Genomic DNA, 57,671 nt, shown 5'->3' with positions numbered 1-57,671 from the left:
TAAGGGTCTGTCGGTATAAATCGCGACAAGAAGAACAATCAAAGCCAAGGCAATGTTAAAGGAGAATAAAACGTCGAGTAGAAACGGCGGGATAGGCAATACAATCATAGCCAATGCCGCAAGCACTAGCATTGGCGTACCTATACCCTTGAAAGAGCTCAGTTTCAACTGTTTTACTTGGCCTAGGGAGGCTTTAACATCCATTCACAGATACCTAAACTTTGACGTATAACAGCCTAAAAGCAAAAAGCGCGCCAACCGCTAGCGCTTCAAGTCGTGGTTTTATCTCTGTGAACGAGCTCTGCGTTAACCTAACACTTAACTAATGCTTCAGCTCGTCAGGAATGGGTTGATTAGCTGGGATTGGAATAGGTTTACGGCCACGACCTTTTTGGTACTGGCGTAACTGGAACACATAAGCCAGCACCTGTGCCACCGCGGTAAATAGGCCCTCAGGGATCTGCTGCTCAAGCTTAGTGGTGTGATAAATTGCCCGCGCCAGCGGTGGTGCTGAGACAATCGCAATATTATGTGCCCTTGCTACTTCGCGGATTTTAAACGCGACTTCATCCACTCCTTTAGCGATAACAAAAGGCGCTGCAGAGCGCTTTACATCGTATTTAATGGCCACCGCATAATGCTCAGGGTTAACGACTATCACATCGGCATTGGGGACTTCGGCCATCATACGTCGCTGCGCTAACTCACGCTGCATTTGGCGTACTCGCCCTTTGACCTCAGGTTTACCTTCGGTGTCTTTATACTCGTCTTTCACTTCCTGCTTAGTCATTTTCAGCTGTTTGTTGTGATTCCAGATCTGAAACGGCACATCGATTACAACAATGACTAAGACGGAGGAGCAAAGCAGAATAAACATCCACACTAACAAATCAAGCGCATGATGGACGTTACCGGGGAGATGATCGGCTGACAGGAGTAGAATATCGTTAAAATAATGACTGAGAAGTAAATAAGCCGCGATGGCTACCACAGAAAACTTAGCAATCCCTTTGGTTAATTCAACCAAGGCCTGCACACCAAACATCCGCTTAAAGCCCGCAATCGGGCTCATTTTACTGGCTTTAGGCATCATGGCTTGGGTCGAGAAATTCATCCCGCCAAGGGATACGTTACCGATAAATGCCACCACGACAATCAGTAACATAATCTTGAGTAACGGCCAGCCAATCTCACTTCCCACGACGCCCCATACATTAAACATCTGGTTCGTATCGAAAATCGCAGCGCGATCCATGGTAAAGACGCGCTCAAACACATTAGACAGCGCCTTCGCAATCCCAGGCCCGAGCATATACAAACCTGTCGCCGCCGAGAGTAACACGGTCGCAGTACCTAACTCTTTTGAGCGGGCTACCTGCCCTTTTTCTCGCGCTTGTTCGAGGCGCCTCCCGGTGGGTTCCTCGCTGCGTTCGCCGCTACTTTCTTCAGCCATTACGCGTTCCTATCCGGTTAAAGTATGCCGTCGGCTTGACACTGAAGCCCTAAAATATCACAAAGCAAAAGCTGTGCCGACGCCCAAACCTCTTCGAAATGGGCCATTACGGGGGTCAAGGTTAACCACAAAATGAGCAGTCCACCAATCATAGTGATTGGGAAACCTATCGAGAAAATGTTCAGCTGCGGCGCGGCGCGAGTCATAACCCCAAAGGATAAGTTAACGAGCAGCAAGGCAATAATCGCCGAGAGCGACATGGTCAGTGCCGCGCCAAACATATAGGAGCCCCATTCCGCTAGCGAGCGATAACTCGTCAAACTTAACCCTTGATTCGAAATCGGTAAGGTCTCAAAACTGGCGACTAACATTCGGATCATCAACAGGTGTCCATCGACGGCGAGAAAAATCAACGTCGCTAGCAACAAAAAGAAGTTGCCTATCACTGGCGTTTGTTGGCCAGAACCCGGATCGACCATAGAGGCAAAACCTAAGCTGGTTTGCATACCGATGATCTGGCCCGTTAACACAAAGGTTTGCATCACCATTTGGGTTACAAAGCCCATGGCGACACCAATAATAATTTGCTGAGCGGTAATAAAAACAGCGCTTAAGGAAAAGAGCTCCGCATCCTTAACGGGCGGTAATACTGGCGCAATGGCCAGAGTGATAGCCACCGCTAAGAGTAAACGGACTCGAGTCGGGGTTGTCGTAGCACCAAACACCACCATGACCATCAACATGCTGGTCACGCGAAACAATGGCCACATGTAAGAAGCGATGGTTTGCATTAAGGTGTCGAGCAGCAGCTCCATCGGATTAGCCCACCACTTGGGGAATGCGGTTAACCATTTCGATAAAGAAATCCATGAGGGTTTGCACTAACCAGTGTCCCATAACCATCAAGGCCAGTAACGTCACTATCAGTCGAGGTAAAAAGCTTAAAGTCTGTTCGTTAATTGATGTCGCGGCTTGGAACACCGCCACAATGAGGCCAATACCCAAGCCCGGCAGCACGATGGCCGAAACCATCATAACAATCACGGCTAAGGCCTCACGGAAAATATCGATTAGGGCTTCTGGCGTCATCGCGAATCTCCGCTCGTCTAACCAAAGCTATTGGCTAGAGTACCCATCACTAGGCCCCAACCATCGACCAGCACAAACAACATGATCTTAAAGGGTAAAGAAACAATCATCGGCGAGAGCATCATCATACCCATGGCCATCAAGATACTGGCCACCACGAGATCGAGTACCAAGAAAGGCACAAATAACATAAAGCCAATTTGGAAGGCGGTTTTAAGTTCACTGGTGATAAAAGCTGGCACCAGAACACTCATTGGCGCTTCTTCTGGGGAGTTAATGTTTTGATACCCCGAGATATCGATAAAGGTTTTCAGATCTGTGGTACGCACCTGCCCTAACATAAATGCTCGTAATGGCTCTTTGCCCTTATCGAAGGCCTGTTGCAGCGTGAGCTGCTCATCAATATAAGGCTTGACCCCTTGGTCATAAATTTTGTCGAACACTGGCGCCATAATGAAAAAGGTCATAAACAGGCTCATACCAATCAAGACTTGGTTAGAAGGGGTCTGTTGTAACCCAATGGCTTGGCGCAAAATCGAGAGCACCACTATGATGCGGGTAAAGGAGGTCAACATAATGACCATGGCCGGGATAAAGCTCAGCGAGGTCATTAGCAACAGGATTTGCATGGTCACCGAATATTCGGTCGAACCATCGGCGGCGGTTTTTACGGTTACCGCAGGCAATACACCATCGGCCGCGCCCACCGATGCGGCAAACAACAGGGTACTAACCCCAATCAAGCTGAGTATGTACTTCATCATTGTTTTAATTTCGCCTGCCGTAGCTTGTCCGCAAAGGAAGTGGACTCAATTTCGATTGGCTCAGCTAATTTGTCAATTAAATTAACCTGTTGCCCGCTAACGCCCAACAAATACTGCTGTTCACCAACCTGAACTAACACCAAACGCTCCTTCTGCCCAAGCGATGTTACCGCGAGGGTTTTCAGCACACTGTGATTTGTCGGCACTAAATTAAATCGCCGCAGCAGGTACGCTAAAGCGAAGATAAGCAATAACACTAAAATAAGACCGCCAAGCATGCTCGCTGCGGCGGCCATTTGCGAGGGTTCAGCCACTTTCGTTGCTGTCGCGGCACTTTCGTTAGCAACGCTTGCAACACTCGCCTGAGTCGCTGCTACTAGACTGAGAATTACCGATGTGCTCATCTCGCTCCTTCAGGCTTCGTGTTTATCGATGAATTACTTAAGCTTTTTAATCCGTTCAGTTTGACTGATCACATCCGTTAGGCGGATACCAAACTTATCGTTAACCACAACCACTTCGCCATGGGCGATAAGCGTGCCATTGACCATCACATCTAGCGGCTCACCCGCGACCCTGTCCAACTCTACGACAGAACCTTGGTTCAGCTGCAGCAGGTTACGAATGCTGATATAGCTGCGACCGACTTCCATCGAAATCGTCACAGGGATATCTAAAATAGTGTCTAGTTTGGCGGCTTCGGCCTTACTTATTGGCTGCGAGTCGTCTACCAGCTCGTCAAGGTCAATGGCATTAGCTTCTTCCAATGCCTGTTCAGCCATGGCTGCAGCCCAATCATCATCTGTACTCATCTCACTTCACCTTTATAATTCGGATATGTCTCTGGCTTTGCCTTTACGTGTCACTAATTGCAGTTCGGATTTGACCGTTTCAGGACGTGGGATTTTTTCGTAAATTTTAAGTGCTAGATTATCGCGTGAACGCCCCATTTTACAGCGATACGTCGGTAAGTCTTCGATTTTCATCATAATGTATTCAGGCAGCTCGATCGGAATAATGTCCCCTGCCTTGAAGTTCATGACATCTTTGAGTGTGAGCTCATGTTCAACCACACTGGCATCAAATCCGACTTTCACATCCATAATCTCGTCATGCAGCGCCTGTGACCAACGCATATCCGTATCTTGTTTATCACTCTGCACACCCGCATCGAGTAGTTCACGGATAGGTTCAATCATCGAATAAGGCATAGTGATATGGAAGTCACCGCCACCGCCATCCACTTCGATGTGGAAGGAGTTAATCACCACCACTTCAGTGGGGCTGACGATGTTGGCCATCGCGGGGTTTACTTCGGAGTCTAAATAATCAAACTCGACATCCATCACTGGCGCCCAAGCATCTTTATAATCTTCAAAGATAATCTTAAGCAATAACTGCACGATGCGACGTTCAGTTGGGGTAAATTCCCGCCCTTCAATCTTGGCATGGAAACGGCCATCGCCGCCAAAAAAGTTGTCCACCAGAATAAACACTAAACGCGCTTCCATGGTGATCAGTGCCGTGCCTTTTAAGGGATGAAAGCGCACCATATTCAAGCTAGTTGGAACGAATAAGGTGTGTACGTACTCACCAAATTTCAACATTTGCACGCCGTTAATCGACACTTCGGCCGCACGACGCATCATGTTGAACATGCTGATCCGCAAGTGACGGGCAAAACGCTCATTCACAATCTCGAGCGTGGGCATACGGCCACGCACAATACGGTCTTGGGAGGAAAAGTCGTAGGAGCGAGCTTCTAGCCCCGCGGCATCAAGCTCATTATCCTCTTCGACGTCATCGACTCCGTGTAAGAGCGCATCAATTTCGTCTTGGCTTAATAAATCACTCACAGTATTGTCTTCGCCTCTTTAAGGTGCTGAAGATAAAAGGTTATTGCATAACAAAACCGGTGAAGAGTACTTTTTCAACCACTTTACGTCCGGTCACAGATTGCAAGGTATTTTGTACGCTCAGCAGTGCTAATTGTCGCAATTCATCTTTACCCGCCTGTGTACTTAACTTTTGCACATCGGCGCCACTAAAGGTGGTTAACAGCGCATCTTCAATCAACGGAATATGCTTTTGGGTCAACACATCATCGTCTTGGCCTCTGACCATCAGTTGTACTTTAATTTCAACGAGACGAGCACGGTCAGGCCCAGGGAGGTTAAATAAAAAGGGTCGTGGCATTGGCACATAGGCCGCCATTGCCGCATTGGCGGCAGGAGTGGTCGCCTCCGTTGCTGTAGCACCTTCGGCGGCGACTTCAGGCGTCTCATCACTGCTACCGAGGAAAAACCACAGGGCGCCCCCAATCAACAGGGCTGCAAACACGCCCGCACCGATAAAAATAAACTTCTTCTTACTTTTAGGTGCTTCGGTGCTTTCAAGTTCTAATGATTCTTCCTTGGCCATTTTCTGTACTCTTTAATTGGCTAAATTCGGGAATGGGATCAGGGCTTGGCGCATAATCCGCTTTATTACTATAGGTTACCTTCTTAAGCGTAATAATCTATACCTGAATTTAAACTAGTTGCTTGATTTAAACCTAAATCTAGCTCTTCTGCCGAGAAATCATCCACATTTCCACCGCTCGAACCGCCGGCTTCACCAAATCCCCCCTCGCGGCGTTGACCTTGGTCCCCTTGAGAAACATGACTGTCGGCCAATTGCATGCCCTGCTCCTGTAATAATTCACGTAGGCGAGGAATGGCTTGCTCTACAACATCGCGGGTTTGTGATTGTGTGACATGGAACTGCACTTGTGTCTGGTCGCCATGTACTTGTACTTTAACCAACATATACCCAAGTTCTGGCGGATCTAAGCGAATTTCCGCCTGTTGGATCCCTTGACTCACCATAGTCACTAATTGCTGCTTCATCACAGGCGAGAAGCGCTGGATCATCTCCTGCATTTGGTTTTGAGTTTCTACACCTTGGCGCAAGGAAAGCTGCACTTGAGGAATATCTTGACGCTGGGTTACCGGCGTTGTCAAAGAATGCAGTGAAGATACCGCTTTAAATTCCACAGGCTTAAACTCGCTGCCCGCCTCTTCACTACCTGAACTTAAAGCAGCAACCCTACTATCTTGCTGTGCATCGAGAGTAACCGCTAACTTAGCGTCTTTTAGCAAAAAGCCTGCGGAAATCTCGGCGCGGGATGGGGTGTCAGCAGTAAGACTCGAATCGATGGCGGTGGCAGCAGAGACATTAGTCGCTACATTAGTGCCTAAGGTATTAAGATCGTTAGTATTCGCGGCTGTTGCCGCATTCGTCGTTAATACATCACTCACAGAGGCATTGGCCGCTTTGATTGGTGTTTGATTATCAATGACTTGGGATCCCATACCTTGGGGTGCAAGAGCTTTATCTGCTGGCTGCGTCGACACATTTATCGCCTTAGCGCCAATTTCTGCGGTACCAAGCTCTTTTCCCCCTAATACGGGCTCACCCTCAATGGGTAAAATATTATTTTCGGGCGGTTTAACGAACTTTTCGCTGCGCAGACCTGTAAGTAACGCTGCATCATCAATCAAATGCGGCTCATCAACAGAGGTGCCTTGACTATCCGCTTCCGCAACAGTTACGGCCGCAACCAAAGCATCGACATCAGCAGCTGGAATCTGTGGCTCTACACTCTCAGTATCAGTGACATCAGCAGCTTGAATCGGTTGTTCTACACTTTCAGCATCAACGGCGTTCTGTTGTGAGGCTTGCTGTTGTAATAACTGTGCGGCGGCTTGCGCAGTATTTTGTCCGGCCACCTTTGGAGCGACAGCCCCAGAGTCTTCTGATTCAGTACTAACCTTCAGTTTGTTATCGCCAAGGCCAGTGTTAGTGGACTGAGCGAACTTAGCCATTTCATCGGAAAAAGTACCGTCAACAATAGAGCTGTCGGTCTGAGATTGATCATCGACTAATAACGAGGATGAGTCGGCATCGGCATCATCCGTTGCCGTGATATCAGCCTCAAGCGGCAAAGACTCGCCCGGCGCTGCCGCTTTCTTCATCTCATTTGCCATACCAATCTGGGCGAAAATCAAGTTGATATCGGCTTCATCATCAGTTTTGGTATCATCAGTGCTGGCTTCCGCTTTGGCAGATTTGACGGCCACATCCTGAGACACAGAGGTTTTAGTCGAGGGGGAAGATACGGATGTGACTGAAGCCAACGCTGCAGAAAAGTCTTCACTATTAGTATCTTGAGTCAATGCTTTACTTGAGCTAGCGCTATTTTTCGCGCTTGACGCTAATAGGATATTGTTCATTTGTTGCATATCAGCTCCTAAACATTCACCCGAAGACATAAAAACGTGTGGGCAAACGTCAATTTATGCGGCTATAGCCATCTCTGGTGTAAAGCAAGCAAATAAAGTGCCAATAAGTGAGGGTTACATTTAGAAGAAACAGCTTATACGCACAATGGCGAGCTTGGGTTAGGGTTTATTGCGGCGAAAAAACTGCTGAGAGGCAAATTCATCGGTCATCTTTTGCTCTTTTTTCAACTCAAGAGCTTGGCGTTTTTTCTCTTTATTATCCAAGAGCAGTTCAACCGCCTTGCGTTTCTTTTGCTTGTCAAGCCAATGTTGCTGACGATAGTTTTTCTGCTTCTCACCATCGGCGACCACACGATTTTGCTGGGCAATGGCCTCATCGATTTGCCGAATAAAACGATGGAATTGGTGATAATGGCTAGCGCTAATGGCTTGGCCCTGCTGGGACTGCATCTGCTTCATATAGTCCAAGCGATAATTGTTGAGTGCATCCAACTGATTTTGGCGCTTTTGACACTCTAGTTGCGCCGACTTTAGCAGCAGTGCGGCCTGCTCCTCTGCATCGAGGGCTAATTTCAACACAAGTAAGAGGGGATCGGCATTCGCCATAACAGTCTCGATTATTTACATTGTGCCGCGAGTTGCCCAAGCATGACTTGGCTATCGGCAAAACTAAAGGCATCACGCATGGTCTGCCGTAAAAAGGCATTCATCGCAGGTTGCAGGCGTATAGCGTTATCGATTCGCGGATCGCTGCCTTGGGCATAGGCACCAATCGAAATCAGATCCTTATTCTGTTGGTAGAGGGAATAAGTCTGCTTGACGCGGCGCATGGCTTCTAAGTGCTCGCTCGAAATCACCATTGGGGCCACACGGCTGATCGAAGCCTCAATATCGATTGCGGGATAATGCCCAGAATCCGCCAGCGAGCGTGAAAGCACAATATGTCCATCGAGGATCGCCCGAGAAGCATCGGCAATCGGATCCTGTTGATCGTCGCCCTCGGTCAGCACAGTATAAAATGCGGTGATAGAACCTTGTCCAGGCCCACCATTACCCGCCCGCTCAACCAAGCGTGGCAATTTAGCAAATACCGAAGGCGGATAACCTTTAGTTGCCGGCGGTTCACCTACGGCCAGAGCAATCTCACGCTGCGCTTGGGCGTAACGAGTCAGACTATCCATTAATAACAATACGTTATAGCCTAAATCACGAAAATACTCAGCGATACGAGTCGAAGTTTCACAGGCGCGAAGGCGCATCAAGGGTGAGGTATCGGCGGGCGCCGCCACCACAACAGAGCGTGCTCTGCCCTTTTCACCGAGGATTTCTTCAATAAATTCTTTAACTTCGCGGCCACGCTCCCCGACGAGTCCCACCACAATGATGTCAGCTGTCGTGCCCCGTGTCATCATCCCTAACAGCACACTCTTACCCACACCCGAGCCTGCAAATAGGCCCATACGTTGGCCCTTACCAACGGTGAGCATGGCATTGATGGCGCGCACACCCACATCGAGTGGTTCGGTAATCGCACGGCGAGAAAGTGGGTTGATGGCGTTACTGTGCCTTGGCGCCTGCTGTTCGGTCGATAACGCGCCAAGACCGTCTAACGGCACACCATTACCATCGAGCACGCGTCCCAATAGGGATAAGCCCACACTCAGCCCCGCTTGCTCACCGAGGGGGACGACACGGGCGCCGGGTAACACGCCGCGTAATTCCTCAATCGGCATAAGGTACAGCAGTTCATCGTCAAAACCGACGACTTCGGCAATCAACTCTCCAGCCATGGTTTCGATAGAGCACAGGCTGCCCACGGGCGCACGGCAACCACTCGCCTCTAAGGTTAAACCTACCACGCGCACAAGTTGACCACTGGCGACGGCTCGAAATGGCGGGACTTTGTCGATGCAATGATTCAGTTTATTCAGCAGTTGATGGCGGCGATTTTGCATCTTGCTCTCCATCAGCTTGCGACTCTGTACTCAGGGACTCGGTGCTCTGCGCCTCGTCACCTAGCTCAGCACCCGATAGCACTTTTGCGGCGTTTTCCTCATCGAGGACCGCTTGCCGTTGTTGCTGCTGATGACTCAAATGGAACTGTTGATTACGTAATGACTCAAACACCGCATCGATGCGCGAGGACAGGGTTAAGTCCACCAGCGAGCGTTGGCTGCTGATAATACAATCCCCAGAATTTAAGCTGGGATCGGCCTCTAACTGCCACTGATTACGGTTCAATTGAGTACTGGAATATAGCTGCTCCACCAAGGCAACATCATCGGGATGCATGCGAATACTGACGCTTTGCTCCTTGATTGGCAGAGATTCGACCCCTAAACGTAGCGCCGACAGGATTTGTTCTGGATGAGTTTTAAGTTCATGACCAATCACAGATTTGGCCAGCGCCATAGTGAGTGTCATTAAGGAATGTTCAATATCGCCATCGAGTAATTGCAATGGCTTTTCAAATTGGCTTAACAGCCCTTCAAAGCGTTGGATTAAAGTTTTAGCTTCAGCAAGCCCAGCCTCAAGCCCTTGCTCATGACCTTGGGCTAGGCCCTCGGTATGGCCTTGCTCTAAACCTTCGAGTCTGCCCTGCTCCAGTCCTTCGGCATAACCTTGCGTCTTACCTTCGTTAAAACCTTCTTCTTCGGCTTGAGCGCGAATATCTTCAATTTCCGCCATGGTAGGTGGCGCAATGGTTTCGGCGGCCACCGCCTTGGGCGCTTGCTGCGGCGAATAACCAAAGAGGTTTGAAATACTCACCTCTTCGGTTTGGGTCACATCGGGTAATTGCCAATGGCTGAACTCGATCTCCGAGTCGCTGACGACCCGATGGGACAATTTATTGTCGCTATTGTCACTCCGATTAGAGGAACTCATCGCCGCCACCGCCGCCTAACATGATTTCACCGCTGTCACTTAATCGACGCGCAATTGACAGAATTTCTTTTTGGGCGATTTCCACTTCGCTGATCCGGATTGGGCCCATGGCCTCTAAATCGTCACGCAGCAATTCGGCGGCCCGTTTTGACATATTGCCCAATATTTTGTCTTTGAGCTGATCGTCTGCACCTTTCAGCGCCTTCATCAATACATCCTGCTGCACTTCACGCAGCAAGGTTTGGATACCACGGTCGTCCACATCGATCAGGTTTTCGAATACGAACATTAAGTCTTGGATTTGCTGCGCCATTTCCTCGTCGGTTTCGCGCATGGTTTCCATCAACTGACTTTCGACCCCCGTATCGAGGTAGTTCATAATGTTGGCCGCCGCCTTTAGACCGCCCATCTTCGCTGCTTGCGCGCCGCCTTGACCGGCGAATTGCTTCTCCATGATGTCGTTTAATTCCTGCAATGCCGCAGGTTGCACTTCTTCAAGGTTAGCAATACGCATCATTAAGTCTAAGCGGGTATTCTCTGGGAACTGGCCGAAAATTTCCGCCGCTTGATCTGGCTCTAAATACGATAAAACAATGGTTTGGATCTGTGGATGTTCGTTTTGGATAATAGTCGCAACTTGGCGCGCATCCATCCATTTAAGGGAATCCAAACCTTTGGCGCCGCTGCCCATGATAATTTGTTCAATCAAATTACCGGCTTTGTCTTCACCTAGAGCCGCGGTTAACGCCTTACGGACGAACTCTTCGCTGTTAAAGCCAATAGAAGAATACTTTTGAATATCATCGAGAAACAGCTTATGCACTCCGATGACTTTTTCCTGCCCAAAGTCTTCCATGGCCGCCATCGCCATACCGACCTTTTGCACTTGCTTAGGTTCTAAGTGCTTTAAAATGGAGGCGGCATCGGCTTCACTCAAACTTAACAGTAAAATTGCCGTTTTTTCGATACCGCTGAGATCCTTAATATTGAAACTTGAGGTTTCAGCGGCGTCTTTTGATTTATTCTCAGCCATTGTCTTGTAACCAGTTTTTCACGACTTGGGTTGAAAGCTCGGGCTCATTGGCCACAAGCGCACGGATAGCTTTAATCATATCATCATCTTTATGCAGATTAGGGATAAGAATTGAGCCATCGTCGGCATAACTATACTCTGCTTCTTTGGTATTGAGCATCCCTAAGGTGTCGGCAGCGTATTGATCCTCAATCTCGGCCAGCTCATTACCCAATCTTGAATCTTCAGGCATGTTCACACTGTCTGGGTAGATTAAGCGTTTCAGCATTGGGCGCACCACAGCAAGGATCAGCACTAAGATAACTAAGGCACCGATACCTAACTTAACGGCACGCCAGAACCAAGGCTGTTCCCAAAGCTCAGGCGCAGGTACATCTTCAACCAATTGATCCATAAAGGGAACAGTGACCACCTCTAAAACATCACCACGCTGCGCGCTAAAGCCTACCGCGCCTTCCAGTAAACGGCGGATATTGGTGAGCTCTTGCTCAGTGCGGGCAACGCGCGCCACTTGACCATTTTCACCCGCAGCGCCCGGTTTAAAGTCCACGGCTACTGACACACTGACGCGGCGCACTACGCCAATTTGCTGACGGGTATGGCTGATGGTGGTATCTAACTCAAAATTACGGGTCGCTTCGCGGTGCGAGTTACCTGCCGTCACGCTTTCTGTCGCCTTGGTCGCATCCTGAGGAATATTTGACTCCATCGGAGGTTGGTTCGACAACGCGCCAGGAATACCGCCAGTTGAACCGCCTGTCGAATTATTCTCAACCGTCATTTCGCTACGCAGCGACGGTAAGTCAGGGTTAAAACGTTTAGCGGTTTGCTCAACCGCGGTGAAATCCATGCTCACATCCACTTGGGAGGTGAAATTATCTGGGCCAAGGATGGGCGAGAGAATCGAATCAATCTTGGTTCGGTATTCGGCTTCTTTTTGTTGAACCAACTCAAGCTCGCGGCGCGCCCTGGCAGAGATGCCATCTTGGCTGCCAGAGTTCAGTAAACGGCCGTTAGAATCTGTGACGGTAACGCGAGATGGCTCTAGGCCCTGAACGGCAGAAGCGACGATATCCACAATCGCATCGACCTCTCCTTGGCCTAAACCGCCACGACGAGTGTTAATCACAACGGTCGCACTTGGTTGCGCGGTATTGCGGGCAAACACGTTTTCCTTAGGTAACGCTAAAATCACTTTAGCGCGGCTAACACTTTGTAATTGTTCGATTGCGCGGGCGAGGTTTTCTTCTTGGCTATGCTTGAGACGAGCCTGCTCCATGCGTTGGCTCACGCCAAAACCACTGTCTTGGGTAAGAAAGTCTTGGGTCGATGCAGCAGGACTATTAACCCCTGCACGGCTAAGCATCATTTTGACTTCTTGGTATTTATCTTCTGGTACTTTAACAACGTCGACATCGATTTGATATTTGATCTTGTTTTTATCGAGTACGTCGAGCACTTGCACCATTTCCTGAGTCTCCATTTTACCCAATGGACGATACTCTGGTTCCTGTGCCCAGATCATGACGAACACCGCTAATGCCAAACAAATGGCAAGGGCTAAAATCATGGTGATTTGACGCATCATATCGACGCCACCGAGACTCCCCAGCACGCCGGATTTATTTTCCTGTTGGACCCCTTGGTCCATTACGCCGGCGTTTGATCCGACAATCATTTCTGTGCTCACGATTCGTACCTGCTAATTGCGTTATTCAAGGCCTAAACAGGCATGCTCATTATTTCTTTATAAGCTTCAACGAGCTTATTGCGCACTTGTACAGTGGCTTCAAAGGCAACACTGGCCTTTTCGCGGGCGATAACAGTATCAGACAAGCTCACGGTGGTATCACCCATTTCTAAGCGAGTCGAGAGGTTAGATGAGGTTGACTGCAAACCACTCACATTACCAATGGCTTGTGAAAGTAGCTGGCCAAAGTCAGCACCACTGGTGTTATTCACTTGCTGCACAATATTATTAGGTGAAATCCCAAAAGAGGGTTTGATTTCACCTTGAAGTGACTGCATTTCTTGCAGTAATGAATTCGCGCCAATTTGCATGTCGTGCTCCCCATCGTCGAGTTATTGACGATTAAACTCTCAAGATAACGAGGATATGCAAAACTACGGCCAAGTTTTTACTTGGCCGAGCTAAAAAGAATTGCAGAGGTCATAGGTGTGAAATCGCCAAAGGATAACCAGTGGCGATGGTGCTAGAAAGGTTGCAAAACTCGACTTAGTTAGGCAATTGAATCCCCATATCGCGCATTCTGGCCATCTTGTATCTTAAGGTGCGCGCACTGATCCCGAGTTTCTCGGCAACCAACTTACGGCTACCTTGGCATTGCGCTAGGGTTTCGATAATGATCACATGCTCCTGCGCCTTCAACTCTTCACCTAAACCTTCAGGTTCATTGGTGTATTCAGCTTCATCGGATGACAGAGGCACATCTTGGGCATCGATAATAATATCGTTGGCGCTAATCACAGCTCCAGCACGTAAAATTAACGCACGTTGAACAACGTTATCCAACTCGCGCACGTTCCCCGGCCAGCGGTGGCTGAGTAAACGACGACAAGCTGCCTCATCAAACTCAGGCAAATCAAGCACATTGAGCGCCTTCGCGTGCTTGGCTAGCAAATGCCGAGCTAAGGGCAAAATATCCGCAGGGCGTTGATTCAAAGCTGGCCAGGTCAGTGGAAACACGTTGATGCGATAATAGAGATCCTCCCGGAATTGCCCCGCGGCAACGACGGCCTTTAAATCCCGATTCGAGGTGGCAAGCACCCGAACATCTAACTTAATGGTTTTGCGACCGCCTAAACGCTCCACTTCACGCTCTTGCAATACGCGCAGCAGTTTAGCCTGAAGTCCCAAATCCATCTCTGAAATTTCATCGAGTAATAAGGTGCCGCCCTGCGCCTGCTCAAATTTACCAGGACACGCCTGATAAGCACCGGTAAAAGCGCCCTTTTCATAACCAAATAAGGTCGCCTCGAGCATATTCTCGGGGATGGCGGCACAGTTAATGGCCACAAATGCTTGGTCGGCACGGCTGCTATGTTGATGAATATAACGGGCTAGCACTTCTTTACCCGAGCCGCTTGGCCCAAGGATCATCACAGAGGCATCGGATGCGGCCACACGCTGCGCCAGAGACAAGAGCGCGAGACTCTTTTCGTCGGCAACCACTGGCTTATCACTATTTTGTTTGAGCGGTAAATAGCGGGAAACTTGATTGAGCAACACCTCTGGAGCGAAGGGTTTTGCCAGATAATCGACGGCGCCCAATTTAATTGCACTGACAGCACTGCCTATAGTGGCGTACGCCGTCATTAACAGCACGGGCAATTTGGGATGATGTTGCTGTAAGTAATTTAATAAGCCTAAGCCGCCAATCCCCTGCATTTGCACATCGCTGATCACAAGATCAAATTGATGTTGTTTTAGTACGATTATGGCTTCTTCACCTGATGCCACATCAATACAGTCGTATTGCGCCAACATTAAGGTATCGAGCAAAGCCTCACGCAGGGAGGCATCGTCTTCGACTAAGAGTAATTTGGCTTCAGACATAGGGTTTCTCCAGCGGCAATACAGCAGCCGATTTCGCCTGCGGGAAGGTTAGCGACACAGTACAACCCTTATTGGGCATGCAGCTTAATTGCAGTTGGCCGCCATGATTACGCACCACAGACTGTACAACGGCTAAGCCTAAACCAGTCCCCTGAGCTTTAGTGGTAAAGAAAGGTTCCAACACTTTTTGCTGCATTTTGGCATCCAATCCTTTGCCATTATCGATAACATTGAGATGTAACTGTTCATTGCTATCACTAGCAACGATTTGGATCTGCGTAGCCCCGGCTTCAAGACTGTTCATCACGAGGTTATTGACGGCTGAACTGAGCGCATTCACATTCGCCAGCATTAAGCTATTAGAAATATTGGTTACCGCCAGTTCAGCGCCATGCTTAGCAACTATTGGTTCACAGTTAGCAACAACATTCTCGATAACATCATTAAGATTAATCAGTTCGCCCAGCTCATCTTGACGTCCTTTGGCCATCAGCAGCATATCGTTAACTTGTCTTTCCAATTCATTAAGTCTATCAACCAATTTCTGTTGAAACTTAGTCTTGGCAGATTCCGATAATTTGGGACTGGCCAGATTAGCAGCATAGAGCAGTGCAGCCGACAGTGGAGTCCGCACCTGATGCGCCAGCGTCGCGACCATTTTGCCGAGGGCTGACAGGCGCTGCAGATGGGAAAGATTCTTTTGCAGTAGACGAGTTTCGGTCAGATCCGTCAGCACAATTAATTGGCCAGGTTCCGGCGTTAATGGGGTAATCGCAAATTTGACTCGGCGGCCATTGCGTAATGAGACTTCATGGCCATCATCGTCCTGTGGCGCAAACGCCGTATGGATCACATCAATCCAGCGGGCGCCGCATAACGACTGCTCCAGCAATTCGACGGCAACGGGGTTTGCATCAGTGACAATACCATCACCGTTCAAAATCACCACGCCAGAGGGCATAGCCTGTAAAATATGCTCCATCCGATTGGACATATTGGCGGCCTCACGCAGTTGGTTCCATTGTTTGCTAGTGTGCTTGAATGTTTCAATTTGCGCTAGTGGATGAGCAGACATAGTCACTCCGTCAAAAAATTGCTTATGACGGAGTGCTTGCAGATTCTATGCCAAATTAAGAAATGAATTTAGATAGATAAAACAATAAGATAAATAACATCAAAATGACTATTCTTTCGTCATTCCGTACTTACGCATTTTCTCAACCAAGGTAGTACGGCGAATACCGAGCATTTCTGCAGCACGCGCAACGACGTTATCCTGCAGCTCTAACGCCTGGCGAATCATATCGATTTCAAGCTCTGCCAGCAGATCCTTGAGGTTAACGCCTTCAGGTGGTAACTCACTGGGGAAACGCGTTTCAGGAATTTCAACTGGCTCTTCGCTGGTGAAAATCGAAGCGAGCGCATCACGCTCCTGTTGCTCTTCACTCATTTCAACACAGTATTCTGGCACATCAATGTGGCGATATTTAACAGGCAGATCGTTAACATCAACTAAGCCACCTGGATACAAGATTGTGAGGCGCTCAACTAAGTTAGATAATTCTCGAACGTTACCTGACCAAGCATGTTCTTTTAACGATTCAATAGCACGCTGAGTAAAACGAACTTTGCCACGGCCTTCGTTATAGACTCGGCTTACCAGCTCTTGCAGCAGTAAAGGCACGTCATCTTTACGGTCGCTTAATGCCGGCATCTCGATCGGAAAGACGTTGAGGCGATAATACAGATCCTCACGGAACTCATTACCCGTGATCATACTTTCAAGATCTCTGTGGGTTGCAGCTACAACGCGGACATCGGCATTGATAGTCTTAGTGCCGCCAACACGCTCAAAGACACGTTCTTGCAACACGCGCAGCAATTTTACCTGCATTTGCAAAGGCATATCGCCAATTTCATCGAGGAACAGCGTGCCACCTTCGGCAAGTTCGAAACGGCCCTTACGAGAACTAATTGCCCCAGTAAAAGAGCCCTTTTCATGGCCAAATAATTCACTCTCCAATAACTCAGGCGGAATCGCGCCACAGTTAACCGGAATAAAAGGACCATCTCGGCGCTCAGATAAATAATGAATGTTCCGAGCAACCACTTCCTTACCCGTCCCCGACTGACCCAGGACTAATACAGTGGCATCAGAGGTGGCGACTTGGCTAATCAAGTGACGCACATTGGCAATGCCTTCACTACGACCCACTAAGCTACGAAACAGTTTGGTTTGATTTGCACTGGTTGGGACTTGTGGACGTTTGACTTGCCCATAAACCTGACAAAAATGCAGGAGTTCGGTTAGTTGTGGGTAGTTTAATGGCTCTTCAATGTGACCCAGTACATTCGACACTTGCAGATCATCTACATTGCCAAATAACAAAATGGGTTGCCATGGGTACTGACTCGCAAGTGACTTGAGAGCATCAGCTGGCATGTTATCAGCAGTGACCACTAAAGCGCGGAACCGGGTATCTTGCAGACAAAGACTTAACTTTTCGATGGCGACGATTTCAATCTGCTCACCCAAAAATTCAAAAATGCAACACAGGCGACTTAAGCGCTCTGATGGGGTTCCGACAAGTAAAATTCGTTGATCTGTTTGCATCATTCAGTAGGCCGTAAAGCGCTAATTAGGTATCAATTCGCATTAATTATTTATGATTAGTTGCTGTAAAAGCTTAACAAATTCAATGTAACAATCTGTGCCACCATCACTACTGTGATGAATATTGTATTATCAGCAGTCGAGAAGCAAGCCTCGAATGCCGATTCTGCCAAACTGAATTGATTTTAGTTCATTTAAGCTATGATTCTAGCTAAAAAGGTCAATTAATTGACACAAGACAAAAAAGACGCACTTTAGGGTGCGTCTTTTTTATTACTTAAAAGTAGGGTTAACGAGCTTCTTCAGTATGGGAAGATATATTGTGTTTATCTACAGGGATGGCATCCCACCCTTCTTTGATGGTTCGTAAAATATCACAAACATCATCAATGGCCTTTACATCGTTATTGAGGTTAGCTTCAGAAATCTTACGTAACATAAAATCGTATAACTCACTCAAATTTTTAGCTATTTGCCCACCGGCATCCATGTTCAAACTATTACTTAAACCAGTAATAATACCGATAGCTTTATTAATATAAATACCTTTATTGGCCAAATCATTTTGCTCAATAGCGTAACGGCTTTGTGCCAAACGTTGCAGCGCTCCAGCAAACATTAACTGAATGATTCGATGCGGTGAAGCTACAGTGATCTCACTTTCTAACGAAACCTTACGATATGATTGCAGTGAACCTCTCATAAACACCTACCTATTTGAATCTATAGTCTCGTAAACACTGATCTTGCGCTTATTCTTACTGCCCGCATGTAATAATGCTTGCCTGTCCGCCATGATGTGATTTGCCTTAATAGTGAACTCTTTAGTGAGGTCAAGCTGACACTGAAGATAATCAGCGTCCGTCATGCTAGCATCAGCCACTAATACATTGAGTAAAAGTTGACGCTCTCCAACGAGTACCTGCAAATTTGACACCAACTCGTCAGTTTGAGGATATTCTGCGGGGATGCGAGTTAACTGATTCAATGTGTCGCTGAGCGTTATATTAAGTTCATTAAGTTCATTAAGTTGTTTCACTAGACGTTTCCTTACTTACTAACTCTTTTTAACTGCTCCAGGAAGCGAGTTTAAACTAGCTTGTAAACCACTACTCTGCTGGTTAAGTTGTCCTACGACAAGATCCATTGCATTAAACTGTTTTGTTAAACGGGCAGTTTTCTGGTCCATTTTAAGAGTAAAAGCTTCTCTTTGTTCTGCTAACCTACTTTGCTGATTAGTATAACTTGTCTCTCTATCTGCAATCACGCCTCGGGATTTAACATAGCTTTCAGAAACATCGTAAAACCGATTAGCTAAGCCTTTTTCTGGTGTAGCAAAGAGAGCTTCAACACTAGACATATCCTCAGAAAGCACTTTATCAAGCTTAGTATCATCAATAGATAACTTACCATATCTATCTGTTGTGATACCTATATCATACAAAGCTATAGAACCACCATCTTCGGTAGGCACTCGTTCGCTCGCAATACGACGGAGTTGTGATTCAATCGAACGGATCATCGAGTCGCCCTGCAATGCCGCTGCAGTATTTGTATCTTGATCGTAGGATGACAGCTCATCGACCGTTGTAACTAAGCTATTGTAGGCATCAACAAATGCCTTAACGTTTGTTTTAACTGCATCGTTATCTTGTTCTATTTTGAGTGAAGTGGTTTTAGTAAGATCAGCATCTGTTAACTGTAAAGTCACACCTGTAATCGCATTCTTAACTTCATTAGTTTGCGAGGTGACTTTTTGATTATCAATGTAGAGGACAGCATTTTTTGCATCTTGAAGCGTTGTGGTATTCATTGCATCAAACATATTGCTAAGGCCAGAGCCTGTGGTATCTGTAGCCGTGATGCTGATTTGGTTATCTTCGCCAGATTTATCGGAACTAAAAACTAATCGACTTCCGGCGTCACTGGTTATAACGGTGGCAGTGACACCGACATTATCGGGTGCTTCATTGACTTTTTTCGCTATCGCATCAAGAGAATCCGTTGCCGATACGTCCACGGAAAAATTATTACCATTGACCCCAAAAGCTAGACTCCCCTCACCGACACCTAATGCAGGATCAGTTACATTCGTTCCAGCAATTTTATGATTGACAGCGAGCTGTTCAACTTTAATAGCATAACTACCTGTTTGAGCTGTTTTATCAGCAGTTGCAGTTAAATATGTACTATTACTAACGGATATTTTGCGTTGATTTAAAGCCTCACCGGTTTGTAATTTTTTTACGGCATCCTGAAATGTCGTCAGTGCGCTTTTTAAGGTTCCCATAGCAGAAACCTCAGCTTTAATGCTGTCTTCTTGTGCTTTAAACATTGCTTCTTTAGGAGTTTTTTCAGCATCCACTAATACTTTTACAATGTTATCAACATCTAACCCTGAACCAATACCTGTCGCTGTTAATGCCATATAAACCTCTTACCTATCAACGGATATATAAAATTGTGTGAATTTTAAGCCTCTGTTTTCATCAAAAGCCCAGTCACTTCAGACAGTTTTTCGGCTAACTTGAGCGCTTCCTCACTGGGCATCTGCCTAATCACATCACCCGTATCTCTATCCAACACAGTGACGACGGCTTGACCAGAGTTTTCATCTACTTTAAAAGCAAGTCCTTTACGCATCATTGACATCATATCAGAAAGCTCAGATGCCACTTGAGTTAACTTTCTTGGATTTTGTTCATTCTCTGCCGCACTCTGCTCTGTAGACTGTTCAACCGCAGATACGGCAGCATCGCGTTTTAATTCAACATCCGCCGTAGGTGCTTTCAGTGGTACTTGAGCCAAATCAACACGGTTTGAAGCCGCCATTGATGTGCTTGCTATATTAATATCCATAGCGATACCTCACCATCTTAAGCATTTGTCTTTAACTGCCTAACAAACACTATAACTTTAATGACTATTTATGCGGCAAAGGGAGATCCGTTTCCGAACCTCCCTTATAACCTTATACTTCAATATGTTATTAAAGCAGTGATAAGGCCACTTGGGGTAATTGGTTAGCTTGCGCCAACATTGCTGAACCTGTTTGTTGTAACACTTGGTTCTTGGTCATTTGCGATGTTTCTTTCGCAAAGTCAACGTCTACAATACGGCTCTTCGCATCAGCAACGTTAGCTTGCGTATTAGCACTATTGCTGATGTTATAAGCTAAACGGTTTTGTATAGCACCTAATTTTGCCCTTTGGTTATCAATTGACTTAATTGCTGCATCAATATTTGTTAATGAAGTACTTCTCTGGGCTGCAGTAGAAACCTTAACATCCGAAGCCTGTACATTTAGAGCACTTGCAGTCACTTTAGACACAGAAACCGCTATATCCTCTTTATTCTGGTGTCCCACTTGGAATGTCTTACCAGTAGCAAATGAACCATCCAGTAACTTAGTGTTACCAAATGCTGTTGTATTAGCAATAGCAGTAATCTCAGTTGCAAGCGCGTCCAGCTCTGATTTTATAGCATCAAGATCGGATGTAGAATTTGAACCGTTTTCAGACTGAATAGTCAGATCACGCATACGTTGCAACATATTAGTTTGTTCTTGCATCGCGCCTTCAGCAATCTGTGCAATAGAGATCGCATCGTTGGCGTTACGCATACCCACTTCTAAGCCACGAACCTGACTATTTAAACGGTTAGAAATAGCTAAACCTGCTGCGTCGTCTTTTGCGCTATTAATGCGCAGACCACTGGATAAACGTTCCATGGAGGTGGCCAAGCCGCTTGCTGAAGTATTTAGGTTTTTCTGTGCTTTCAAAGATGTAACGTTTGTGTTTACTGTAATGGCCATGATCGTTTCCTCTTTATACCTGGCTTTATCTAAACTTGCCTGTCTGCTTAAGCCAGGCGGGTCTTAGTGGTTACAGTATATTTAACGGCCATCTTTTTTTTATCTTTAGTATTATTTTTAAAAAATTTTTATGTTTATAAAAAATCTTTTTTTTCATAAAGATAAAGCTTTTCAATTAAAAACTTTGCCTACTTTTCTAATCGTAGCTAGAAAAAGTAGGCAAAAGTACTCTACAAAAGATACGCTAACTTAAGCTTAGCCCAACAATGACAACGCCACTTGTGGTAATTGGTTTGCTTGAGCGAGCATCGCAGACCCAGTCTGTTGCAGTACTTGGTTCTTAGTCATAACTGACGTTTCTTTCGCAAAGTCAACATCCACAATACGGCTCTTCGCATCGGCAACGTTAGCTTGAGTATTAGCACTATTACTAATGTTATAAGCTAACCTATTCTGAATCGCACCCAAGTTTGATCTTTGCTTATCAATGGCTTTAATTGCTGCATCAATATTTGTTAGTGAAGTACTTCTCTGGGCTGCAGTAGAAACCTTAACATCCGAAGCCTGCACCTTTAGAGCACTTGCAGTCACTTTAGACACAGAAACCGTAATATCCTCTTTATTCTGGTGCCCCACTTGGAATGTCTTACCAGTAGAAAATGAACCATCCAGTAATTTAGTGTTACCAAATGCTGTAGAGTTTGCAATTGCTGAGATTTCAGAGGCTAATGCATCAATTTCTGATTTAATTGCATCAATATCAGAAGTTGAGTTCGCACCATTTTCTGCTTGTACGGTCAGGTCACGCATACGCTGTAACATGTTAGTCTGTTCTTGCATCGCACCTTCAGCAATCTGGGCAATGGAGATCGCATCGTTAGCGTTACGCATACCTACTTCTAAACCACGAACTTGGCTATTTAAGCGGTTAGAAATAGCTAGACCAGCAGCGTCATCTTTTGCGCTGTTAATACGCAGACCGCTCGATAGACGTTCCATAGAGGTTGCTAAACCACTACTGGAGGTATTTAAATTTTTCTGTGCCTTCATCGAAGTCACGTTGGTATTAACTGTAATAGCCATAATTTTTTCCTCTTCTAAGTATCTTGCCAAGACTTCGAAGCTTGGCCATTTCCAATCTTGAAACTACCTATGTATTCAGGTTGTTACCCCAAAATATCACGCTTAAATATAATCAAACAGGGAAACAGAACCCACCTTACTAAACACGCTAGAGACTGCGTTCAATGCAAGCTGCTGCTTTGCAAATTCCGTAATCGCTGACGCGTAATCAAGATCCTCAAGTAGAGAAAGAGCAGATGTATTCAACACTTGTTCCTCGATGTGAGTATCTTTGTAGCTTTCAACGGCTTTCAGATTATTCCCCGCCACACTTCTGGCAGAACTGATCTGATTGACACCACTATCGATGTCATTCAATATCTGTGCCAACTGAGATCGACCTTGAGGTGTGTTAGCTGAATTAGGATCTTCAATTAATGCGATCGCACGACTGATTGTATCGAAAATGCTGACTTCAGACTGTGGCTCCATGGTGAAACTATCGCCAGCGCTGGGTTTTCCAGAAATGTTGACTTCAATACCATTAAAACTTACAGGGGTTGCCGCATCAAAATTAGCAATGTTCGCCACTGGATTATTGGCTGAATCAAGTACTTGTAAATTGGTTCCACCAGAACCATTATCTGAAAAATTAAATGTATATGTATCAGCTAGATAAGTTGCTGGATCAGCAATCTTCGCCGTTTTAACACTAAACTCGCCCTGCTGGCTGGCCAAATAATTGACACTATAATCGCCAAGTCCATTGGGGGCTTTCATAAAAGCGGTGTCGCCAGGGACATTAGTTCCTAGTGCAACGCCAGACTGCACTAAACTATTTCGAATGCCAGAATCACCGCTATAAACTATTTTGGGTGGTGTAGAGTTATCGAAAGCAAAAGGCTCTTTATCAGTGCTGTAGCCAGAAAACATATAATTGCCAGATTCATCCTTACTATTGGCAATAGATAAGAGTTCTTCTAAGCTGCCTTTCATTTCATCGGCAATCATTTGCCGCTCAGAATCCGCGAGAGTGCCGTTTACCGCTCGCATAACTTGTTCACGTATGGAAGATGCCAGATTTTCGGCACTCCCCAACTTACTTTCAGTTACTGCTAATCGATTAGTCGCGTAGTCAATATTCTTCATAAATTGATCGACTAAGGCATTGCGTTGATTCAGGTTATCGATACCTAGCGCCGCGACAGGATCATCACCTGCAGTATTGACTTTTTTGCCACTACTGAGCTGTTCGAGGATCTTGCTAGTTGCCGTTTGCTTTTGCAGTACACTCGTAATGCTTTGATTAAAGATCTGCGCGGATGATAGTCGCATGATTAAATCTCCTAACGCACTGAAGTTAATAGGGTGTCAAAAATTTGTTGTGCCGTAGTCATGATACGGGCTGAGGCTTGATAAGCTTGTTGAAAACGCATTAAATTGGCGGCTTCTTCATCTAAGTTGACGCCCGATTCGCTTTCTACTCTGGCATAGGCTTGTTGGTAAATAGCCTCTGCAGACCCTACACGCACTTCGGCCGCTTTTGTCTTACTGCCTATGTCAATTTTTGTATTTTCAAATACATCCGCTAAGGTTGACTTCCCCCCATTCATCACTTTACTTTCACTCAATTTGGCCATAGCAACGGCGTTAGAGTTGTCGCCTTCAGCAAAGGCTAGGTTAAAGGTAAATCTGTCATTACTGGCGGCTGCGGTACTATCAACTTCAAAGGTAAAACCAAAGGCACTTATACTTGGGGGAGTATAAGGAGCGGCAGCGCCAAGGGAGGTTCCGGAGGCATCAAATGCTTCATAGGTTGGAGGTATCGCGGTGGTATCGAGCTGGATCGTCAATTCACTGCCAGTAATAGGAAAATTGGCTGCACTGCGATTCGTAATTTGCGTCAACTTAACTTGGGTATTACCTGAGTTCGCTGCATCAGCGGTTATTTTAGGCGAAGCGGCGGCAATGCCTTTTGGATCCGTCATTTCAACGGTAATGCCGTTAGCGGCGCCCGCAGTAGGGCGAATAACAAAGCGATCACCTGAAGCCATCGCCCCAGCTTTAATATCGATTGAAAATCCAGCACCACCTTCTAAGGTCGACCCATTTAAGGTCAGTGGTGTAATTACCCCGGTTTCTGTATCCCTTAATTCATAGGAGGCCGGCGCAGTAAAAGATAACTCATATGAGCCACCCGTTAATAAACGCGTATCATCAATATTCACACCTAAAGTTGCGTTACCAGTATTGTTTGAATAGCCACCAACACGACCCAATGACATTAAAGGATCATTAATATCCCTAAAGATATTCGATCCAACTTGACCATTGAGATCAAATCCTTGAGCTTGCATTTTATTGAAGTTATCAGCAATCCCTAGGGCTAACTGATCGAGCTCGTGACTTGCCGGAATTAATGTTTGATCACGGTACTCAAACAGCGCACCTAATTGCCCGCCTAATTTACTCGGATCGGCAGCAACACTTTGTGAGCCAATACTTGACGTCAATTGCAATTCATTGGGAAATGGATCTCCAGTTTTAGTATCCATCGTCATGGCGATTTCACCGGAAACCAACATCACCGAGCCGCCCAACATAATGCTTTTGGCACCATTCTCTTGAGGAATAACATTCACTTGAGCATATTGGCTTAGCTCTTGAATGAGCGCATCTTGTTTATCTAATAAAATCGGATCTTGGTTAGGTGATTTCATCAATTCAAGGTTGAGATTAGCAAGCTCAGTACTGATCTCATTGATGCGCTTAGTCATGCCAGTAATTTGATCATTGGTCTGATTAAGTTGCCCATTCAAGGTCGACTGCATTTGGTTCAAACTGCTCGCCAATTGTTTAGCATCGTTTAAGGTTGAGCTACGAATACCTAAATCTGCGGGTAAATCCGCCAAGCTGTTGAGGCCAGAAAACAAATCGTTCAAGCTCTGTGGTACCACTTTGCCAATTTGGGAGAAAATTTGGTCTAGCTCACTTAGCTTGCCAAAGCTGGCCTCGGCTGCACTCAGAGTCGTTTGGCCAATACGCAACTCGCGCGCAGCGTAATCGTTATAAATACGTTTTACATCAGAGACATAAGTACCTGTACCATAAAAACCATTTCCAAGACGTTGGGAGTCTAAGGTGGTTTGGGTTGCCACTTGTCGGTGATAACCCGCGGTATTGGCGTTAGCAATGTTATTACTGGTCACCCCTAGTTGCGACTGCGAGGCTAGCACCCCTGTACGGGCAATGTTTAATAGATCGATAGCCATTAGCCGACACTCCTCAGAACTAATAACCTATGAAGATTTATCATTTGTCTTCTCCTTGCAGTATCGACTTAAGCTCTTGGCTTATTGTCTGCATCACTTTAATGACTTTCTCAGCATATTTTGGATCGGTGGCATAGCCCGCATCCTGCAATGCACGAATAAATTGGGTTGGTGAAGCGGCGACTTTTTTAGCATCTTGATAACGCTCACCCTCAGCGATAAAGGATACGAAATCGTTAAAACTGTGCTCAAAATCAGCATACACACGGAAATCGGCTTTTTGTCTAACGGCAATACCCTGCTCAAATTCCAAGGTACTCACGTTAGCCTTATCACCTTGCCAGCGACGGTCGGCTTTAATATTGAACAGGTTATGGCTAGGCGCGCCATTATTGCCACGGACAATTTTTTGACCCCAACCAGTTTCAAGTGCCGATTGTGCCAATAACACTTCGGGTTTAGTGCCAAGTGCTTTGGCGGCTTTTTCCGCATGGGGATAAAGCGTCGCCAAAAATTCTTCACGGCTACCAAACTTAAGCGTCTTTTGCGTTTCTCTAAATGCCACTGTCGGCAATATTTGGCCGCTGATAACAGGTTCTATCGGTGATAAGGGTTGCTCAGACCAGCTTGGCTTAGGTGTATCTATCGCCAACAAGCGTTCAGGTCGGTCAATGTCTAAGGAAGAAGTGACACCATCGGCCTTTTCAAATTCAACATTTGGACGCGCTATCGATACAGGTACACCTTGTACGGCTTGTTCTGAAGTGTTGCTATTTATAGCTTCAGCAGTCGATGGGGCTTGAACAGGAATATTAAAGGCTTTAGCGTCATGTTCTAGTTTCATGCCACCATCATTACGTAGCACCGATGCAGGTGTTAGCTGGCTTGACTCAGGAGACAACTGCTGCACCATCATATCAGCCAGCCCCAGCACACCTTTATCCGATAAGTCGACGGACAATTGCTGATCCCGCATCTGCTCATAAAATTTGGTGTATTGACTATTGAGAGGACTGTCTGACTCGAACACCGCATTAGCATCACGCATGCTCTTCATCAGCATTTGCACAAAAACGCCTTCAAATTGTTGGGCAACTTTTTTCAAAGCGCCCTTTTCATCTTTCTGAGCCTGGGCGCGCAGGTTATCGAGCCCGCCCAGATCAAGAAAATGTGATGAACTTGAAAGCTTTTCCATGATTTTCCCGACAGAAATTAGATGATGATAAGTTCACCATGCAAAGCACCTGCCACTTTTAACGCCTCCAGAATGGCAAGGACATCTGAAGGGGCTGCACCGACCAAATTCACGGCGCGCACTAATTCATCTAAGGTCGTGCCGGGATTAAACATAAACATCCTGCGATCACTTTCAGTCGCATTTATCGTGCTATTGCTGGTCACTGTTGTTTGGCCATTGGCTAGCGCATTTGGCTGAGACACCTGAGTCGCTTCGGCGATCGTCACCGTCAAACCACCATGAGTCACAGCCGCAGGTAATAACTTGACGTTCTGCCCAACGACTATCGTGCCAGTGCGCGAATTCACAATCACTTTGGCAGACTCCTCAGCAGGTTCCACCTCAATATTTTCGAGCGTAGCTAAAAAAGACACCCGTTGTGATACATCCCTTGGCGCACTGACTTGAATCGACGTTGCATCCAATGGGCGTGCCATATCAGGGCCGAGCAGATCATTAATCGCATCGGCCATACGCTGCGCGGTCGAAAAATCCGAGCGACGTAGGTTAAACGTCAAATAATCGCCAGTAGAAAACGGCGTAGCCACACTGCGTTCAACAATTGCGCCGTTAGGAATACGGCCAACCGTTGGCGTGTTTTGAATCACTTTCGAACCATCCAAACCATCGGCACTAAAACCACTTACCACTAAGCTGCCTTGGGCAATCGCATATACATTGCCATCAACCCCTTTGAGGAAGGTTTGCAGTAACGTCCCACCACGTAAGCTTTTTGCTTCACCTAGGCTTGAAACGGTCACATCCAATTCTTGGCCTGGTTTAATAAACGCTGGCATATCGGCATGCACAGCAACCACGGCCACGTTTTTGATTTTGGGTCTAAAATTTTCAGGCAAATTGATGCCGAAATTTTTAAGCATGGTGGTGAATGTTTGCTCTGTGTAATTGGTTTTCTCACCCGTACCAGGCAACCCCACTACTAAGCCATAACCAATTAACTGGTTATTTCGTACCCCTTGCACATTGGCAATATCTTTAATGCGCTCGGCTTGGCTAGGCAGTGAAAACACCAGCATGGCAACCGCTAAAATCAGTTTCAATTTCATGATACGACTCCTTAGAAGGGCCACCAATCGCTCATAAAGAACTGGCTTAACCAGCCCACTTTTTGCGCTTCGGCGAAAGTACCTGTACCGCTGTATTGAATACGCGCATTGGCCATACGGGTTGAATCGATAGTGTTATCCGGTTTGATATCCTGCGAACGCACAATACCGGTCACTCGGATAAACTCATCGCCGTTATTGATAGAGATCCATTTTTCGCCGCGCACCACTAAGTTGCCGTTATTGAGCACTTGCATCACGTTGGCGGAGATACTGCCATCTAAGCTATTGCTTTGATCGGCATCGGATTCCCGCTTAGTGTTCATGCTGTCTTTGTAACGTAAGTCGAGGGGAACCCCGCCAATCGACACATTGCTGCCACCGGCATAAATGGGGTCGAGCGACATGTCAGAGCCTTTTTTGATCTGATTACCCGCGCTCTTTTTCGCTTGAGTCGCTTCCTTCAACACGATAGTGATGATGTCACCCACTTTATGGGCGCGAATATCCGAATAGAGACTGGCCGCTTGGCTGTCTTGGTAAATTGACCCTGTCGCGGCAATTTTGGTTGGCGGCGCTTCGGGATATACCGGCGCATAGAAAGGATCATCTGCAATCGGCTTCTTGGGGGTAGAGCTACATGCCGTAAGCAAGAGCGCAGCGGCCAATATAAAATATCTAGCCATGATAATGTGCCTCTATAGATTCTGATTCACATAAGCCAGCATCTGATCAACCGCCGAAATCACTTTGGAGTTCATCTCGTAGATCCGCTGACTTTCAATAAGATTCACCAACTCTTCGGTCACGTTTACGTTAGAGGTTTCTAACGCGCCTTGACGAATCGCCCCCATACCATCGAGTGATGCAGTACCTTGGATAGGCGTGCCACTGGCACCGGTTTCGGTGTACAGGTTTTGTCCCATAGGATCTAAACCCGATGGGTTAATAAAGTCGGACATGCTGAGCTGCCCCACCACTTGGTTTTCTGCGGCGCCCGGCGTCTTAACAGAAACCTCGCCTTCAGCAGATACGGTAATACTGGTCGCATCTTCAGGAATGGTGATCGCAGGTTGCAGTACATAACCCGAACCTGGTGTAACAATTTGGCCTGTATCATCTAAGGTAAATTGACCATTACGGGTATAAGCCGTGGTGCCGTCGGGTAACTGCACTTCAAAAAAGCCAGGGCCTTCGATCATCAGATCGAGTGAGTTATCCGTGGTCAACATATTGCCTTGGGTAAACATCTTTTGGGTGGCCACCACTTTGGTACCCGCACCGATATTTAAACCATTTGGCAACTTAGTGTTCGAGGCGCTAATGCCCCCCGCTTGGTTAACGGTTTGATAAAGTAAGTCTTCAAAGACGGCGCGGCTTTTTTTGTAGCCGACGGTGCTGGCGTTCGCGACGTTGTTTGAAATCACCGCAATATCGGTTTGCTGTGCGTCTAAGCCAGTTTTACTAATCCATAAGGCTGGATGCATAATTTATCTCCTAACTAATCCGCATTAATGAAGAAGCCGCGCGGTCGTTTTCTTCCGCGGTTTTCATCATCTTCACTTGCAATTCAAATTGTCGCTGTAGGTCGATTAAGGACACCATCTCATCCACTGGATTGACGTTACTGCCCTCTACAGCACCACTCTCAACAAACACGTTTGGGTCGGTTGGTGCCGGATTACCCGATACCAAACGGAACAGCCCATCCTCCCCACGCATCATTTGTGCATTGCCGGGGTTGACCAGCTTTAATCGCCCCACCTCTTCGATCACTTCCGTTGTCGCGCCCTGAGGACGTACCGAGATAATGCCATCCTGTGAAATGGTGACTTTTTCAATCGGCAACGGTAATACAATCGGCCCCGCATCGCCCATCACTGGATTACCGCGGTCGTTATGCAATAACCCTGTTGAGTCGAAACTTAAGCTTCCTGAACGGGTATAGGCCTCACTGCCATCCTTTGCCTGCACTGCGAACCAACCATCACCTTTAATGGCAACGTCAAGATCCCGCCCTGTGGTTTTGATGGGGCCGGCACGAAAATTGGCGGAGGGGGTTTCGACCATGGCAAAAACCCTCGATGGCAATCCTTCACCAAAGGCTTGCATCGATCTGGCTTGCGCCATATCCGACTTAAATCCATCGGTATTGGCGTTAGCTAAGTTGTTGGCACGCAATGCCAACTCATTCATGTTTTGCTTAGCTCCGCTCATGGATATGTAGAGGAATTTGTCCACAGACTGCTCCGTCAAATTTTCAACCTGATAATAGCAAAGCAAGCATCATGCCAATAAAATTAATGGCTAATTTGCTGATAAATTGGGAGAAGATTATGAGGAAATGGCTACAAGGCCAAAAGAGGCTAAGTGTTGCCGCCAGCGGCAACACTTAGAAAAGGGAGAAATCAGCTTAACGAATTTGCAGTACAGTTTGTTGCAGGGTGTTATTCACTTCCAGCGTACGTGAGTTGGCTTGGAAGTTACGTTGTGCCGAAATCAAATCCACCAGCTCAGTCGTCAAGTCAATGTTAGATTGCTCTAACGCTGAAGAACTGAGACTACCAAACGTACCACTGTTAGGCTCACCAGCCAGCGCAGGACCTGACGATAAACTGGCTTTCCACGAGGTATTACCCACTTGTGTCAAACCTTGCTCGTTTGCAAAGCGAACTAAAGCAACGCGGGCTAATGGCACTGTTGAACCATTGGAGTAACTGGCAGTGATCAAACCATCTTCACCAATTTCGACATTGGTTAAACGCCCTACTGTGGTACCGTCCTGTGACAATTCAGTGGCGGCAAAAGGAGCTGAATATTGGGTTGGTGCATTAAATTTAATAGTCACGGCTTGAGTGCCATCAGCACCAGGGCCTAACACGCCAGCACCACCCACGCCTAATGCTTCAGTCGTCACGACCGCAGGATCGCTTCCGGTATACACACCGACAGAGTTAAACTTCAACACCGAACCTTTCCAACCGCCTGTGGTTTGGGCTGTCTCTGTACCATCAGCCGTACCATCGCCATTGGTATCCGTCTGATAAGTCCCCGCAGGACCAGACACATCCACTTGCTTACCATCAATTGCGTAGTAGGCAACCCAGTTGTTTTCACCGTTGTAAGAGCCGTTGTTTGGCTTCACAAAATAGGTGGTCATGATATGCGGCTCACCGAGTGAGTCGTAAATCGTCATGGAGGTCACACTGTTGTAGGTTTTAGAGTCCAGCGGGTCAAAGGCAGCAGGATCGAGTGAACCTTCTTTCGCATTTAAGTTCATCTGCAGAGTCACGTTTTCAGTCTGAACTGGACTGCCAGCAGTATCAGGAATTTGCACAGGTTTAGCCGTCGTTAAACTGACCGATGTCGAATTACCATCTTTATCAACTGGGAAGGTTTGCAGGTAATTACCTGCAGAATCAACCATATAATTATTTTTATCGACTTTGAATGCACCTGCACGGGTAAACTGATGATCTAGGGTGCCAATCTCAGAAGCCGTCACAAAAAAGCCGCCCCCTTTGATCGCTAAATCTAAGGAGTTATTAGTCAGCTGCAAACTACCTTGGTGGAATTGCTGTGCCACTTGACTCGTTGCCACACCACCACCGACGGCGGTTTTAGAGTTAGAGAAAATTGAATTAGCGTAAACATCCGCAAATTCAGCACGCGATTCTTTAAAGCCAATGGTGTTAGCATTCGCAATGTTGTTCGCGGTAGTGTTTAAGTCTTTCTGTGCAGCAGAAATGCCACTCAATGCAATGTTAAACGACATAATTCACCTCTACATTTCACTCAATTCAATTAAGGACCCAGGTCCAACTCAATACTGACAAATTAGGTTTCTGATACCGCGAGCACATCAGAGAGCTTAATACCTGCACCACCGCGAAGATTCAGAATCGCCCCAGTGCTTGCTGTGCCCAATGAAACACTGGTCACATGGGCATAGGTCGAAACGGCAAGCTCTTGAGATTCTCCATCAACAAGACCGCTGGCCTTAATGGTGTAATTGCCGGCACTAACAGGCTCACCATTTTCATTCAGACCATCCCATGTCACAGGGATGTTGCCGCCATCACTGCCATCGATGTTAAAGGTGCTAACCACTTGGCCTTTATCATCTAGCACACGCACGTTAATCACAGGAATTTTGTCTGGCGTACTCACCACGCCACTCAGGGTGGGGCTTTCGACTGACACATTGCCGGTATCGGTTGGGATCAACACCTTACGTCCAACTAATCCCGATGCTTGCAGCGCCTGACTCGATGTCATCACGCTGTTTAAATTAACAATCTCATCATTGAGCTTTGAAATACCATCCACGGTAGAAAAAGATGCCATTTGTGCAATCATCTGGTCGTTGTCGACGGGCTTAAACGGATCCTGCATCGACAACTGCTGACTGAGTAATGAAAAAAAGTCTTCCTGCGTCAGCTGTTGACTCTTAGCTTCTGGCACAACCGATTGGCTAGGCAAGCGGATCCCATCTAAAAATGGATTGCCGGTTGATGTACTCGTTGTGCTCGTGGTATTAGTCGCCACCGTATTCGATTGGCTCTTAGCTTGAGTCGTCTGAGCCGTATTCTGGCTAAGTTGGTTAATGAGGCTCACAGCTTACCTCCTAAATCGCGCATGTTATTTACCCATCCCAAGTGTTTGTTGCAGCATAGATTTTGCGGCTTCTGCGACTTGAACATTCATCTGATATGAGCGAGAGGCAGAAATCATATCCGCCATTTCTTCCATGACATTCACATTCGGCTTATAAATAAAACCATCCGCATCCGCCATCGGATGATCGGGCGAATACTCTTTTAATAGGGGTTTATCGCTCTCAACAATGCCTTTTACTGCAACACCTTGAGAAGCTTGCTGTTGGCTCTGCGCTTTCGCCATTTCAGCTTCAAAAATGGGATGACGTGAGCGGTAAGTTTTATCAATACTGCTAGAAACAGAATCGGCGTTAGCGATGTTACTCGCCGTGGTATTGAGTCGGACGGACTGGGCTGACATACCGGAGCCTGCCACATCAAAAATGCTAAATAAACTCATGATTAATCCCCTCTCAGCGCTTTTTTCATGCCGCTAAACTTACTGTCCAAAAATCCCAGAGACATTTGATATTCGAGCGCATTTTGCATAAATGCCGACTGTTCCTGTTGAATATCCACTGTATTGCCATCTCCAGTATCTGGCTGATTTGGCACACGGAACTTCACGTATTGTCCCGTTAACTGTGCGAGGCCAAAATGCTGCTCATCGCCTGTCATCTCAAGGCTATTGCGTTGCTGTTGCTGGGTTTTCGCAATATTTAAGGCCGCAGAAAAATCGACGTCACGGGCTTTATAATGTGGCGTATCGGCGTTTGCGATGTTGCTTGAAATTACTTCGGCACGCTCGGCACGTATCCCCAAAGTAAATTGGTGCACACCTAGTGCCTTATCAAAATTAATCGCCATAAAATTGCCTCCATCGTGACTCTCACGGGAACAAAGCAATTCATGTGCCAAAAAACAGAAACTATCAGAAATGTGTAGAAAAGGGGTTTGACGGGGTAAAAAATTACCGACTCATGTCGGTAATTTTTATTTAATATCATAATATTAAGTCTTTTTCTGGTAATAGATACCCGGGTTGCAACGAACCATATCAAATTCATCCGTCAGACCCGCAATCGACTCTGACGCGCCGAGAAAGAGTATGCCCTTCGGATTTAAAGCGGCAGCGAATTGCCGCAAAATTTTTGCTTTTGCCTCTGGGGCAAAATAGATCAGCACATTTCGACAGAAGATAATGTCGAACTTGCCGAGTAAGGTGTAACTCTCAAGTAAGTTATGGGCGCGAAAATTGACTAAACGCTTAACGTTATCCTTAACTCGCATGTTGCCAGAGGGCAAAGCATCAAAAAACTGGCGCTTACGTTCCTCGGATAAACCACGCGCTAGCGCCAAACTATCGTATTCGGCATTTTTGCAACGTTCCAACATCGAAGGTGAAAGATCGGTTGCTTGAATCGAGGCGCCGCCCGGCAAAGCTCCCGGCTTCTTCTGTTGATATTCTAAGATAGTCATTGCCAACGAATAAGGCTCTTGGCCAGACGAGCAGGCAGCGGACCATATTTTTAATGGACGCCCCAACTTACTGTATTCAGGTAACAACACATTATTGAGCAACTCAAACGGATAACGGTCACGAAACCATAAGGTTTCATTGGTAGTCATGGCGTCGATCACTTCTGCCCGTAAGGCTCGCTCCGTGGGCTTCATCGAATGTTTTACCACATCGGATAACGAAGGCAGATTATATTTGCCCATCAAGGGAGCAAGACGGCTACGTACTAGGTATTGTTTATTTTCCCCCAGTACGATGCCGCTGTGTTGTTCTAGGAACAACCTAAATTGATTATATTCGGCTTCAGCGAGTGATTTGTCAGGCACATTCACGTCCTAGATCCTATAGCAAGCACCCAAATAAGTGCCAACAATCATGTAATAAGGGCTAGATTATAGCGTAAAGCGCTACTAGGCACTAACCCACACTTTCACTACAAACTTAAATGCTTGTTCACTGCTGCCGCTAATTCATCAGGATTGAATTTCGCGATAAAGTCGTTGGCGCCTACTTTTTGCACCATGGCCTGGTTGAACACGCCGCTGAGTGAGGTATGTAAAACGACCTTAATATGCTTAAGTTTTGGATCGTCGCGGATTTCTGCCGTTAAGGTATAACCATCCATTTCAGGCATTTCGATATCAGAAATAATTAATGGGATCTCTTCGGCGACATTGTTCATTTCACCAGCAATCGCCTTTAACTTGTCCAATGCCTCGCGGCCATCTTTTGCCGTATCAATCTGTAAGTTTAATGATTCCAACGCGCGAATAATCTGTTTACGAGCCACAGCCGAATCATCAATCACCATGATGTGATAATGCTGACTTCTATCGATAGTGAGCTGCTCATTGACTTCTTCACTAATCGCGGTTTTTACTGGGGAGATTTCATCAAGAATCTTTTCAACATCGAGAATTTCGACTAACTCGCCTTCAATTTCAGTCACCGCCGTCAAATAGGAATAACGGCCAGCACCTTGCGGTGGCGGCATAATAGCTTCCCAATTCATGTTGATGATACGTTCAACTGAACTGACCAAGAAACCTTGCACGCTGCGGTTATATTCTGAAATGATAATAAAGCAATTTTCGGTACTCGCGAGCGGACGTCCGCCAGTTGCGGCACTTAAATCGATCACTGAAATGGTCGTTCCGCGAATATGTGCCACCCCTTTGACGTAGGGATTAAGTTTAGGCAAGGCCGTTAATGGTGGACACTGCAGAACCTCTTTCACTTTGAATACGTTAATCCCAAAACGTTGACGACCATTCAACTTAAATAGCAATAGTTCTAGTCGGTTTTGACCTACGAGTTGGGTGCGTTTGTTGACTGAATCAAGAATACTCGACATAACTCTGCCTTGTTGTTCTGTTTATGTACGGCCATAAAACTCGTTTGAGTATAGGCATATTAATTGCTTGCGTCTTGTTATCCATAACCATAGTTGAAACTGAGTCAAACTTCTGACACGAAATTTTGGCCTTAACGACACAGGACAGTTTCACGTTTGATAAAAGTATAGGTGCATTCTGGCGTTACAAGCTAGTCTCTTCATTATGAAAGTAAATTTAGTATATTTTTTATGTGTTATCGCATTATTTCTCACCTCGGCGGCCAATGCAGCTCCCGAGGTACCTAGCGTATCGGCGATATCAGAGTTAGCTAAAGCCCTTATTAATGAAAAGATTTCAGTGCCAGCGAATGCCAAAGTGGAAATCGCTCCCCAACCTATCGACAACCGACTACTGCCAGCACAATGCGCATCCCCAATAAAAGTTGAACTAGCATCCGATAGGGAAATCAGCCGCAACAACACAGTAAAAGTCAGCTGTGATACACCTGATTTGGCCTACCCTTGGCAGATTTTTATGTCGGTGCGTGTTGATATTCTGTTCCCTGTGGTCGTTGCCAGCGAAACACTGGCGCCAGGGGAGTTAATCAGTCCGACTCAGGTTGAAATCCGTTATATTGATCAAAATAGTTTACGCGGAATGCAATTTAGCGATACCAGCCAACTTTCAGGCGTACGGGTTAAACGCCGTGTTGCCAAAAATTTTCCCATTTTTGCCAACAACCTTTGCTTTGTCTGTAAGAATGATTCAGTGTCGATTTATGTCCGTTCCAGTAATTTTGTGCTAAAAACCGTGGGTGAAGCACTGCAAGATGGTAATATTGGTGACCAAATTAGGGTCAAAAATAGCAGCTCAAACAAGGAACTAGATGCTATAGTCACAGCCATTGGCGAAGTCGAAGTTAGAATGTAAAATAAGCTAAAGCTTTTCGTTGGGCTGCCGATACCCCAGTTAAGAAATCCCGTATACACGACGCTGGAGCCTAAAATGGCAATTGATATTAGCAAATTTAACGCCGGAGCGGCCGCGCAAGTCCGTTCAAACAGTACTAAAAAGAGCAGTGAAAGCGAGCAATCGACTCAGGTTGCGGCCAAATCGACTCAACAAAAAGGTGACTCTGTTGTCATTACGGCTCAAGCTCAACAGCTACAAGGAGCTCAAACCAAAATGGCCAGCCTACCTGAAGTCGACCAAAAGAAAGTCGCTGAAATTAAGCAAGCGATTGCCGAAGGTCGCTATAAAATTGATCCCGAAAAGTTGGCGGCCAACATTGCCAGCTTCGAAGCTGAATTGAATGACCTCAATAAAGAGTAACTATGACAGAAATAGCTAAACTGGTAGATCAACAACACGCCCATTTGGCTGTTCTTAAACAGATTATTCTTAAGGAAAAAGGCGCTTTGGTTGACCAAAACGCCGATTTGCTTTTATCGCTTGCGGAGCAAAAATCAACATGCCTGCAAGAACTCAAGGCCAACGATGACTTACTGGCCAATCACAGCGATAAATCCTTACTCTCCTCGCAAGTAGAACTATCCCATAAAATGGCCGCCGTAAAAGAGGCCCTTGCCGAATGTAAGGATCTTAACGCTCAAAATGCCAGTCTCATCGAGATGAATTTGGCGAGTCTAAACCGTTTTGCCCAAGCCTTACAGGCGAGCCGAAACGCGACCACTCTGACTTATAACGATAAAGGCAGAACTTCGACCCTTTCTAGCTTAGGCAATGATTTAAAAGCATAAGTCGAGCAGTAAATAGTAAACGGGATATAAAAAAAGCCGCGCTAAAACTGAGTGCGGCTTTTGTTTATTGGTACTGCAAGGACTAGTCACCCTGCCCTAGTGCTAAAAATAGGTAACGTCTTTAATTCTTTGTGGGCGGCTCTGCTGTTGGTAAATTTGCCATACCTTGGCAAAATCAAGCTCCAACTCAGTGACATAGTGATCCCCTGCCGGATAGCTTTTTACCACTCTCGCGCCGCGGATCACCCCAGTCACAGAAGCTTTAACATTGTCATCTGTCAGCATCCAATCACTGACACTGCTATTGGCGGTGATCTTTTGTCCATACACTTGTTCAGCCAGTTCACGATAAGCCACAATTTTTGAGGCCTGCATCGCCATCAATACTCGTTGGGACTGCTCTTTAGCCGGTTGAGTCGCTAGCGGGGCATAACCTATGGCCGTCAGCTTAGGAAAACTGCTTGGCGGTACATCTTCCCACTGAACATATTTATCTTTGGCAGCACACCCTGTTAGTAGGAGCGCCGCAACAATGAATAGGTAGCGTTTCATTTTCCATCTCCTAGCACTCGCACTTCATTCATGCCAGGGCTCGACTGGCGGTATAAAATCCCATCCTGAGAGATAACTTGCTCTGAAGGCTGCATGTAATTGCTCAACTCTTTTTGGGTCAGATAGGTTTGAGAGGCTGACACCACGCGGTTATTACTCAAGGTAACAATCCGAGTGTTGATTGCCATGCCATTGGTCGTGGGGCTCATCGTCGATACCACAATATGGTCAACGGGTAAGTTGGTCGAAAGCTTTTGCCAATCGCGCGTCAAAATAAAATCGCCATCAGCCGTCACACTCAGCCCATCACCTAAATTCAAATCCACCACATTAAACATAAAGCTATGCAAAGACGTCATCAGCCCTTGCTGGAGCTGCTGCGCCAGCGCATTGGTGCTACTCAAATTCCCCACTAACACTGGCGTGGCAACAACGATAGGTTGGTCGGGACGCAAGGCATCATTCTGCTTGACTAACTCAGTCACAATGCGCTGCGCGAGATGATTAATTGTCGCCGTAGGCGGCAAACCATTGCCGTCAGCTAAGCTAGGTTTGGGCGGTGCCACGGGTTTAGTCGCACACCCAACCAGCACTAACAGTGCCAGAGGAATGAATGCACGCTTAAGCATAGGAGTAACCTCGTCATCAGTATCAATGTGGCCCAGTGGGAGCCGCAATCTTTGCCATAAAGCAAGCAAGTATTAGACCAAGTCAAAATATTGCGCTTAATGAACTATTCAGATTATCGACAAATCTATTGATAACTTTATCCCTAGACCACGATAATTCAGGCATACAATTTGCTTAAAGCCATAAAGCACTGCCAGTAAACTGACTCATCCCAGCAATTTTAGTTAAGGGCTTATTGATGAACATACTAAGAAAGAACTTGCTCATAATCAGCAGCCTACTGCTATTTGCTGCACAGGCAAACGCCGAATGGGTCGAGGCCAGTGGAGAAGCGGTGATCACCAATGGCAACATCGCCCAAGCACGTGAAGAAGCCATCAATCAAGCGGTGAGTTATGCCACGCTCAGTACCGGTATCCAGATCACCAGCGAACAGCAAACGACTAATGGCAACTTAACGCAAAACAGCTTTGCGATTAATCGTTATGCCCAGGCGATTAGCATTCAATTGGTGAGCGAGCGTATTCAAGGCAATAAAATCTATGTATCCCTCAGGCTCGATCTCAATGATGACCCAACCCAGCAATGCCCGGCAGGCCAATTAAAGGCCGCCATCTTAATTCCCCAAGCGCAAATAAAAGACCGTGCACAGTTACGCTACGGACAATTATCGGGATTTGAAGAAGTCATCTCCGAGAAACTGGGTAATAGTATTGATGGCTACTCATCTACTGGTTTTAGCCATATCCATGCCAAAGAGCGGCTTGATATCGCACAGGAACTTGTCGATATCCGCGGCTATCGACTCCCTAGTTGGTTGAGTGAAATCACCGATAGCCAATATATTTTATTGCCACAAATCATCGATATATCGACTGAGCCTGTGCAATCAACCTTTATGGGATGGTGGGATGAAGCGCCACTCAGACAATTCCAATTTAAACTCAGCCTCTATCACGGCATTAGCGGCGAGGAAGTGTGGAGCAAAACCTATAGTACCTCTGCCCCGTGGGAGTTTGAAGAACAGGCCATCATAGCCCCTAATAGTGACCGATTTTGGCGTTCATCCTATGGCAGAAATATCAGCCAGATCATGCAAGAAGCAACTCGAGATATAGACAACACGCTCAATTGCAGACCACTATTAGGACAAGTCGTCAGCCGTCAAGGCGATAGAATTATCCTCAACTTAGGTCGCAAACACGGCATTCGAGTTGGCGATAAATTCCAGGTCGTGTTACAACAAAACTTACCCGATAGACTCAACGAAATGCGTGCCGTCGCCACTAAGAGCCGAGCAACGGTAAAAATCGAACAAGTCAGCGAAGAAAGTGCAACTGCAGTCCTCGTTGACCAAAATGCAGCTGACAATGTACAGATAAACGACATCGCGCTTAAGATTTAACCAACTAAATCATAAGCCTTTTAATCAAAGATAAAACCAGTATAATCACTGGCGTCTCTTCATAGCTCAACAGGATAGAGCAGCCGCCTCCTAAGCGGCCGATCGGGGTTCGAGTCCCTGTGGAGAGACCAGATAGTGACGTCGGTGATATCAATGGGCCAAAGCTTCCGAGGAACCGGATGACTGAACTATTTGCCGCTAATTTGAGCATCATTACTAAACGCTGGCCAATTGTGGCTGCTGCAGTAAAGAGCCAATCAATAGACCATCTCGATGCACATCTTGTTACGGGACGTAATCAAACAATTAGTGTCAATGGTATCCAACTCAGTAGCCGGCATGACCGCATCGCTGAAGCACAGCTGTTTATTAGCACCCTTCCCTCAAATACCCAGCAAGTCACGGTTTATGGCGTGGGTATGGGTGATGTTCCAAGTCTGTTGATTGAAAATCCACACTATACTCGCATCGAAGTCTGCATTTTAAATTTGGCTGTATTCGCATTATTGCTTTGTTACACCGATCAGCGGGAATGGCTAAGTCATTCTAATGTGCAATTAAATGCTATGCCCAGTGCAACGCTGCAATTTCCGAATGTTGCCATTACTCCAGATCTTAATCTCGTCAGTGATGACAATGCCACACTGAGGGATCTCTTGGTGATGGAGCTTAATCGTGATTTCACCAATCGACACCATCAAATCGATGATCCTCAGATCCTTAAGCGTTTTGCCGATAATCAGGTATTTATTACTAATGATCCTGATGCTGCCCATTTAACTAAAAGTTCCAATCCATATAAAGCAATCGTTATAGGCTCAGGTCCGTCTTTAGAAGAACATTATGCTTATCTTAAGGCGTTGAGTTTAAGCTCATCGAGACCCTTATTGATTGCTGCGGATACGGCTTTGCGTGGATTACTTTACCATCAGATTAAGCCTGATATAGTAGTCTGTATTGACGGTTTAATTTCCTCCTATCATTTGCCTTTATCAGAAACCCAAGAAATCAATCTTGTGTATTTTCCTCGGGTAGCCCCCGAAGTATTAGCCCAATGGCTAGGGCCAAGATTTGTGGCTTATGGCACGAGTAAAATTTACGACAGCATGGCCCAGCTGAACCCCAAGCTGAGACTGTTTACAAATGGCAGTGTGATTCACCCAGCAATTGATTTAGCAGTTAAGTTACATGCTAAAGAAATCACGCTTTTAGGCTGTGACTTTTGTTACTGCAATAATAAAAGTCATGCTTTCTGGAATGATTATCCATTTGAAAGTAAGGACAAATCTGAAAAACTATGGGTTGAAGCTGTGATACAAAAAGTGAAAGAAGCAAAGCATTGGTTGATTAATGGCAAAGGCCAACGGATTGCTACAGATCTTAATCTTCGCGCTTATTTACGACATTTAGAACGCTATATTGCTAAACATCCACAGGTGAAGTTTTACCAAGCCAGTTTATCGGGCGCGAAAATCCGTGGTTCGCAATATAAGGAGCTGATTTAATGTCTTTCAAACCACATAATTCACCAAAACAATCCCTAGAAGACATGCTTTGCCAAGCGGCCCACTCCTTCCGTTTAGGCAAGGAAGCTCAGGGCTCAGTGGAATTTCGTTTATGTCTCGATTCAATAGAGAAGCATCACCCCGAGCTGATGCAATTACCCTCATTTCAGCAAATGCTGGCGCCAATGCTACAAGCTCAGGAGCTACACGATTGGCTAAGTCTTGCAGATTACTTAGAGCATGAACTCATTGAGTTGCTAAAACACTAATTTAAAGCTTCCCTGTCATTTGCCGTTAATACCTTATCAAAGCTTATTTGTGAGCCACTATGACTAAACATTCCCCAGTTTTTATCGCCGAAGTTTCTAGTAACCATCATAGAGACTTACAACGTTGCATTGAATTTATCAAAACAGCTGCTGACATAGGTTGTGATGCCGTTAAATTTCAATTATTTAAAATTGAAGAACTTTTTGCACCAGAAATTCTTGCTAAAAGTGAAGTACACCGAAAACGCAAAGAGTGGGAGCTACCAGTCAGTTTTCTGCCAGAATTAAAGCAAAGCTGTGACCAATATGGTATCCAGTTTACCTGCACGCCATTTTATCTAGATGCAGTAGCAGAACTCGAACCCTATGTAGATTTCTACAAGATTGCATCCTATGAATTACTTTGGGATGCTCTTTTAGAAGCTTGTGCAAAAACAGGAAAACCGGTTGTTATTTCAGCCGGCATGGCTAATTTTGAGGAAATTGATCATGCAATAAGAGTATTACAAAATGCAGGTTGTCAGAATATAACATTATTACACTGTGTATCAGCCTATCCGACGCCAAAAGCGGATTGTAACTTAGCTGTGCTTGGGCATTTTCGTGAACGCTACAGAATTAAAGTGGGTTGGTCTGATCACTCAGTTTCACCATCGGTTATTCGCCGTGCGGTTAATCGTTGGCAGGCTGACTGTATTGAATTTCATATTGATCTAGACCAGAAAGGGGCTGAATATGCTGCGGGTCACTGTTGGTTACCTGAACAAATGCAACTTGTCATAATTGAGTGTAGAGAAGCGCAACTACTTGATGGTAGCCCGAATAAAATATTAGCTCCGAGTGAAGCCCCTGACCGAGACTGGAGGGCGGATCCTGAAGATGGTTTACGACCACTAAAACATATTAGACCGCAGTTTTAGATGACAATAGGTAGTGTTCAAATTTCTGTGTCATTTCTTTAAGCTATACCAAAAAGAGATGATTTATGACCACACCTACTTTTGATATCAATGCTGCCATTCAAGCGCTGCGTGAAGGTAAAGACCTCACCGGCAAGGATGGCATCTTAACCCCTTTGATTAAGCAACTCACTGAAGCGGCCTTAGCCGCAGAGTTGGATGGCCATTTGGCGAGCACTGAAGGCGCTAATCGTAAAAACGGTAAAACCACTAAAACAGTTAAAAGCCCCATTGGTAACTTTGAGTTGAACACGCCCAGAGACAGAGCGGGCACCTTCGAGCCTCAATTAGTCAAAAAGCACCAAACCCAGCTTACCGATGAAATGGAGCGTAAAATCATTGGCTTATTTTCATTAGGCACCAGCTATCAAGATATTCGTGCACATATCGAAGACATGTACGGCATGTCGGTGTCCAACGGCACGGTGAACGCCATTACTGACAAGTTACTACCTGAGCTTCAGGCATGGCGGGAACGCGAGCTAGAGCCGCTTTACCCCGTCATATGGCTCGATGCGATTCACTATAAAATCAAAGAGAATGGTCGCTTTATCAGCAAGGCGGTTTACACCATTCTGGCCCTTAACGTCGAAGGCAAGAAAGAGCTATTAGGCTTATATCTGTCTGATAATGAAGGGGCTCACCATTGGTTAAGCGTACTAACCGACCTGTATAACCGTGGGGTGAAAGACATCCTCATCGCCTGTGTGGATGGCCTTAAAGGCTTTCCTGAAGCGATTGAAACCATATATCCACAGACGGAAGTACAGCTGTGCGTCATCCATCAAATTCGCAACTCAATGAAGTATGTCGCGTCCAAGCACCAAAAAGCCTTCATGGCCGATTTAAAGTGTGTTTATAAGGCTGCCACCTTGAATGCGGCCGAGATGGCACTGGATGAACTGGAGACAAAATGGGGTGATAAATACCCTGTAGTGATTAAGTCATGGCGCAACAAGTGGGCACTGCTATCGGTTTATTTCAAATACCCTGACTACGTTCGGACCGCCATCTACACCACCAATGCGGTTGAAGCCGTGCATCGCCAATTCAGAAAGTTAACTAAAACCAAAGGTGGTTTTGCTAACGAGAACAGTTTACTCAAGCTGCTTTACGCGGGTATATTGAAGGCCTCTGAGCGCTGGACTCACCCCATCCAAAATTGGAATTTGACGCTATCACAGCTCTCAATCCATTTTGAGGGGCGCTTAGAAAACCATATCGATCTGTGAAATTAACCTGACACAGAATTATGAACAGCCTCTGACAATACGATTGAATAACACTGGAAATAAGATCTAGTGTTATTCATCTAGTTTTTAACAAACTTCAAATAAAATCGTTTTATAAACCCAAGCTATCCGCATCTCTAATTCCTCAAAAGAATCGGCAACCACAATAAATACACCGGCTCTATCTGCATGACTACAAATCGGCCTAACTATTTCGCCAACATTAACAAAAAACTCTAATTTTTTAACAAAATCATGAGATCTAACTTTTTCAATCCCATGAATGGCGGTCAATTTACCTTCCTCGGGGAAAAAATAACGGTTCGCAACAAATTGGTTTTGCTTTGGTATTAAAGCATCGAAATTAGGTTCAATATCTAATGCAATTTCTAGCGCAGTTTGAACATAGTTCACACCCAAACCTAACGGAACGAGACTTTCTGAAAAATCTCCCCCACTTAATCTAGTTGCAACTTCAATAACCTTTGGACCAGAAGGAGTAAAAACAATATCCCCTTTTATTACACCACTTTCAATATCTAATGCTTTGGCTACATCATCGATTAGTTGTTCAATGTCACTTCGCTGTTGTTGCGATAAACGGCTGGGTTGCCAACCGCCATTTTCAAGAATATATGGAGCAAAAACATCTAACATTTCATAGTTACGATCAACAAATCCTACAGTATGTCCTTTCCCTTGATAAAACAGTGTTTCGGTGCTGATCTGTGGTCCTTCTAAATACTCCTCAATGATTAGCTGTCCACTAAATGATTCTTCAAGGGAACTTTGATATAATACATCTAAATCTGCTCCCTTCTTTAACAGAAACACACCTCTAGCCCCGGATCGATCAACTGGTTTAAGAACGAGTGGAAAACCTCGCTCAACGACCAACTGACACAGATGTTCAAAACTATTAACAGCAGAAAACCAAGGAATAGCGATACCATTGTTAGCAAAACATTGTTTCATCAATAACTTATTGGTTGCAATTTCTGCTGCCCTTAACGGGATACAAGGAACAGAAAGGTACTCTGCGAGAGCAGAAACATATTGTGAAATGTCGCTTCCCATTACAGCAACACCATGTATAGGAAAGATTAAACCATCTACAAATGCTTTTAGTGCAGGCAAATCCCTTGTACTAACGACTGCATATTTATCAGCCATTGAAAAGCCTGGGGAGTCGGGATTTCCATCAACCACGATGACATAAAGCCCCATAGCCTTTGCCGTCTTGATAGCAAAAACTTGATCTGAACTACCCCCTAAAAGCAGAAGATTCTTGGCTTCAGTTATCAAGGATTGCTCCTCCACTAACGGCCAGTATTTGCCCTGTCATGTACTGCTGTTCATTCGAGGCTAGAAATACACAAGCATCAGAAATATCTTCAATTCTTCCCGCTTTCTTTAACAAAGTCATATCTATAACCTTAGCTCCAGCTGGCGAATCAATTTCATCAGCAGTCTGATCAGTACGAATTAGTCCCGGTGCAACGGCATTTACAAGAATATTGTGCTCAGCTCCATAACGAGCAAGGATTTTAGTTAAACTATTTAAACCAGCCTTTGATACAGCATAATGGACAGTCTTAGGACCATGATACTGACCCGCAACAGAGGAAATGTTGATAATCCGGCCACCACCAGCAGATTTCATTAGTGGAAATATCTCTTGGCAACACATAAAGGGGCCTTTTAGATTGGTCCCCATTATCATATCCCAAGCCTCATCCGTTATTTCATCAAACCAACCTCTTTGATTAATACCAGCATTGTTAACCAAAATATCTATACGACCACATTCGAGTTGTGATTTCTGTATTAAATACTTAATCTCATCACGCTTTGTAATATCTGCACGAATAGCGAGAACTTTATGCCCAAAGATTTTAAGCTTATTCACAACTCTCTTTGCAGCTTCGCCATTGGTATTATAGTTAATAATTACGTCGGCGCCCTCTTTAGCAAATGCCTCCGCAATACCAGCACCAATTCCTCTTGAAGCGCCCGTTATAAGAGCAACTTTTCCGGTGAGTCTACCCACTCATAAATCCTCTAGATAACCAGTCCAACGTTGTTGGATTTGCATAATTATTTGCTGAGCAGTAATACCTGCTTCATCACTACATTCCTGTTTGCTTCCAGGGCGGATAAAACGATCAGTGACACCACTTCTAAATACTCGGAAGTTAACATCCGCATCACTAAAGCTTTCAAGTAATAAAGAACCAAACCCTCCCGCTAATATACTCTCTTCGATAGTGATGATGTCCATACCAGAGACTAATAATTCAAGAATTTCTTTTGAAGGAAATGGCTTGATGCTCTGTACACAGATAATACCGAATGTCTTACCCAATTTGGCTAAAAGTGATTTTAACTCCCAAGCCTTAGCTAAAGTATTCCCAAGACAAATAACAAAGCCATCTTTTCCTATCGCAGCAACAGACATACCGTGCTGAATAATGCCTGATTCAGGCTCCGGTATACTTAAAGGCTCATAAGGATGCAAAATAATCATAGGTCCAATCGGGTTATCTAATCGTTTCTCCAACAATCGTTGAGCTTCTATACTGTTTATAGGATATTCCAATTGCATATTCGGGAATGATTTTAAGTATGGAATATCATAAATACCATGATGAGTTGAACCATCATAGCCTGCAAAACCAGCCCTAACACCTAATACGGTAATAGGTAAATTCATATAACAAGCATCGTGTAATAACTGATCAAACGCTCTTTGCATAAACGTGGTTTGCATGCATACCACTGGTTTTAATCCTTCAAGAGCCATACCACAAGCCATTCCAACAGCATGCTGCTCAGCCATTCCAACATCTATTACACGCTCAGGAAATTGGGTGGACAAATTATCTAAAGATGATGCATAAGGAGTTGCGGGGGTAATAACATTAATTTGAGGATCTAATGCCATTAATGCAGCTAACATTTCGGCAAAAATAACCGCAAAAGTCTTACCAGAAACTGTAGGTGATGCCCCTAAGCCAGATACTGCATCAAAAGGCATTGAAAAATGCATCTTATAAGGATGAGTTGCAGCACAAGCTAAACCTTTACCCTTCTCTGTTTTAACATGAACAACAGTTGCATGACCTAATGATTTGGCCTGATTAAGCGCCAGTACAATCTCCTCTGAACGATGGCCATTTGGGACGCTGATATAGTTATAACCTAAGCTTTCAAAAAAATGTTGAGACTTTTTATACCAATCAACACCGGTGGTGAGCTGTCTTATCCCCCCAACTGATGGTGCAATAGCCATCTCATTATCATTCACAACGATTATAAGCTTAGAGTTCTTATCTACACTACCAAAGTTAAGCGCCTCAAATGCCATTCCCTCAACCAAAGAGCCGTCACCGATAATAGCAACTGTATACTGTTCACTTTTTTTATTTTTTAATGCAGTGGCAATACCTGTAGCCAACGATATTGAGGTTCCAGCATGTGAAGCATCTATAATATCGTGCTCACTTTCTTCTCTGGCAATAAAACGACTCATCCCTTTATAGGTATTTAAAGAGTTAAAACTTTCTCTCCGACCAGTAATCAATTTGTGGGTATAACCCTGATGACCGGTATCAAAAATAATTTTATCAACCGGAGAATCAAATACATAATGGAGTGCTATCGTCAACTCAATGACTGACAGATTTGCCCCAATATGTCCTCCAGTAGTGGAGATTTTTTCGATTAAAAAACGTCGGATTTTATCTGCTTCTACATCAAGAGCCTCAATTGGTAAATTTTTAAGCTCAGCAGTGGAACTTATAAATTTAAGATCATCATTGACAATCATAAAAAATCCTTAACTTTAATGAATAGGTTTTATACAAACTAAAACAGTATTAGTCCCATAGGGATCAGTATCATCATGTATAATCCCAGCCTTAATGCCAATGACCTTAACAATATGAAAATAGCGACTCATCAATTGAAGTAAATAATCTAAATTATATTCAACTAAGTGACAGGAATTGACTGGAATATGACCATAACTGTTTTGTGGTGTACTTAAAATTAACATGCCGCCTGGTTTGATGATACGCAGTAACTCTTTAAGACAAGCGTCTTCTGGCACATGTTCTAATGTTTCAAAACAAGTAACACCATCATAACTATTATCATCAAATGACATATTAGTTATGTCTTCGACAAAAAAATCTACGTTTTTTTGCGCAGAATGCTGCCTAGCAAACGCGATACTTTCAGCATCTAAATCTGCTCCATGCACTAAGGAAATTGAGGAGGACATCATGCGAACACCATAGCCATCAGCACATGCAATATCCAAAACCTTCATGTTTTTTTTAAGATATTTAAGCGCTATTTGATAGTGATAACCGAATCTGTCACCACTAGCAATTCTATGACTATTGACTTCTTGACGTGGAATTTCATAGATGGGTTGCGTTAATTGCCTACATTCCTTTAAATATTCATCAGAATATTGAGGCAAGACACTCAAATACTCAAAGTTATAATCATAACGATTCAGTTCAAAATATGCTTTAGGATGGACGTGAAATTTGGCTAGCTCATGAGTATTCAAAATATTGACAAGTTCTCTAAGAGCACCTACACGAAATACTTCAGAGCTAAAATGAACAGGAAAGTCAGCAGGTAGCTTTATGCAATCTAGTCTTTTTTGTTGCGCGATAGCTAACATTTGCTGGCTAAGATTAGAATCAAAACAGAAATGGATGCCGTCCACACGAACAATGTAATCATCCTCAGAAAGCTCTACTGATGCCGCAATCATACGTTTAAGTGGGCTTTCATCAAATCCGTAGAATGAAGTCAAACGCTTGTCGGCAATAACTTCCACAACGTTATTCAATTCACCATCACGATCGAATTCTGGTGCGACAAGTGATACTTGAGCATCAGGGAATGCAGCTAATGCATCCTTAATGGTTCTAACAACGGCAATTTCACCATTAACTAGCCCCATGCAAATATCCCTTCCCCCCGCCCAAGAACGAGAGCTAGCTTGGATCAATATTTTAATATTATTCATAGGTATCCCTAAAAACTTTTTCTAGACTTTCTTTGCAAAAAGAACGACTTCACGTCCCATACCAACGGAAGCAAGCGCCTGATAAAACCGCCTCTTAACCTTGTTATTACCAGAGAGCAGCATCTGAGTATCGAATCTCATCCGCTTTTTATGGCAAGCACGTCCAAGCTCAGAAGAATCAACATAATTATCCCCCATCAGTAAAAACATATCGATGGGAAAAGTAGTCTCCTGCATCACTACCTCAAATCCTTCAGAGACAAGCAAATTTCCTAAGGTCTCAAAATTAAAATAATTTAGATGATGCGGTGGAGCAACCCACCATGGACGATATCCTTCATAAGTTCTCAACGTTTCTTGAAAAGGGTTGTAGTCATTAGGAACAACTACACACAGTATACCACCTTGTACTAAAGACTCTCGAAAAAGTGATACCATTTCTCTTGGATTCGGGATGTGTTCAAGAACGGCATTAGCATGAATTGCATCAAATTTTCCTAGAGCTGTTGCGGTGTCATGATTAAAGAAATTCTCAACGACTTCTGCACCTAAACCCCTTGCGTGCTCGCATGCTTGAGCGGATGGCTCAACCCCCACCGATTTCCACCCCCGTTTCTGGCCATAACTCACAAAATAACCAGGGCCAGAACCTACATCTAATATACGTCGAGCAGTAGTAGGTAAAAACTCTTCAAAAGTATCATAGCGATCGGAATACACTGTATTCCACCACGTTTTATCCTCTTCTTTTTCTTGAAGAAATAGAGGTTTATCTAAAGTATAGTATTCATGCCTGTAGATTTTTTCAAGTTCATCTAAGGTTGGGAGAGGATGGATGTGTTTAAATCCACACATTTGACATTCAATTACCTGGAAACCATTAATCTCGTCAACGAGATGCCCCATATGTTGTTCAGATGTTTTGTGATGCATCTCTATTCCTCTAATGGATAATGTCAGTAAGTTGGCGTTTTAAAGGAAAGCAAATTTTAAGCCAATTAATATTACGTTGTAACAACCTACTGATAACTGCTAAGATTTTAGTCATTGATGAGTAGCTTGGGATACATTATATGCATTTAAATTTTTTAAACTCAGCTATCTCATTTTGCCATTTAACAATTAAGGTGTAACCGAAAATGCCAAAAGGTCAATCCGTCGCACTATATACAGTGTTCCATTTAAACTTGGCCTTTTCCTCTATCGAAATTGAACAACATCCGAATGTAATCGAACGATGTTATTGGCCATTATTAAAACTAGCTCAAAACGGCATTCCCCTTGGGATAGAGATGACAGCCTACACTCTTGAAGCTGTTCTGCAGGTAGACCCCTCATGGATTAACGAATTTAAGCAGTTAATTCAACAAGGAATGTGTGAGATCATCGCCAGCGGTGATAGCCAAATTATAGGGCCTTTAGTTCCTGCAAAAGTCAATCAGGCTAATCTCCGTCTCGGTCAGGATACCTATCAAAACTTGCTTGGTGTGCGTCCTAAAATTGCATATATTAATGAGCAGGCTGTTTCCGCAGGTCTATTGGATGTCTACATTGACCAAGGTTTTGAAGCCGTAGTGGTAGAGTGGGACAATCCTTACTCCCATAATTCAAACTGGCCTAACACATTGTTAGACCGACCGCAGAGTTTAAAAGCGACGAGTGGTAGAACCATTAAAGTAATATGGAACCATGCAATTGCTTTCCAAAAATTTCAACGCTATGTTCATGGCGAATTAACTCTCGAAGATTATCTGAACTATCTCGTTAAAATATTGAAACCCGGAATGCTAGCCTTTCCTGTTTATGGCAGTGACGCCGAAGTCTTTGATTTTCGTCCTGGCCGCTATCAGACTGAAGCAGACCAAGTTGAGGGGGAATGGCAGCGGATTGCCATCCTTTTCAATACTCTTGCAGAGATGAATAAGTATCGTTGGCAGTTACCTGAGCAAATTCTTAAGTTTTGGCAAGAATCGGATGCCTTAACACTCACTAATGCTGAGCATCCTGTATCGGTAAAAAAACAAGCAAAATATAATATAAGCCGCTGGGGATTAAGTGGCCGCAATGACCTGAAACTCAATAGCCAATGCTTTGCTAAATTGACTAAGCTTGAGCAAAATCCCCAATCAACAGAACAAGACTGGCGTTCACTTTGCCGTATGTGGGCTAGCGATCTACGTACCCACCTCACTGCAAAACGATATCAATTATTGAATTTAGAGTCTGTTACCGTAAATCGGCCGTTTTTTGAGCCATGGAAAAACCATCCAGATATTCAGATTGATTACGATGCAGAAAGACGTCGTTTGCATATTCGTACCCCTAAGGTACACCTAAGCCTAAATGGTAACCGTGGGTTGGCTATGGATAAATTAGCCTTTAAGTCCCACGACTTTGAACCTGTCCTTGGTACCTTATCCCACGGTTACTTCGACCATATTAGTTATGGTGCTGATTTCTACTCTAATCATTTGTTGATGGAACGATTTCGTGCACGTGATCGTGTCACCGATCTCAATCGAGTGAATTATGAATTAGGCTGTGCAGAGGGCCATTTAGTGATTTATTGCCGTCAATCATTAAAAAGTGGCGTCATCATAAAATGGTATCGTATCGAGGATGAAACCCTACACACAGGATTCTTCTTTGAGGAAAAGCACCGTCCTGAAGCCTCGGTTAGGCTCGGATTTATAACACTCCTCCGTTGTGATAATAGAGCTTGGTATCAGACAAATCTGGGCGGAGAGTTGGAGGAGTTCTTCCAAATTCATACAGATATGGATCAAGGAACTCCAGTTTCCTCCATCGTTTCAGCAACAAGTGCAATAGGTGCAACCTCAGGGACAATTTGTTTTGGCAGCAGTGAATTAGGTATCAAGCTCACTTGGGATCCTGCCAAATGTGCGGCACTTCCTATGATTTCGAGTAAAAAAATCGACAATAAATATCTCAACAGATTGTGGTTTTCATTAGTCGAAGCAGATGAAACCTTAAAGGAAGGCGGCGACTTGCTCGATTTCACCTATCGCATATCACCGGAACGTGTACACCTATGACTAAAATACTTGCAATTATCGGTGCTCGGCTTAACTCAAGTCGCCTTGCAGGTAAACATTTATTGCCATTGGCATGCGACGCTGAAGGGAATACCGCTCCCCTTATCAGCCATATTTTGACTCGACTCAAAGTATGTAAAACCATCGATACTATTGAGCTTGCCACTACCGCCGATGAATTCAATCAGCCTCTTATTGATTGGGCGAGGACACAACATTTGCCCTGCACCCCCTTTGGTGGGGACGTTAATGATTTAATGGGCAGGCTCGATGTCATTATTAAGCGGCAACAACCGGATTTTATTGTTTATATTTGTGGAGACTGCCCACTCATAGACCCCGATTTTATTGAGCATGCACTTAAAGCCTTAATAGCCTCTGATAAAGACACGATTGCACTCAAATCAGAAGTGACCTCACTCCACGAAGGTATGTCTTTTTATGCGGTGGCCGGCTGGAATAAGCTTATGGCAGTCAGCAACTGCGCAATGTCGAGAGAACATGTCGGCTATGGTAACAAACTGAATCCTGTATTAACGGTACTCTCCATTGATGACAGCGATGATTATGGGCAAGTAAATCATAGAATTTCTGTAGACACTCAAGCTGACTATCGATTTATGGTCGAAATCTACCGTCGCTGGTATAACACTTCTTCTATTGACAGTATTGTTAGTCTAAGTTGGGTACAGGAACAATTACTTAAAGATAAAGCGCTAGTCGCAATCAATGCCCATGTAAAACAAAAGGTTGCAGAACGAAGTTATGCAAAAGCTAGCATTTATTGCCATTTAGGGCCCAATATTGGTTTAGGCCATTTTAAACGTTCAGAATTAATTGCCGATGCATTGCAGGAACAACTTGGGATTGGAACAAGTATTCATACCTATAATGAAACAACTAAAAGAATCAATTCAAGTTCGAAAGTGATATGGTATGAAAATCAACAGGACTTACTTTGCGCCCTTAGTGAAGACCAAAGTCAATTCGTCATACTCGATTTTCACCCTGACTATATCAATCTGGCTAAATTTTCTAACGCGTTGACCCTATTAACCCAACGTGGGGTAAAACGGGTTGGGATTGATAAAATGGCACCATTACTTGAGGGGCTCGATTGGCTGTTTGTTCCTAGTTTTAATCGTCCAGCCCATCATCCAAAAATCTCCGCGGGTTGGAGTAACTATCTCTTTAATGCCTTGCCAGAAGTTAATAAAAAACCTCAAATTTTAGTTCTCACTGGTGGCAGTGACGCCCTAGGGTACGGCCAAACTTTACCCAAATTATTGGATTCAATCGAAACCGATTGGCCAATTATTTGGGTGCAAGGACCACTCGCCACAACTCCAAAGCTGAGTGAAAACTCAAATATTATTGTGAAACAAGATCCTAGTAATCTTAAATCCCTCATAGCAGAAACTGAGATCATTTTAAGCTGCTATGGATTATCACTTTTTGAATCAATTTATGGAAAGGCGGCAACGATACTGTTGCCACCTAAACACCTTTGCGAAGAAGACGAACTCAATGCACTGAAAGCAGCGCATTGTTGCCTTGTGAGCAACACATTGCATGAAGCGAGTAACTTGCTGCTGCAACTTCTTTCCGACCTAACATTAAGGCAAGCACTCCAAAATGAAGCAACTAGAGTTTTCAAGTCTCATCAAGGAATAAATGCGTTAATGGATGGTATCGAAAAGCTGTTGAAATGAAGAGTTCAAATGGTCATCTAACTGCAGATAAACTTTCGCACAATGCAGTGATAACACACTGCTGTTCAGAAGCAGTCATTATAGGATAAAGGGGTAAAGTCAATATCCGCTGATAGAAGGATTCTGCATGGGGAAAATCTCCCTCATTAAAACCTAGATTGAGGTAATAGGGTTGGAGATGTACAGGAAAATAATGAACATTAACTAGAATCCCTTTTAAGCGCATGTATTCAAAACACTCACGTCGTTGCCGCATATCTTCCAATTGGATGATGTATAGATGACGAGCACTTAAGCTGTTATCCAGCGGAGCCACAAAACGAATATTCTCACCACTCAGAGCATTATCGTAAACTTTCGCAAGTTCATTACGCGTTACAACGAATTCATCCAATCTTGCTAATTGCGATAATCCTAAAGCAGCTTGTAAATCTGTCATGCGATAATTAAATCCCAAAACTTGCTGCTCATAATACCAAGCACCTTCTTGGGGGCGCATCATATCAGCCATATTCCGAGTGATCCCATGACTTCGATATAACTGCATCTTATACGCAAGTTCCGAGTTATTTGTCAGCGCCATGCCACCTTCCGCGCTAGTGATCACTTTTACGGGATGGAAACTGAAAATGGTAATGTCACTGTAATAACCACTGCCAATTCTATGTCCATGCAAGTTCCCACCAATAGCATGGGAAGCATCCTCAATCACTTTGAATTGATACTGTTTAGCAAGCCTAGCAATGGATTCCATATCACAGCAATGGCCACAAAGATGCACTGGTATAACAACTTTTGGCATAGTACCTGTTAGAGCAGCCTGTGCCAATTTAAGTGCCAATGCCTGAGGGCACATATTTCCACTGTAGGGGTCGACATCAACAAAATCTATCTTAGCACCGCAATAAAGCGCACAATTTGCCGAAGCCACAAAAGTAATGGGGGAAGTCCATACTATATCTTTTGGCCCAACACCTAGAGCAAGACATGCAATATGTAGAGCAGAAGTTGCACTATTTACAGCTACGCCATAGCGAGCTGAACAATAGGAAGCAACTGCTGACTCAAATGCAGGTACCTTTGGACCTTGAGTTAAATAATCAGATTGAAGTACTTCAACCACAGCATCAATATCAGCTTGATTGATGTCTTGTCGTCCATAGGGAATCATTAAACGGCATCCAGTTTGAGGATTTCATCCTGAGTCAAAAAATGAGGGTTAGTGCCAGAGTTATATTCAAACCCCATAGATACTGCTTGCCCCTTTTCTCCTAAAGCATTTGTACAAAAATCCGTTTCACGGCCAAAAAAACGAATACTTGGAGTAATAACAAAATGGTCGTCAAATTCTATGGTGTGGTGTGAATCATCCCCTGGACACATTACCTCATGCATTTTTTCCCCTGGACGAATTCCTACAATTTTTTGTTCTAAACTCGGTCCATAGGCTGCAGCAAGATCGGTAATACGAATAGAAGGAATTTTTGGCACGAAGATCTCCCCCCCTTGCATACGGGAAAAATTCTTTAGCACAAAATCGACACCATCTTGAAGGGTGATCCAAAATCGCGTCATATCTGGATGAGTAATAGGTAATGAACTAGCTCCATTTGCAATTAATTGCTTAAAAAAAGGAACAACCGATCCTCGCGAACCCACGACGTTACCGTAGCGGACTGCAGCGAATCGTGTTTTACCATCTCCGACGACGTTGTTTGCAGCAACAAACAGCTTATCTGACGCTAACTTTGTCGCGCCATAGAGATTAATCGGGCTTGCCGCTTTATCAGTTGATAGTGCAATAACCTTGACAACATTATTACTGATTGCAGCCCGAATGACATTTTCAGCCCCATGGATGTTAGTTTTAATACACTCCATAGGATTATATTCTGCCGCAGGTACCTGCTTAAGTGCGGCAGCGTGGATTACAAAATCCACATCTTTAAATGCTTGTTTGAGACGGTCACCATCACGCACATCACCAATGAAATAACGCATACAAGGGGCATTAAAGACCTGCTGCATCTCATATTGCTTTAGTTCATCACGAGAGAAAATGATCAAGCGTTTTGGCTTATATCGTTCAAGAATGGTTTTGGTGTATTTTTGTCCAAATGACCCTGTGCCACCAGTAATCAAAATTGTTTTATTATCAAACATAGAGTTCCCCACTCAAGATTGTTAGCTTCAATTAACTACTTGCGACACTTATGATTAAATACATCAGTACGGTAACCATACAAGATTCTTGCCAACTCTGTGCATAAACACATGTTGACAACATGGTGTAACCAATGAAGTCTATTATAGGCAACTATATATAATATATGTAGTTTTTCATAGTTCAATTGCGATTAGGGTAACATTTGTCCGCTTTTCATTTTCGACTAGAGTTACATGAACTGCGTCAATTAACCGTTGGTATAGAGATTGCTTGCAAGCATCGCGATGACATAGTCTCATGTAGTTATAACCACTAGCTTCAATTGCTCATTAGGGTAAGAATTCCATGCAATTACAATCTAACATTTTGAATAATTTTGCTATTAGTCGCTTTAATGAGTACTACTTACCCAGTGTCAATCGCAATACATTCGAGGGAATCGACTCAAGAACCTTCTACGATAGGAAATTTGGAACACTTTTCAACCAAAAAGATAAGTTAAACATAATTATCGGTATGGACTCAGGTCTGCTGGCTAACTATATACTTGAACTAAAAGAAGGTATTCCAGATGGTAGTAAATTTGTTTTTATTGAATTATCTACTATTTTACCTTTATTACTCATTGATATTCCTAGTAAGTTGAGAAGTAAACTCGTTATCATTGATGAATCTGGCTTAGATGAACTATTTAAGCAAGATGATATCAAACTCTTCATTGCAAAAGGTGAATACTGGTTAATTCCTTCATCTTCTGTATCCTCTCGTCATATTGATGATTACAACACATTACTAAACACTGTTGAATCTAGATTACAGAATGAATATTTTGACAACAGCGTTAACTTTACACAAAAAATATTTGTAAGAAGTCAATTAGAAAACATTGCAGATAATCATACGCAAGCAAAAGAACTTAGAAATACACATAGAGAAATGACTTGCATTGTTATCGCGGGTGGTCCATCACTTGATGACGCCATTCAATGGATAAAGGAAAATCAAAATAGTTTATATGTAATCGCTGTATCAAGGATAGCAGGAAAGCTTGCAAGGTTTGGTATAAATGTTGATATTGTTGTCTGTGTAGACCCTCAAGATTTTAGCTTTGATGTCAGTAGAGGTATGTTTGAATTAAACGAGGAGTCACTACTTGTACACTCATATCACGTCAATCCTAAAGTATTATCTCAATGGCAAGGTGATTGTTATTATATGGGGCAACGTTTTCCTTGGAATAATGATAAAGACTTTGACAACATACCGACTGTCGGACCAACAGTCACGAATAGTGCAGTACGTTTGGCTATAGAAATGGGATTCAAGCAGGTCTTGTTAAGTGGCGTGGATTTTTGTTATTCAAAATCTGGATATAGTCACGCCAGCGGTACAGTTGAAGCAAGTTTGGGGCCGAGTTTAGGGCACGATACATTATGGGTAAGCACTTATGCCGGTTACCAAGCAGAGACCTTAATCCAACTTAAGCAAGCAATGGAGTCACTTGAAAATGAAGCAAAAACCTACCCTCATGTTGATATAATCAATTTATCATCAAATGCAGCATGTATTGAGGGAATTACCCATCAACCCACAAAAGAAATAACACTTCCCCCTCTAGAGAAAAGCAAACTACTATCGGATAGTCAATTTAACACTATAAAAGAAAATGACCTAAACAAAGCTTATTTTGAGTGTAAAAAAATTAGAAATGAACTTATCAAGTTACAGTATTTAATCACTGAGGCAAAAAAACTCGCGTCAAAACTTAA

At 44.6% G+C, this 57,671-nt stretch carries 58 protein-coding genes and 1 tRNA gene (2 of these 59 running past the window's edge); 12 read left to right on the top strand and 47 right to left on the bottom strand.

All coding sequences use genetic code 11. The annotated features are described in order from the left end of the window. From flhA to N5E87_RS06525, 38 genes are all read right to left on the bottom strand, one after another. Positions 1–204: the 5' end (the start) of a flagellar biosynthesis protein FlhA gene (flhA, locus tag N5E87_RS06710; protein ID WP_011716429.1), read on the bottom strand. The gene continues 1,896 nt to the left of window position 1, outside the view; only the first 204 of its 2,100 coding nucleotides appear in the window; its start codon is at positions 202–204; the stop codon falls past the left edge of the window. A gap of 118 nt (positions 205–322) precedes the next feature. Beyond that, positions 323–1,453 carry a flagellar biosynthesis protein FlhB gene (gene flhB / locus N5E87_RS06705; RefSeq protein WP_011622082.1) on the bottom strand — a complete coding sequence of 377 codons (1,131 nt, stop codon included), beginning with the start codon at positions 1,451–1,453 and terminating at the stop codon, positions 323–325. A 17-nt stretch (positions 1,454–1,470) separates the two neighbouring features. Further along, complete coding sequence (gene fliR / locus N5E87_RS06700; RefSeq protein WP_279775187.1) at positions 1,471–2,268, bottom strand: flagellar biosynthetic protein FliR; 798 nt, start codon at positions 2,266–2,268, stop codon at positions 1,471–1,473. 4 nt (positions 2,269–2,272) lie between these two features. After that, the gene (fliQ, locus tag N5E87_RS06695) at positions 2,273–2,542 is read right to left on the bottom strand and encodes a flagellar biosynthesis protein FliQ (RefSeq protein ID WP_011622080.1); all 270 of its coding nucleotides are present in this window, start codon (positions 2,540–2,542) and stop codon (positions 2,273–2,275) included. A 17-nt stretch (positions 2,543–2,559) separates the two neighbouring features. After that, positions 2,560–3,306 carry a flagellar type III secretion system pore protein FliP gene (gene fliP, locus N5E87_RS06690; RefSeq protein ID WP_089068186.1) on the bottom strand — a complete coding sequence of 249 codons (747 nt, stop codon included), beginning with the start codon at positions 3,304–3,306 and terminating at the stop codon, positions 2,560–2,562. Further along, complete coding sequence (gene fliO / locus N5E87_RS06685) at positions 3,303–3,710, bottom strand: flagellar biosynthetic protein FliO (RefSeq protein WP_279775186.1); 408 nt, start codon at positions 3,708–3,710, stop codon at positions 3,303–3,305. The genes fliP and fliO overlap by 4 nt, the downstream gene beginning before the upstream one ends. A 33-nt stretch (positions 3,711–3,743) precedes the next feature. Further along, positions 3,744–4,118 carry a flagellar motor switch protein FliN gene (fliN, locus tag N5E87_RS06680; protein WP_011622077.1) on the bottom strand — a complete coding sequence of 125 codons (375 nt, stop codon included), beginning with the start codon at positions 4,116–4,118 and terminating at the stop codon, positions 3,744–3,746. Between the two features lie 12 nt (positions 4,119–4,130). After that, the gene (gene fliM / locus N5E87_RS06675; protein ID WP_011716423.1) at positions 4,131–5,162 is read right to left on the bottom strand and encodes a flagellar motor switch protein FliM; all 1,032 of its coding nucleotides are present in this window, start codon (positions 5,160–5,162) and stop codon (positions 4,131–4,133) included. A 40-nt stretch (positions 5,163–5,202) separates the two neighbouring features. Further along, positions 5,203–5,727, bottom strand: coding sequence for a flagellar basal body-associated protein FliL (gene fliL / locus N5E87_RS06670; protein ID WP_055647465.1), 525 nt, complete (start codon positions 5,725–5,727; stop codon positions 5,203–5,205). 83 nt (positions 5,728–5,810) lie between these two features. After that, a complete protein-coding gene (locus tag N5E87_RS06665) occupies positions 5,811–7,589 on the bottom strand; it encodes a flagellar hook-length control protein FliK (RefSeq protein WP_279775185.1) in 1,779 nt (592 codons plus the stop codon). A gap of 159 nt (positions 7,590–7,748) precedes the next feature. Then, positions 7,749–8,195, bottom strand: a complete 447-nt coding sequence (gene fliJ / locus N5E87_RS06660; RefSeq protein ID WP_055647463.1) for a flagellar export protein FliJ — start codon at positions 8,193–8,195, stop codon at positions 7,749–7,751. Between the two features lie 11 nt (positions 8,196–8,206). Continuing rightward, positions 8,207–9,544 carry a flagellar protein export ATPase FliI gene (gene fliI, locus N5E87_RS06655; RefSeq protein WP_088585295.1) on the bottom strand — a complete coding sequence of 446 codons (1,338 nt, stop codon included), beginning with the start codon at positions 9,542–9,544 and terminating at the stop codon, positions 8,207–8,209. Further along, positions 9,513–10,475, bottom strand: coding sequence for a flagellar assembly protein FliH (fliH, locus tag N5E87_RS06650; RefSeq protein WP_279775184.1), 963 nt, complete (start codon positions 10,473–10,475; stop codon positions 9,513–9,515). The genes fliI and fliH overlap by 32 nt, the downstream gene beginning before the upstream one ends. Continuing rightward, on the bottom strand, positions 10,462–11,508 hold the full coding sequence (gene fliG / locus N5E87_RS06645) for a flagellar motor switch protein FliG (RefSeq protein WP_011716417.1): 1,047 nt from the start codon (positions 11,506–11,508) through the stop codon (positions 10,462–10,464). The genes fliH and fliG overlap by 14 nt, the downstream gene beginning before the upstream one ends. Further along, a complete protein-coding gene (gene fliF / locus N5E87_RS06640) occupies positions 11,501–13,186 on the bottom strand; it encodes a flagellar basal-body MS-ring/collar protein FliF (RefSeq protein WP_279775842.1) in 1,686 nt (561 codons plus the stop codon). Before fliF ends, fliG begins: the two co-directional genes overlap by 8 nt. Positions 13,187–13,230: 44 nt before the next feature. Beyond that, positions 13,231–13,569 carry a flagellar hook-basal body complex protein FliE gene (gene fliE / locus N5E87_RS06635; RefSeq protein WP_011716415.1) on the bottom strand — a complete coding sequence of 113 codons (339 nt, stop codon included), beginning with the start codon at positions 13,567–13,569 and terminating at the stop codon, positions 13,231–13,233. Between the two features lie 175 nt (positions 13,570–13,744). Continuing rightward, positions 13,745–15,085, bottom strand: a complete 1,341-nt coding sequence (locus tag N5E87_RS06630; protein ID WP_279775183.1) for a sigma-54 dependent transcriptional regulator — start codon at positions 15,083–15,085, stop codon at positions 13,745–13,747. Continuing rightward, entirely contained in the window at positions 15,078–16,160 is a 1,083-nt protein-coding gene (locus N5E87_RS06625) for an ATP-binding protein (RefSeq protein WP_037424795.1), read from the bottom strand. Before N5E87_RS06625 ends, N5E87_RS06630 begins: the two co-directional genes overlap by 8 nt. A 108-nt stretch (positions 16,161–16,268) precedes the next feature. Then, on the bottom strand, positions 16,269–17,702 hold the full coding sequence (locus tag N5E87_RS06620; protein ID WP_279775182.1) for a sigma-54 dependent transcriptional regulator: 1,434 nt from the start codon (positions 17,700–17,702) through the stop codon (positions 16,269–16,271). Positions 17,703–17,988: 286 nt separating this feature from the next. Then, positions 17,989–18,402, bottom strand: a complete 414-nt coding sequence (gene fliS, locus N5E87_RS06615) for a flagellar export chaperone FliS (RefSeq protein WP_037424797.1) — start codon at positions 18,400–18,402, stop codon at positions 17,989–17,991. Between the two features lie 6 nt (positions 18,403–18,408). Continuing rightward, positions 18,409–18,738, bottom strand: a complete 330-nt coding sequence (locus N5E87_RS06610) for a hypothetical protein (protein ID WP_037424799.1) — start codon at positions 18,736–18,738, stop codon at positions 18,409–18,411. An 18-nt stretch (positions 18,739–18,756) separates the two neighbouring features. After that, positions 18,757–20,127 (bottom strand): flagellar filament capping protein FliD, encoded by a 1,371-nt coding sequence (gene fliD, locus N5E87_RS06605; protein ID WP_086903731.1) that lies wholly within the window; start codon positions 20,125–20,127, stop codon positions 18,757–18,759. 44 nt (positions 20,128–20,171) lie between these two features. Next, positions 20,172–20,558 carry a flagellar protein FlaG gene (locus N5E87_RS06600; RefSeq protein ID WP_011716408.1) on the bottom strand — a complete coding sequence of 129 codons (387 nt, stop codon included), beginning with the start codon at positions 20,556–20,558 and terminating at the stop codon, positions 20,172–20,174. Positions 20,559–20,688: 130 nt separating this feature from the next. After that, positions 20,689–21,513 (bottom strand): flagellin, encoded by an 825-nt coding sequence (locus N5E87_RS06595; RefSeq protein ID WP_086903733.1) that lies wholly within the window; start codon positions 21,511–21,513, stop codon positions 20,689–20,691. Positions 21,514–21,768: 255 nt separating this feature from the next. After that, a complete protein-coding gene (locus tag N5E87_RS06590) occupies positions 21,769–22,596 on the bottom strand; it encodes a flagellin (RefSeq protein ID WP_086903734.1) in 828 nt (275 codons plus the stop codon). A gap of 102 nt (positions 22,597–22,698) precedes the next feature. Continuing rightward, positions 22,699–23,910, bottom strand: a complete 1,212-nt coding sequence (gene flgL, locus N5E87_RS06585; protein ID WP_011716405.1) for a flagellar hook-associated protein FlgL — start codon at positions 23,908–23,910, stop codon at positions 22,699–22,701. Between the two features lie 11 nt (positions 23,911–23,921). After that, complete coding sequence (flgK, locus tag N5E87_RS06580; RefSeq protein ID WP_279775181.1) at positions 23,922–25,847, bottom strand: flagellar hook-associated protein FlgK; 1,926 nt, start codon at positions 25,845–25,847, stop codon at positions 23,922–23,924. A gap of 40 nt (positions 25,848–25,887) precedes the next feature. Continuing rightward, positions 25,888–27,042 carry a flagellar assembly peptidoglycan hydrolase FlgJ gene (gene flgJ, locus N5E87_RS06575; protein WP_279775180.1) on the bottom strand — a complete coding sequence of 385 codons (1,155 nt, stop codon included), beginning with the start codon at positions 27,040–27,042 and terminating at the stop codon, positions 25,888–25,890. 17 nt (positions 27,043–27,059) lie between these two features. Next, positions 27,060–28,151, bottom strand: a complete 1,092-nt coding sequence (locus N5E87_RS06570) for a flagellar basal body P-ring protein FlgI (protein WP_279775179.1) — start codon at positions 28,149–28,151, stop codon at positions 27,060–27,062. Positions 28,152–28,162: 11 nt separating this feature from the next. Next, positions 28,163–28,837, bottom strand: coding sequence for a flagellar basal body L-ring protein FlgH (gene flgH / locus N5E87_RS06565; protein ID WP_088212007.1), 675 nt, complete (start codon positions 28,835–28,837; stop codon positions 28,163–28,165). Positions 28,838–28,849: 12 nt separating this feature from the next. Next, on the bottom strand, positions 28,850–29,638 hold the full coding sequence (flgG, locus tag N5E87_RS06560; RefSeq protein WP_011625678.1) for a flagellar basal-body rod protein FlgG: 789 nt from the start codon (positions 29,636–29,638) through the stop codon (positions 28,850–28,852). Positions 29,639–29,648: 10 nt separating this feature from the next. Further along, positions 29,649–30,392, bottom strand: coding sequence for a flagellar basal-body rod protein FlgF (gene flgF / locus N5E87_RS06555; protein ID WP_088212008.1), 744 nt, complete (start codon positions 30,390–30,392; stop codon positions 29,649–29,651). A gap of 172 nt (positions 30,393–30,564) precedes the next feature. Further along, on the bottom strand, positions 30,565–31,926 hold the full coding sequence (flgE, locus tag N5E87_RS06550) for a flagellar hook protein FlgE (RefSeq protein WP_126512810.1): 1,362 nt from the start codon (positions 31,924–31,926) through the stop codon (positions 30,565–30,567). 62 nt (positions 31,927–31,988) lie between these two features. Beyond that, positions 31,989–32,768, bottom strand: coding sequence for a flagellar hook assembly protein FlgD (gene flgD / locus N5E87_RS06545; protein ID WP_126512809.1), 780 nt, complete (start codon positions 32,766–32,768; stop codon positions 31,989–31,991). A 24-nt stretch (positions 32,769–32,792) separates the two neighbouring features. Next, the gene (flgC, locus tag N5E87_RS06540; RefSeq protein ID WP_011622048.1) at positions 32,793–33,209 is read right to left on the bottom strand and encodes a flagellar basal body rod protein FlgC; all 417 of its coding nucleotides are present in this window, start codon (positions 33,207–33,209) and stop codon (positions 32,793–32,795) included. Positions 33,210–33,211: 2 nt separating this feature from the next. Then, entirely contained in the window at positions 33,212–33,616 is a 405-nt protein-coding gene (gene flgB / locus N5E87_RS06535; protein ID WP_011716395.1) for a flagellar basal body rod protein FlgB, read from the bottom strand. A gap of 144 nt (positions 33,617–33,760) precedes the next feature. Next, positions 33,761–34,600, bottom strand: a complete 840-nt coding sequence (locus tag N5E87_RS06530) for a protein-glutamate O-methyltransferase CheR (RefSeq protein WP_011716394.1) — start codon at positions 34,598–34,600, stop codon at positions 33,761–33,763. A gap of 101 nt (positions 34,601–34,701) precedes the next feature. Further along, on the bottom strand, positions 34,702–35,622 hold the full coding sequence (locus tag N5E87_RS06525; RefSeq protein WP_011716393.1) for a chemotaxis protein CheV: 921 nt from the start codon (positions 35,620–35,622) through the stop codon (positions 34,702–34,704). 205 nt (positions 35,623–35,827) lie between these two features. Between N5E87_RS06525 and flgA the strand changes: the two genes are divergently transcribed. The 3 genes from flgA (at position 35,828) to N5E87_RS06510 (ending at position 37,365) form a co-directional block, all read left to right on the top strand. Next, the gene (gene flgA, locus N5E87_RS06520) at positions 35,828–36,535 is read left to right on the top strand and encodes a flagellar basal body P-ring formation chaperone FlgA (protein WP_011716392.1); all 708 of its coding nucleotides are present in this window, start codon (positions 35,828–35,830) and stop codon (positions 36,533–36,535) included. 75 nt (positions 36,536–36,610) lie between these two features. Beyond that, positions 36,611–36,937: a flagellar biosynthesis anti-sigma factor FlgM gene (gene flgM, locus N5E87_RS06515; protein WP_011622043.1), complete on the top strand. Its 327-nt coding sequence runs from the start codon at positions 36,611–36,613 to the stop codon at positions 36,935–36,937. 2 nt (positions 36,938–36,939) lie between these two features. After that, positions 36,940–37,365 carry a flagellar protein FlgN gene (locus N5E87_RS06510; RefSeq protein WP_011716391.1) on the top strand — a complete coding sequence of 142 codons (426 nt, stop codon included), beginning with the start codon at positions 36,940–36,942 and terminating at the stop codon, positions 37,363–37,365. A 102-nt stretch (positions 37,366–37,467) separates the two neighbouring features. Here the strand turns inward: N5E87_RS06510 and N5E87_RS06505 are convergent, their stop codons facing one another. Together N5E87_RS06505 and N5E87_RS06500 are read right to left on the bottom strand one after the other, a co-directional pair. Continuing rightward, a complete protein-coding gene (locus N5E87_RS06505) occupies positions 37,468–37,917 on the bottom strand; it encodes an LPP20 family lipoprotein (RefSeq protein WP_011625672.1) in 450 nt (149 codons plus the stop codon). Beyond that, on the bottom strand, positions 37,914–38,546 hold the full coding sequence (locus N5E87_RS06500) for a FlgO family outer membrane protein (RefSeq protein WP_279775178.1): 633 nt from the start codon (positions 38,544–38,546) through the stop codon (positions 37,914–37,916). Before N5E87_RS06500 ends, N5E87_RS06505 begins: the two co-directional genes overlap by 4 nt. A gap of 239 nt (positions 38,547–38,785) precedes the next feature. On the opposite strand from N5E87_RS06500, the gene N5E87_RS06495 reads away from it, so the two are divergent. The 6 genes from N5E87_RS06495 to N5E87_RS06470 all read left to right on the top strand — a co-directional run bounded on the left by N5E87_RS06495 (position 38,786) and on the right by N5E87_RS06470 (position 43,917). Then, positions 38,786–39,952, top strand: a complete 1,167-nt coding sequence (locus N5E87_RS06495) for a flagellar assembly protein FlgT (protein WP_279775177.1) — start codon at positions 38,786–38,788, stop codon at positions 39,950–39,952. Between the two features lie 55 nt (positions 39,953–40,007). Continuing rightward, a tRNA-Arg gene (locus N5E87_RS06490) sits at positions 40,008–40,083 on the top strand. A gap of 48 nt (positions 40,084–40,131) precedes the next feature. Continuing rightward, positions 40,132–41,457 (top strand): 6-hydroxymethylpterin diphosphokinase MptE-like protein, encoded by a 1,326-nt coding sequence (locus N5E87_RS06485; protein ID WP_086903742.1) that lies wholly within the window; start codon positions 40,132–40,134, stop codon positions 41,455–41,457. Further along, entirely contained in the window at positions 41,457–41,726 is a 270-nt protein-coding gene (locus N5E87_RS06480) for a hypothetical protein (protein WP_086903743.1), read from the top strand. The genes N5E87_RS06485 and N5E87_RS06480 overlap by 1 nt, the downstream gene beginning before the upstream one ends. A 59-nt stretch (positions 41,727–41,785) precedes the next feature. Then, positions 41,786–42,646: an N-acetylneuraminate synthase family protein gene (locus N5E87_RS06475; RefSeq protein ID WP_086903744.1), complete on the top strand. Its 861-nt coding sequence runs from the start codon at positions 41,786–41,788 to the stop codon at positions 42,644–42,646. Between the two features lie 65 nt (positions 42,647–42,711). Beyond that, positions 42,712–43,917: an IS256-like element ISSod5 family transposase gene (locus N5E87_RS06470; protein WP_089066614.1), complete on the top strand. Its 1,206-nt coding sequence runs from the start codon at positions 42,712–42,714 to the stop codon at positions 43,915–43,917. An 87-nt stretch (positions 43,918–44,004) separates the two neighbouring features. Here the strand turns inward: N5E87_RS06470 and N5E87_RS06465 are convergent, their stop codons facing one another. The 5 genes from N5E87_RS06465 to N5E87_RS06445 are packed head-to-tail and all read right to left on the bottom strand — an operon-like array spanning position 44,005 to position 49,900. After that, positions 44,005–45,222, bottom strand: coding sequence for an ATP-grasp domain-containing protein (locus tag N5E87_RS06465; protein WP_086904907.1), 1,218 nt, complete (start codon positions 45,220–45,222; stop codon positions 44,005–44,007). Then, positions 45,212–45,967 carry a 3-oxoacyl-ACP reductase family protein gene (locus tag N5E87_RS06460; protein ID WP_086904906.1) on the bottom strand — a complete coding sequence of 252 codons (756 nt, stop codon included), beginning with the start codon at positions 45,965–45,967 and terminating at the stop codon, positions 45,212–45,214. The genes N5E87_RS06465 and N5E87_RS06460 overlap by 11 nt, the downstream gene beginning before the upstream one ends. Then, positions 45,968–47,746 carry a 1-deoxy-D-xylulose-5-phosphate synthase gene (locus tag N5E87_RS06455; RefSeq protein ID WP_086904905.1) on the bottom strand — a complete coding sequence of 593 codons (1,779 nt, stop codon included), beginning with the start codon at positions 47,744–47,746 and terminating at the stop codon, positions 45,968–45,970. It abuts the gene before it with no gap. Positions 47,747–47,761: 15 nt separating this feature from the next. Continuing rightward, the gene (locus N5E87_RS06450) at positions 47,762–48,967 is read right to left on the bottom strand and encodes a class I SAM-dependent methyltransferase (protein ID WP_218558470.1); all 1,206 of its coding nucleotides are present in this window, start codon (positions 48,965–48,967) and stop codon (positions 47,762–47,764) included. Between the two features lie 21 nt (positions 48,968–48,988). Next, the gene (locus tag N5E87_RS06445) at positions 48,989–49,900 is read right to left on the bottom strand and encodes a class I SAM-dependent methyltransferase (RefSeq protein WP_086904954.1); all 912 of its coding nucleotides are present in this window, start codon (positions 49,898–49,900) and stop codon (positions 48,989–48,991) included. Positions 49,901–50,106: 206 nt separating this feature from the next. Between N5E87_RS06445 and N5E87_RS06440 the strand changes: the two genes are divergently transcribed. Next, entirely contained in the window at positions 50,107–52,023 is a 1,917-nt protein-coding gene (locus N5E87_RS06440) for a glycoside hydrolase (RefSeq protein WP_218558471.1), read from the top strand. Then, a complete protein-coding gene (locus N5E87_RS06435) occupies positions 52,020–53,735 on the top strand; it encodes an acylneuraminate cytidylyltransferase (RefSeq protein WP_086904900.1) in 1,716 nt (571 codons plus the stop codon). Before N5E87_RS06440 ends, N5E87_RS06435 begins: the two co-directional genes overlap by 4 nt. 13 nt (positions 53,736–53,748) lie before the next feature. Here N5E87_RS06435 and pseC read toward each other — a convergent pair whose 3' ends face one another. Together pseC and pseB are read right to left on the bottom strand one after the other, a co-directional pair. Next, on the bottom strand, positions 53,749–54,906 hold the full coding sequence (gene pseC / locus N5E87_RS06430; RefSeq protein ID WP_218558472.1) for a UDP-4-amino-4,6-dideoxy-N-acetyl-beta-L-altrosamine transaminase: 1,158 nt from the start codon (positions 54,904–54,906) through the stop codon (positions 53,749–53,751). Further along, complete coding sequence (gene pseB / locus N5E87_RS06425) at positions 54,906–55,898, bottom strand: UDP-N-acetylglucosamine 4,6-dehydratase (inverting) (RefSeq protein ID WP_086904946.1); 993 nt, start codon at positions 55,896–55,898, stop codon at positions 54,906–54,908. The genes pseC and pseB overlap by 1 nt, the downstream gene beginning before the upstream one ends. 349 nt (positions 55,899–56,247) lie before the next feature. On the opposite strand from pseB, the gene N5E87_RS06420 reads away from it, so the two are divergent. Then, on the top strand, positions 56,248–57,671 hold the 5' portion of the coding sequence (locus N5E87_RS06420) for a 6-hydroxymethylpterin diphosphokinase MptE-like protein (RefSeq protein WP_218558473.1). 1,048 nt of this gene lie beyond the right edge of the window; the window shows 1,424 of its 2,472 coding nt (coding positions 1–1,424); it begins with the start codon at positions 56,248–56,250; the stop codon falls past the right edge of the window.

Source organism: Shewanella sp. GD03713 (assembly GCF_029843705.1).
Lineage (GTDB): Bacteria > Pseudomonadota > Gammaproteobacteria > Enterobacterales > Shewanellaceae > Shewanella.
This window is presented reverse-complemented; position numbering and strand designations above follow the sequence as displayed.

Excerpts from the sequence above, each read along its gene's own strand:
- flhB (WP_011622082.1), bottom strand. The coding sequence starts at position 1,453 with ATGGCTGAAGAAAGTAGCGGCGAACGCAGCGAGGAACCCACCGGGAGG.
- fliR (WP_279775187.1), bottom strand. The coding sequence starts at position 2,268 with ATGGAGCTGCTGCTCGACACCTTAATGCAAACCATCGCTTCTTACATG.
- fliQ (WP_011622080.1), bottom strand. The coding sequence starts at position 2,542 with ATGACGCCAGAAGCCCTAATCGATATTTTCCGTGAGGCCTTAGCCGTG.
- fliP (WP_089068186.1), bottom strand. The coding sequence starts at position 3,306 with ATGATGAAGTACATACTCAGCTTGATTGGGGTTAGTACCCTGTTGTTT.
- fliO (WP_279775186.1), bottom strand. The coding sequence starts at position 3,710 with ATGAGCACATCGGTAATTCTCAGTCTAGTAGCAGCGACTCAGGCGAGT.
- fliN (WP_011622077.1), bottom strand. The coding sequence starts at position 4,118 with ATGAGTACAGATGATGATTGGGCTGCAGCCATGGCTGAACAGGCATTG.
- fliL (WP_055647465.1), bottom strand. The coding sequence starts at position 5,727 with ATGGCCAAGGAAGAATCATTAGAACTTGAAAGCACCGAAGCACCTAAA.
- N5E87_RS06665 (WP_279775185.1), bottom strand. The coding sequence starts at position 7,589 with ATGCAACAAATGAACAATATCCTATTAGCGTCAAGCGCGAAAAATAGC.
- fliJ (WP_055647463.1), bottom strand. The coding sequence starts at position 8,195 with ATGGCGAATGCCGATCCCCTCTTACTTGTGTTGAAATTAGCCCTCGAT.
- fliI (WP_088585295.1), bottom strand. The coding sequence starts at position 9,544 with ATGCAAAATCGCCGCCATCAACTGCTGAATAAACTGAATCATTGCATC.
- fliH (WP_279775184.1), bottom strand. The coding sequence starts at position 10,475 with ATGAGTTCCTCTAATCGGAGTGACAATAGCGACAATAAATTGTCCCAT.
- fliG (WP_011716417.1), bottom strand. The coding sequence starts at position 11,508 with ATGGCTGAGAATAAATCAAAAGACGCCGCTGAAACCTCAAGTTTCAAT.
- fliF (WP_279775842.1), bottom strand. The coding sequence starts at position 13,186 with ATGATTGTCGGATCAAACGCCGGCGTAATGGACCAAGGGGTCCAACAG.
- fliE (WP_011716415.1), bottom strand. The coding sequence starts at position 13,569 with ATGCAAATTGGCGCGAATTCATTACTGCAAGAAATGCAGTCACTTCAA.
- N5E87_RS06630 (WP_279775183.1), bottom strand. The coding sequence starts at position 15,085 with ATGTCTGAAGCCAAATTACTCTTAGTCGAAGACGATGCCTCCCTGCGT.
- N5E87_RS06625 (WP_037424795.1), bottom strand. The coding sequence starts at position 16,160 with ATGTCTGCTCATCCACTAGCGCAAATTGAAACATTCAAGCACACTAGC.
- N5E87_RS06620 (WP_279775182.1), bottom strand. The coding sequence starts at position 17,702 with ATGATGCAAACAGATCAACGAATTTTACTTGTCGGAACCCCATCAGAG.
- fliS (WP_037424797.1), bottom strand. The coding sequence starts at position 18,402 with ATGAGAGGTTCACTGCAATCATATCGTAAGGTTTCGTTAGAAAGTGAG.
- fliD (WP_086903731.1), bottom strand. The coding sequence starts at position 20,127 with ATGGCATTAACAGCGACAGGTATTGGTTCAGGGTTAGATGTTGATAAC.
- N5E87_RS06600 (WP_011716408.1), bottom strand. The coding sequence starts at position 20,558 with ATGGATATTAATATAGCAAGCACATCAATGGCGGCTTCAAACCGTGTT.
- N5E87_RS06595 (WP_086903733.1), bottom strand. The coding sequence starts at position 21,513 with ATGGCCATTACAGTAAACACAAACGTTACATCTTTGAAAGCACAGAAA.
- N5E87_RS06590 (WP_086903734.1), bottom strand. The coding sequence starts at position 22,596 with ATGGCTATTACAGTTAATACCAACGTGACTTCGATGAAGGCACAGAAA.
- flgL (WP_011716405.1), bottom strand. The coding sequence starts at position 23,910 with ATGCGACTATCATCCGCGCAGATCTTTAATCAAAGCATTACGAGTGTA.
- flgK (WP_279775181.1), bottom strand. The coding sequence starts at position 25,847 with ATGGCTATCGATCTATTAAACATTGCCCGTACAGGGGTGCTAGCCTCG.
- flgJ (WP_279775180.1), bottom strand. The coding sequence starts at position 27,042 with ATGGAAAAGCTTTCAAGTTCATCACATTTTCTTGATCTGGGCGGGCTC.
- N5E87_RS06570 (WP_279775179.1), bottom strand. The coding sequence starts at position 28,151 with ATGAAATTGAAACTGATTTTAGCGGTTGCCATGCTGGTGTTTTCACTG.
- flgH (WP_088212007.1), bottom strand. The coding sequence starts at position 28,837 with ATGGCTAGATATTTTATATTGGCCGCTGCGCTCTTGCTTACGGCATGT.
- flgG (WP_011625678.1), bottom strand. The coding sequence starts at position 29,638 with ATGCATCCAGCCTTATGGATTAGTAAAACTGGCTTAGACGCACAGCAA.
- flgE (WP_126512810.1), bottom strand. The coding sequence starts at position 31,926 with ATGTCGTTTAACATTGCATTGAGTGGCATTTCTGCTGCACAGAAAGAC.
- flgC (WP_011622048.1), bottom strand. The coding sequence starts at position 33,209 with ATGAGTTTATTTAGCATTTTTGATGTGGCAGGCTCCGGTATGTCAGCC.
- flgB (WP_011716395.1), bottom strand. The coding sequence starts at position 33,616 with ATGGCGATTAATTTTGATAAGGCACTAGGTGTGCACCAATTTACTTTG.
- N5E87_RS06525 (WP_011716393.1), bottom strand. The coding sequence starts at position 35,622 with ATGTCGAGTATTCTTGATTCAGTCAACAAACGCACCCAACTCGTAGGT.
- flgA (WP_011716392.1), top strand. The coding sequence starts at position 35,828 with ATGAAAGTAAATTTAGTATATTTTTTATGTGTTATCGCATTATTTCTC.
- flgM (WP_011622043.1), top strand. The coding sequence starts at position 36,611 with ATGGCAATTGATATTAGCAAATTTAACGCCGGAGCGGCCGCGCAAGTC.
- N5E87_RS06510 (WP_011716391.1), top strand. The coding sequence starts at position 36,940 with ATGACAGAAATAGCTAAACTGGTAGATCAACAACACGCCCATTTGGCT.
- N5E87_RS06505 (WP_011625672.1), bottom strand. The coding sequence starts at position 37,917 with ATGAAACGCTACCTATTCATTGTTGCGGCGCTCCTACTAACAGGGTGT.
- N5E87_RS06500 (WP_279775178.1), bottom strand. The coding sequence starts at position 38,546 with ATGCTTAAGCGTGCATTCATTCCTCTGGCACTGTTAGTGCTGGTTGGG.
- N5E87_RS06495 (WP_279775177.1), top strand. The coding sequence starts at position 38,786 with ATGAACATACTAAGAAAGAACTTGCTCATAATCAGCAGCCTACTGCTA.
- N5E87_RS06485 (WP_086903742.1), top strand. The coding sequence starts at position 40,132 with ATGACTGAACTATTTGCCGCTAATTTGAGCATCATTACTAAACGCTGG.
- N5E87_RS06480 (WP_086903743.1), top strand. The coding sequence starts at position 41,457 with ATGTCTTTCAAACCACATAATTCACCAAAACAATCCCTAGAAGACATG.
- N5E87_RS06475 (WP_086903744.1), top strand. The coding sequence starts at position 41,786 with ATGACTAAACATTCCCCAGTTTTTATCGCCGAAGTTTCTAGTAACCAT.
- N5E87_RS06470 (WP_089066614.1), top strand. The coding sequence starts at position 42,712 with ATGACCACACCTACTTTTGATATCAATGCTGCCATTCAAGCGCTGCGT.
- N5E87_RS06455 (WP_086904905.1), bottom strand. The coding sequence starts at position 47,746 with ATGATTGTCAATGATGATCTTAAATTTATAAGTTCCACTGCTGAGCTT.
- N5E87_RS06450 (WP_218558470.1), bottom strand. The coding sequence starts at position 48,967 with ATGAATAATATTAAAATATTGATCCAAGCTAGCTCTCGTTCTTGGGCG.
- N5E87_RS06445 (WP_086904954.1), bottom strand. The coding sequence starts at position 49,900 with ATGCATCACAAAACATCTGAACAACATATGGGGCATCTCGTTGACGAG.
- N5E87_RS06440 (WP_218558471.1), top strand. The coding sequence starts at position 50,107 with ATGCCAAAAGGTCAATCCGTCGCACTATATACAGTGTTCCATTTAAAC.
- N5E87_RS06435 (WP_086904900.1), top strand. The coding sequence starts at position 52,020 with ATGACTAAAATACTTGCAATTATCGGTGCTCGGCTTAACTCAAGTCGC.
- pseC (WP_218558472.1), bottom strand. The coding sequence starts at position 54,906 with ATGATTCCCTATGGACGACAAGACATCAATCAAGCTGATATTGATGCT.
- pseB (WP_086904946.1), bottom strand. The coding sequence starts at position 55,898 with ATGTTTGATAATAAAACAATTTTGATTACTGGTGGCACAGGGTCATTT.